Source organism: Cellulomonas marina (genome assembly GCF_900111925.1).
In the GTDB taxonomy this organism is placed as follows: domain Bacteria; phylum Actinomycetota; class Actinomycetes; order Actinomycetales; family Cellulomonadaceae; genus Cellulomonas; species Cellulomonas marina.
Genome location: NZ_FOKA01000019.1, coordinates 1 through 57671 on the forward strand (window position 1 = coordinate 1; position 57671 = coordinate 57671).

Annotated in this window: 52 protein-coding genes and 1 pseudogene (1 of these 53 running past the window's edge); 21 read left to right on the forward strand and 32 right to left on the reverse strand. The window is 74.9% G+C overall.

Going from position 1 to position 57671, the window contains the following annotated elements; all coding sequences use genetic code 11:
• Positions 1-295, forward strand: a 295-nt coding sequence (locus BM048_RS15915; protein WP_175499589.1) for a transposase, incomplete at its 5' end; no start/stop codon positions are given.
• A 268-nt stretch (positions 296-563) separates the two neighbouring features.
• Here BM048_RS15915 and BM048_RS15920 read toward each other — a convergent pair.
• The 8 genes from BM048_RS15920 to BM048_RS15955 all read right to left on the reverse strand — a co-directional run bounded on the left by BM048_RS15920 (position 564) and on the right by BM048_RS15955 (position 8042).
• Complete coding sequence (locus tag BM048_RS15920; RefSeq protein ID WP_013115601.1) at positions 564-1163, reverse strand: cadmium resistance transporter; 600 nt, start codon at positions 1161-1163, stop codon at positions 564-566.
• Complete coding sequence (gene cmtR, locus BM048_RS15925) at positions 1160-1519, reverse strand: Cd(II)/Pb(II)-sensing metalloregulatory transcriptional regulator CmtR (RefSeq protein WP_090034559.1); 360 nt, start codon at positions 1517-1519, stop codon at positions 1160-1162. The genes BM048_RS15920 and cmtR overlap by 4 nt, the downstream gene beginning before the upstream one ends.
• Positions 1520-1784: 265 nt before the next feature.
• Entirely contained in the window at positions 1785-2435 is a 651-nt protein-coding gene (locus BM048_RS15930) for a hypothetical protein (RefSeq protein ID WP_139224504.1), read from the reverse strand.
• Positions 2432-3031 (reverse strand): recombinase family protein, encoded by a 600-nt coding sequence (locus BM048_RS15935; protein ID WP_090034563.1) that lies wholly within the window; start codon positions 3029-3031, stop codon positions 2432-2434. Before BM048_RS15935 ends, BM048_RS15930 begins: the two co-directional genes overlap by 4 nt.
• 201 nt (positions 3032-3232) lie before the next feature.
• Positions 3233-3892, reverse strand: coding sequence for a UdgX family uracil-DNA binding protein (locus BM048_RS15940; RefSeq protein ID WP_090034566.1), 660 nt, complete (start codon positions 3890-3892; stop codon positions 3233-3235).
• A 67-nt stretch (positions 3893-3959) separates the two neighbouring features.
• Positions 3960-6581 (reverse strand): ATP-dependent chaperone ClpB, encoded by a 2622-nt coding sequence (gene clpB / locus BM048_RS15945; protein ID WP_090034567.1) that lies wholly within the window; start codon positions 6579-6581, stop codon positions 3960-3962.
• A gap of 119 nt (positions 6582-6700) precedes the next feature.
• Positions 6701-6910, reverse strand: coding sequence for a PxKF domain-containing protein (locus BM048_RS15950; RefSeq protein ID WP_090034569.1), 210 nt, complete (start codon positions 6908-6910; stop codon positions 6701-6703).
• Positions 6911-6917: 7 nt separating this feature from the next.
• Positions 6918-8042, reverse strand: coding sequence for a LacI family DNA-binding transcriptional regulator (locus tag BM048_RS15955; RefSeq protein ID WP_239078979.1), 1125 nt, complete (start codon positions 8040-8042; stop codon positions 6918-6920).
• A 132-nt stretch (positions 8043-8174) separates the two neighbouring features.
• Here BM048_RS15955 and BM048_RS15960 point away from each other — a divergent pair, with 132 nt between their 5' ends.
• On the forward strand, positions 8175-9242 hold the full coding sequence (locus BM048_RS15960) for an alpha/beta hydrolase (protein WP_090034571.1): 1068 nt from the start codon (positions 8175-8177) through the stop codon (positions 9240-9242).
• A 130-nt stretch (positions 9243-9372) separates the two neighbouring features.
• Here BM048_RS15960 and BM048_RS15965 read toward each other — a convergent pair whose 3' ends face one another.
• Positions 9373-10395 (reverse strand): alpha/beta hydrolase fold domain-containing protein, encoded by a 1023-nt coding sequence (locus BM048_RS15965; RefSeq protein ID WP_175499590.1) that lies wholly within the window; start codon positions 10393-10395, stop codon positions 9373-9375.
• Between the two features lie 90 nt (positions 10396-10485).
• Between BM048_RS15965 and BM048_RS15970 the strand changes: the two genes are divergently transcribed.
• Positions 10486-10728: a hypothetical protein gene (locus BM048_RS15970; protein ID WP_090034576.1), complete on the forward strand. Its 243-nt coding sequence runs from the start codon at positions 10486-10488 to the stop codon at positions 10726-10728.
• 101 nt (positions 10729-10829) lie between these two features.
• Here BM048_RS15970 and BM048_RS15975 read toward each other — a convergent pair whose 3' ends face one another.
• On the reverse strand, positions 10830-11864 hold the full coding sequence (locus BM048_RS15975) for a LacI family DNA-binding transcriptional regulator (RefSeq protein WP_090034669.1): 1035 nt from the start codon (positions 11862-11864) through the stop codon (positions 10830-10832).
• A 347-nt stretch (positions 11865-12211) separates the two neighbouring features.
• Between BM048_RS15975 and BM048_RS15980 the strand changes: the two genes are divergently transcribed.
• The 6 genes from BM048_RS15980 to BM048_RS16005 all read left to right on the forward strand — a co-directional run bounded on the left by BM048_RS15980 (position 12212) and on the right by BM048_RS16005 (position 20858).
• Positions 12212-13537: an ABC transporter substrate-binding protein gene (locus tag BM048_RS15980; RefSeq protein WP_090034580.1), complete on the forward strand. Its 1326-nt coding sequence runs from the start codon at positions 12212-12214 to the stop codon at positions 13535-13537.
• Positions 13538-13637: 100 nt separating this feature from the next.
• Positions 13638-14612: a carbohydrate ABC transporter permease gene (locus tag BM048_RS15985; RefSeq protein WP_239078980.1), complete on the forward strand. Its 975-nt coding sequence runs from the start codon at positions 13638-13640 to the stop codon at positions 14610-14612.
• A 4-nt stretch (positions 14613-14616) separates the two neighbouring features.
• The gene (locus BM048_RS15990; protein WP_090034582.1) at positions 14617-15414 is read left to right on the forward strand and encodes a carbohydrate ABC transporter permease; all 798 of its coding nucleotides are present in this window, start codon (positions 14617-14619) and stop codon (positions 15412-15414) included.
• A complete protein-coding gene (gene lacZ, locus BM048_RS15995; RefSeq protein WP_090034585.1) occupies positions 15411-18473 on the forward strand; it encodes a beta-galactosidase, LacZ type in 3063 nt (1020 codons plus the stop codon). Before BM048_RS15990 ends, lacZ begins: the two co-directional genes overlap by 4 nt.
• Position 18474: 1 nt before the next feature.
• Positions 18475-19488, forward strand: coding sequence for a phosphotransferase family protein (locus tag BM048_RS16000; protein WP_239078981.1), 1014 nt, complete (start codon positions 18475-18477; stop codon positions 19486-19488).
• Between the two features lie 53 nt (positions 19489-19541).
• Complete coding sequence (locus BM048_RS16005; RefSeq protein ID WP_275407352.1) at positions 19542-20858, forward strand: MATE family efflux transporter; 1317 nt, start codon at positions 19542-19544, stop codon at positions 20856-20858.
• A gap of 18 nt (positions 20859-20876) precedes the next feature.
• Here BM048_RS16005 and BM048_RS16010 read toward each other — a convergent pair.
• Together BM048_RS16010 and BM048_RS18860 are read right to left on the reverse strand one after the other, a co-directional pair.
• Positions 20877-21341: pseudogene (locus BM048_RS16010) on the reverse strand (NAD(P)H-dependent oxidoreductase); the annotation flags it as partial.
• A gap of 18 nt (positions 21342-21359) precedes the next feature.
• The gene (locus BM048_RS18860; protein ID WP_239078983.1) at positions 21360-21476 is read right to left on the reverse strand and encodes an NAD(P)H-dependent oxidoreductase; all 117 of its coding nucleotides are present in this window, start codon (positions 21474-21476) and stop codon (positions 21360-21362) included.
• An 81-nt stretch (positions 21477-21557) separates the two neighbouring features.
• On the opposite strand from BM048_RS18860, the gene BM048_RS16015 reads away from it, so the two are divergent.
• The 3 genes from BM048_RS16015 (at position 21558) to BM048_RS16025 (ending at position 25288) form a co-directional block, all read left to right on the forward strand.
• A complete protein-coding gene (locus tag BM048_RS16015) occupies positions 21558-22145 on the forward strand; it encodes a hypothetical protein (protein WP_139224505.1) in 588 nt (195 codons plus the stop codon).
• A gap of 163 nt (positions 22146-22308) precedes the next feature.
• Positions 22309-23103, forward strand: a complete 795-nt coding sequence (locus tag BM048_RS16020) for a 3-ketoacyl-ACP reductase (RefSeq protein WP_090034589.1) — start codon at positions 22309-22311, stop codon at positions 23101-23103.
• 55 nt (positions 23104-23158) lie between these two features.
• Complete coding sequence (locus BM048_RS16025; RefSeq protein WP_090034592.1) at positions 23159-25288, forward strand: FAD-dependent oxidoreductase; 2130 nt, start codon at positions 23159-23161, stop codon at positions 25286-25288.
• Between the two features lie 11 nt (positions 25289-25299).
• Here BM048_RS16025 and BM048_RS16030 read toward each other — a convergent pair whose 3' ends face one another.
• Both BM048_RS16030 and BM048_RS16035 read right to left on the reverse strand, forming a co-directional pair.
• Positions 25300-26766, reverse strand: a complete 1467-nt coding sequence (locus BM048_RS16030; protein WP_090034594.1) for a DUF4214 domain-containing protein — start codon at positions 26764-26766, stop codon at positions 25300-25302.
• Positions 26767-26899: 133 nt separating this feature from the next.
• Positions 26900-27814, reverse strand: a complete 915-nt coding sequence (locus BM048_RS16035; RefSeq protein WP_090034596.1) for a ribonuclease Z — start codon at positions 27812-27814, stop codon at positions 26900-26902.
• A 77-nt stretch (positions 27815-27891) separates the two neighbouring features.
• Between BM048_RS16035 and BM048_RS16040 the strand changes: the two genes are divergently transcribed.
• The gene (locus tag BM048_RS16040; protein WP_090034598.1) at positions 27892-28143 is read left to right on the forward strand and encodes a hypothetical protein; all 252 of its coding nucleotides are present in this window, start codon (positions 27892-27894) and stop codon (positions 28141-28143) included.
• A gap of 19 nt (positions 28144-28162) precedes the next feature.
• On the opposite strand, the gene BM048_RS16045 is transcribed toward BM048_RS16040, so the two are convergent.
• The 3 genes from BM048_RS16045 to BM048_RS16055 form a co-directional block, all read right to left on the reverse strand.
• The gene (locus BM048_RS16045) at positions 28163-28876 is read right to left on the reverse strand and encodes a hypothetical protein (RefSeq protein WP_090034599.1); all 714 of its coding nucleotides are present in this window, start codon (positions 28874-28876) and stop codon (positions 28163-28165) included.
• A gap of 69 nt (positions 28877-28945) precedes the next feature.
• Positions 28946-29890: a sugar phosphate isomerase/epimerase family protein gene (locus BM048_RS16050; RefSeq protein WP_090034678.1), complete on the reverse strand. Its 945-nt coding sequence runs from the start codon at positions 29888-29890 to the stop codon at positions 28946-28948.
• Positions 29891-29904: 14 nt separating this feature from the next.
• On the reverse strand, positions 29905-31068 hold the full coding sequence (locus BM048_RS16055) for a Gfo/Idh/MocA family protein (protein WP_090034601.1): 1164 nt from the start codon (positions 31066-31068) through the stop codon (positions 29905-29907).
• Between the two features lie 233 nt (positions 31069-31301).
• Between BM048_RS16055 and BM048_RS16060 the strand changes: the two genes are divergently transcribed.
• Entirely contained in the window at positions 31302-32441 is a 1140-nt protein-coding gene (locus BM048_RS16060; RefSeq protein ID WP_239078984.1) for a LacI family DNA-binding transcriptional regulator, read from the forward strand.
• A gap of 33 nt (positions 32442-32474) precedes the next feature.
• On the opposite strand, the gene BM048_RS16065 is transcribed toward BM048_RS16060, so the two are convergent.
• From BM048_RS16065 to BM048_RS16110, 10 genes are all read right to left on the reverse strand, one after another.
• Entirely contained in the window at positions 32475-34604 is a 2130-nt protein-coding gene (locus tag BM048_RS16065) for an iron ABC transporter permease (RefSeq protein ID WP_203708957.1), read from the reverse strand.
• A 1-nt stretch (position 34605) separates the two neighbouring features.
• Positions 34606-35646: an ABC transporter substrate-binding protein gene (locus BM048_RS16070; RefSeq protein ID WP_090034604.1), complete on the reverse strand. Its 1041-nt coding sequence runs from the start codon at positions 35644-35646 to the stop codon at positions 34606-34608.
• Between the two features lie 99 nt (positions 35647-35745).
• Positions 35746-36585, reverse strand: coding sequence for an ABC transporter ATP-binding protein (locus tag BM048_RS16075; protein ID WP_090034686.1), 840 nt, complete (start codon positions 36583-36585; stop codon positions 35746-35748).
• Positions 36586-36673: 88 nt separating this feature from the next.
• The gene (locus tag BM048_RS16080; protein ID WP_090034606.1) at positions 36674-37456 is read right to left on the reverse strand and encodes a ThuA domain-containing protein; all 783 of its coding nucleotides are present in this window, start codon (positions 37454-37456) and stop codon (positions 36674-36676) included.
• A 64-nt stretch (positions 37457-37520) separates the two neighbouring features.
• Positions 37521-38240, reverse strand: a complete 720-nt coding sequence (locus tag BM048_RS16085) for a hypothetical protein (protein WP_090034608.1) — start codon at positions 38238-38240, stop codon at positions 37521-37523.
• Positions 38241-38245: 5 nt separating this feature from the next.
• Positions 38246-39151, reverse strand: coding sequence for a carbohydrate ABC transporter permease (locus BM048_RS16090; protein WP_090034611.1), 906 nt, complete (start codon positions 39149-39151; stop codon positions 38246-38248).
• The gene (locus tag BM048_RS16095; RefSeq protein WP_090034612.1) at positions 39151-40104 is read right to left on the reverse strand and encodes a carbohydrate ABC transporter permease; all 954 of its coding nucleotides are present in this window, start codon (positions 40102-40104) and stop codon (positions 39151-39153) included. Before BM048_RS16095 ends, BM048_RS16090 begins: the two co-directional genes overlap by 1 nt.
• A 7-nt stretch (positions 40105-40111) precedes the next feature.
• On the reverse strand, positions 40112-41410 hold the full coding sequence (locus BM048_RS16100; protein ID WP_090034615.1) for an ABC transporter substrate-binding protein: 1299 nt from the start codon (positions 41408-41410) through the stop codon (positions 40112-40114).
• Positions 41407-43479 (reverse strand): DUF2264 domain-containing protein, encoded by a 2073-nt coding sequence (locus BM048_RS16105; protein WP_090034617.1) that lies wholly within the window; start codon positions 43477-43479, stop codon positions 41407-41409. The genes BM048_RS16100 and BM048_RS16105 overlap by 4 nt, the downstream gene beginning before the upstream one ends.
• Positions 43476-44495, reverse strand: coding sequence for a hydroxyacid dehydrogenase (locus BM048_RS16110; protein WP_239078985.1), 1020 nt, complete (start codon positions 44493-44495; stop codon positions 43476-43478). The genes BM048_RS16105 and BM048_RS16110 overlap by 4 nt, the downstream gene beginning before the upstream one ends.
• A 235-nt stretch (positions 44496-44730) precedes the next feature.
• On the opposite strand from BM048_RS16110, the gene BM048_RS16115 reads away from it, so the two are divergent.
• Both BM048_RS16115 and BM048_RS16120 read left to right on the forward strand, forming a co-directional pair.
• Positions 44731-46686, forward strand: a complete 1956-nt coding sequence (locus tag BM048_RS16115; protein ID WP_090034620.1) for a heparinase II/III family protein — start codon at positions 44731-44733, stop codon at positions 46684-46686.
• Positions 46683-47873, forward strand: a complete 1191-nt coding sequence (locus BM048_RS16120) for a substrate-binding domain-containing protein (protein WP_090034622.1) — start codon at positions 46683-46685, stop codon at positions 47871-47873. Before BM048_RS16115 ends, BM048_RS16120 begins: the two co-directional genes overlap by 4 nt.
• Positions 47874-47918: 45 nt before the next feature.
• Here the strand turns inward: BM048_RS16120 and pntB are convergent, their stop codons facing one another.
• The 4 genes from pntB to BM048_RS16140 all read right to left on the reverse strand — a co-directional run bounded on the left by pntB (position 47919) and on the right by BM048_RS16140 (position 53116).
• A complete protein-coding gene (gene pntB, locus BM048_RS16125) occupies positions 47919-49337 on the reverse strand; it encodes a Re/Si-specific NAD(P)(+) transhydrogenase subunit beta (RefSeq protein WP_090034624.1) in 1419 nt (472 codons plus the stop codon).
• A complete protein-coding gene (locus BM048_RS16130; protein ID WP_090034626.1) occupies positions 49337-50959 on the reverse strand; it encodes a Re/Si-specific NAD(P)(+) transhydrogenase subunit alpha in 1623 nt (540 codons plus the stop codon). Before BM048_RS16130 ends, pntB begins: the two co-directional genes overlap by 1 nt.
• A 219-nt stretch (positions 50960-51178) precedes the next feature.
• Complete coding sequence (locus tag BM048_RS16135; RefSeq protein WP_090034629.1) at positions 51179-52522, reverse strand: hemolysin family protein; 1344 nt, start codon at positions 52520-52522, stop codon at positions 51179-51181.
• A 141-nt stretch (positions 52523-52663) separates the two neighbouring features.
• Positions 52664-53116 carry a hypothetical protein gene (locus tag BM048_RS16140; protein WP_090034631.1) on the reverse strand — a complete coding sequence of 151 codons (453 nt, stop codon included), beginning with the start codon at positions 53114-53116 and terminating at the stop codon, positions 52664-52666.
• 150 nt (positions 53117-53266) lie between these two features.
• Here BM048_RS16140 and BM048_RS16145 point away from each other — a divergent pair, with 150 nt between their 5' ends.
• Together BM048_RS16145 and BM048_RS16150 are read left to right on the forward strand one after the other, a co-directional pair.
• Positions 53267-53809 (forward strand): PAS domain-containing protein, encoded by a 543-nt coding sequence (locus BM048_RS16145; protein WP_090034633.1) that lies wholly within the window; start codon positions 53267-53269, stop codon positions 53807-53809.
• A 7-nt stretch (positions 53810-53816) separates the two neighbouring features.
• Positions 53817-54782 carry a methyl-accepting chemotaxis protein gene (locus BM048_RS16150; RefSeq protein WP_090034636.1) on the forward strand — a complete coding sequence of 322 codons (966 nt, stop codon included), beginning with the start codon at positions 53817-53819 and terminating at the stop codon, positions 54780-54782.
• A 157-nt stretch (positions 54783-54939) separates the two neighbouring features.
• Here the strand turns inward: BM048_RS16150 and BM048_RS16155 are convergent, their stop codons facing one another.
• Complete coding sequence (locus BM048_RS16155; protein WP_090034639.1) at positions 54940-56073, reverse strand: hypothetical protein; 1134 nt, start codon at positions 56071-56073, stop codon at positions 54940-54942.
• Positions 56074-56315: 242 nt separating this feature from the next.
• Between BM048_RS16155 and BM048_RS18985 the strand changes: the two genes are divergently transcribed.
• The 3 genes from BM048_RS18985 to BM048_RS16170 all read left to right on the forward strand — a co-directional run.
• A complete protein-coding gene (locus BM048_RS18985) occupies positions 56316-56954 on the forward strand; it encodes a hypothetical protein (RefSeq protein ID WP_090034640.1) in 639 nt (212 codons plus the stop codon).
• A gap of 103 nt (positions 56955-57057) precedes the next feature.
• Positions 57058-57432 carry a GntR family transcriptional regulator gene (locus tag BM048_RS16165; RefSeq protein WP_090034643.1) on the forward strand — a complete coding sequence of 125 codons (375 nt, stop codon included), beginning with the start codon at positions 57058-57060 and terminating at the stop codon, positions 57430-57432.
• A protein-coding gene (locus tag BM048_RS16170; protein WP_090034644.1) for an ATP-binding cassette domain-containing protein crosses the window boundary here: on the forward strand, positions 57429-57671 show its 5' end (the start). 714 nt of this gene lie beyond the right edge of the window; the window shows 243 of its 957 coding nt (coding positions 1-243); it begins with the start codon at positions 57429-57431; its stop codon lies beyond the right edge, outside the window. Before BM048_RS16165 ends, BM048_RS16170 begins: the two co-directional genes overlap by 4 nt.

The following is a 57671-nucleotide window of genomic DNA, read 5'->3' on the forward strand; positions in this document are numbered from 1 at the left end:
CGTGCTGGCGTTCACCGCGTTCCCCAAGGAGATCTGGCGCCAGATCTGGTCCAACAACCCCAACGAGCGGCTCAACCGCGAGATCCGCCGCCGCACCGACGTCGTCGGCATCTTCCCCGACCGCAACGCCGTCACCCGGCTCGTCGGCGCCGTCCTAGCCGAACAGCACGACGAATGGGCCGAAGGCCGCCGCTACTTCGCCCTCGACGTCCTGGCCAAGGCCCGCCTCCAGGCCCTCCCCGACCCGAACCCGCAGATCAACACCACCGACAACACCCTGGCCCTGACCGCCTGAACAACACCAGGATCACGCCGAACCGCTACACCACTACCCAGGACTTGACCTCTTGGCGTTCAGGTGGCGGGGCCTTGTCGGTGTTCTGTGGCGGTCGGGTCAGCTGGCGCCGACAACCAGGGGGTGATCGCGGGTCTACCGCGAGATCTGCCAGCGCGGCCACGCGATGGCAACACCGGCGCGGCTATCCACCATGCCTCTCCTCGGAGCTCTTCGCTCCGTGCGTGCAGTCTCTCAACCGAGATGCGTCATGGGCCGGGGCAGGGCGTCAGAGGCCGAAGGCTCCGCCGCTGACGAGGATGACGATGCCCAGGCCGATCAGAACGATCGGGAACAGCACGTGTTCCCAGCGTTCGAGGACTTCGGCGATCGGTCGGCGCGTGGCGATGAACTTGGCCAGCATGACGAGGATCGCGACGAGCAGGAGGAAGACGACACAGTAGGCGACCACGGCTACAGGTCCCACGTTGAGGAAGACCGGGACGTAGACGCCGATGTTGTCTCCTCCGTTGGCGAAGGTGACCGCGGCGACGGTCAAGACGCCGACGTTCTTGCCCTCAACCTTGGCGTCATCGTCATCGTCGTCGCTCCCGCGCCAGGCCCGCCATGCGGCCCACAGGCCTAGGGCCAGGGGGATGAGCCCGAAGTAGGGGATGGCTTCTTCAGGAAGGAATGCTCCCGCGCCCAGTGACACGAGCACGGCGGTGCCCAGGATGCCGGCGAACCCGAGGTACTGGCCTGCGGTGATCCGGGCCGTCGTCCCGCGTTGCCCTGCGCCCCGGGCGAAGAACAGCGAGAGCACGATGATGTCGTCGATGTTGGTGGCAACGAACAGGCCGATCGCCTGCAGGACCGAGGAAACGATCACGCGTCAGGCTCCGCGTTGGCGCACCCGGGAACAGGGCAGGCAGGATCGATGCAGGGAGCGTTCTCGTTCACGGCGAGGGTGACCTCGACCAGTGCGTTGAGCGCCCGTGCCAGGTGCGGGTCGGCGATCTCGTAACGTGTCTGGCGGCCCTCGGGCTCGGCGACCACGATGCCGCAGTCGCGCAGGCAAGCCAGATGGTTCGACACGTTCGAGCGCGTCAGCCCGAGGTCGCGTGCCAGCTCTGCCGGATAGGCGGGCCGCTCCAACAACGCCATCAGGAGCCGTGACCGTGTTGGGTCGGCCATTGCCCGGCCCAACCGGTTCATCACGTCCAGGCGAGTAGCAATGCTCAGCATGTGCTGAACTATACAGCACTGACTGAACCGGCAGCCTGTGCCGCAAACGAAGGTTCTGCGACGGCCCGGCGGTGAGACGCCACGTCGTCCGATCGCTTCGACTGACCGCGTCTCACAAGTCAGTCCGGAACATCGGCAGGCCGCCGCCGCTACTGAACCAACTTCTGAGACCCGTCGGCGGGAGGCCACTCGGTGACGCGCGTCGGCGCCGGCGCATCGCCCACTGGCGCTGCGTCGTTCACTCCAGGCCGGATTGCTCGTCGCGCTAGTCCGTCTCGGTCTCAGCGGTGCGCGCTGCGTCCAGCCGCGGATGCCGCTCCTCCAGGCCGAGGGCCGCGAGGAGCCACGGCAGATGTTCGACACCGACGCCGAGCTCGATCACACCCGCCGGCACGTCTACCGCCACGATGCGGGTCTCGGGCCATAGGTTCCAGTCTCGTATGCCGGTGTCACGGCCCGTGTCGCGCACCTGCGTCACGGGCAGCGTCAACGGGCCGCCGGGCAGGGTGGCGGAACCCGCCGAGCTCAACACCAGACGCCCTGGCTCGGGCCGGGCGTTGACGGTCTGCCATCGAGGTTTTATACCGCGGTTCAGACGTGCCCGGTCGCGCACGACCACCTCAAGGAAGCCGCGACGAATGCGGCGCCGCTGCAGCCGCCGGCGCAACGCCTCGCTCAGCGGCAAGAACGCGACGACTCCCAGAGCCGGGATGAGCGTGCTGAGGAACGCGTCGACCAACGGATCGCCGAACGCGACCTTGATCGCGGTCGCCACGGCCGTCACGGCTAGGACTGCCACCAGGTAGGCGACGATCCCTACCCAGCGTCGTGAACGCGCTCTCCTTGGTTGCGCACCTTGCGTCCGGTCGTCGTCGGGCACGGCAGGTTGCCCGTCGCCGTGCGGCTCGGTGCTCATGACGTCCTCTCCCCTACGGTGCGCGTCGAGCCTGTCGTCGCGTGCTCGTCGTCGAGATGGCGGTAGATCGTCGCTCGCCCGACCCCGAGGACTGAGGCGATCTCGGTGATCGTGCGCCCCTCGGCGCGCATGCGCCGGGCCTCCTCGATCCGGCCGGGCGGCATGCGGGTCGGGCGTCCTCCGACGCGACCTCGGGCGCGAGCGGCCTCCAGGCCAGCGACGGTGCGGTCCCGGATCAGCTGGCGCTCAAACTCGGCCAAGGCGCCGAACAGGTGGAACGTCAGGCGGCCGCCCGGGGTGGTGGTGTCGATCGACTCGGTGAGCGAGCGGAAGCCCACCCCGCGCGCCTCGAGGTCGACCACGACGTCGATCAGGTGCCGCAGCGAGCGGCCCAGCCGGTCCAGCCGCCACACCACAAGCGTGTCCCCGGGCAGCAGCGCCGCGAGGACCCCGGCGAGCTCGGTGCGGTCGTCGCGCGAGCCCGAGGCGACGTCGACCCAGATCCGCGCGCAGCCGGCCGCGGCCAGAGCATCGCGCTGCAGCGACACGTCCTGCGCGGTCGTCGAGACGCGCGCGTACCCCAGCAGGTGAGCCATGCCTCAAACGTATCGAAAACGTCCTCCGCGGCGTTGCGGACGCATCAAGTTTCGGACGGGGGTTTCGGACGCGCAGTCAAGGGCGTGTCGCGGTTGGTCGGCAAGGCGTCCGCAATCGATGGATACCGGGCGAACGCGAAGGGGAGCTTGGCCTTGAAGCGCCCCCGGCACCTCCGCCAGCCCTCCCTGGTAGGGCGCGAGTCACGCCTCAGCGGCGGCAATGCAGAGGTCCTCGACGAGGGCGCCGGTCGCGGCGCGGCGCTCGGCCGGGTCCTGCAGGCGCAGGATGGACGACGGGTGCGCCGTGATGAGCACCCGGCGGCCGGCGCCGAGGCCCGTGCCGACCTCGTCGTCGCCCAGGATCCGGCCGCGCAGCGCGCCCAGCGTCGCCGCCTCACCCACCACCGCCTTGGCCGCGGTGACGCCGAGGCACACGACCACCTGCGGGCGCACGACCGCCAGCTCCGCCGACAGCCACGGCAGGCAGGCGCGGATGTGCGTCACCGCGGGGCTCTTGTGCAGGCGGCGCGGGCCACGCTCCTCGAAGCGGAAGTGCTTGACCGCGTTCGTCACGTAGACGTCGCCGCGCGGGATGCCGGCGCTCACCAGGGCGTCGGATAGCACCCGCCCGGCCGGGCCGACGAAGGGCTCGCCCTCGCGGTCCTCCCGGTCGCCCGGCTGCTCGCCGACGAGGACGAGGCGTGCGTCGGACGGCCCGGCCGAGAAGACGACCTGGGTCGCCGGCTCCCACAGCTCGCAGCCGCGGCAGGCGGGTGCGGCCGCCCGCAGGTCGTCGACGTCGGCCGCGGGCGGCACCCACTCCTGCGCACCCGGCCGCTGGACCCGTCCCGTCGTCGCCATGCCCCCAGGCTCCGGCCGGCCCGGACGGCCCGCACGCGGGGCCGCCCGGACCGGGCTGCGGTACGCCTCAGCCGGTGGTCGCCGGGGTGACGGCCTCGACCGTCAGGCCGCCGGACAAATCCGCGCGGTCGACGCGGACCGTGTCGCCGTCGTGCACCTCGCCCGCCAGCAGCCGGCGCGCGAGCTGGTCCCCCACCTGCTTCTGCACGAGCCGGCGCAGCGGCCGCGCACCGTAAGCCGGGTCGTAGCCCTCGAGGGCCAGCCACTCGCGCGCCGCCGGCGTCACGTCGAGCGTGAGCCGCCGGTCCGCGAGGCGGCGGGCCAGGGACGCGACCTGCAGGTCGACGATCGACCCGATCTCGTCCAGCGACAGCGGGTCGAAGAGGACGACCTCGTCGAGCCGGTTGAGGAACTCGGGCTTGAACGCCGCACGCACGGCCGTCATGACGGCCTCGCGCTTGGCCTCCTCGCTCGTCGTCGGGTCGACGAGGAACGCCGACCCGAGGTTGGACGTGAGGATGAGGATGGCGTTGCGGAAGTCGACCGTCCGCCCCTGCCCGTCCGTGAGCCGCCCGTCGTCGAGCACCTGCAGGAGGATGTCGAAGACCTCGGGGTGGGCCTTCTCGACCTCGTCGAGCAGCACGACGGAGTACGGACGCCGCCGGACCGCCTCCGTGAGCTGGCCGCCCTCCTCGTAGCCGACGTACCCGGGAGGCGCCCCGACGAGGCGGGCCGTCGAGTGCTTCTCCGCGTACTCCGACATGTCGATGCGGACCATGGCGCGCTCGTCGTCGAAGAGGAAGTCCGCCAGGGACTTGGCCAGCTCCGTCTTGCCGACACCCGTGGGGCCGAGGAAGAGGAACGAGCCCGTGGGACGGTCGGGGTCGGAGATGCCGGCCCGGGCACGGCGGACCGCGTCGGACACCGCCGCGACGGCCGCACGCTGCCCGATGAGCCGGCGGCCCAGCTCCTCCTCCATGCGCAGCAGCTTCGCGGTCTCCCCCTCGAGCAGGCGCCCGGCGGGGATGCCGGTCCACATCGCGACGACCTCGGCGACCTCGTCCGGCCCGACCTTCTCGGCGATCATCGGCGCCTCGCCCGCGGGGGCGGCGGCGCCGGTCTCGGCCTCCCGGCGCTCGGCCTCGTCGATCTGGCGCTCCACGTCGGGGATCTCGCCGTACATGATCCGGCCGGCCGCGGCGAGGTCGCCCTCGCGCTGGGCCCGCTCGGCGTCGGCGCGCAGGGCGTCGAGCCGCACGCGCAGGTCGCCGACGAGGTTGTGGCCCGCCTTCTCGCGCTCCCACCGGGCCGTCAGCCCGGCCAGCTCCTCGCGGCGGTCCGCCAGGTCGGCGCGCAGCCGCTCGAGACGGTCGGCGGAGGCGGGGTCGTCGGCCTCGGAGAGCACGACCTCCTCCATCTCCAGCCGGGTGACGGCGCGCTGCAGCTCGTCGATCTCGACCGGCGACGAGTCCAGCTCCATGCGCAGGCGGGACGCGGCCTCGTCGACGAGGTCGATGGCCTTGTCGGGCAGCTGCCGGCCGGTGATGTACCGGTCGGACAGGGCCGCGGCGGCCACGAGCGCGGAGTCGGCGATGGTCACCTTGTGGTGCGCCTCGTACCGCTCCTTGAGGCCGCGCAGGATCGCGACGGTGTCCTCCACGGAGGGCTCGCCGACGAAGACCTGCTGGAACCGGCGCTCGAGGGCCGGGTCCTTCTCGATGCGCTCGCGGTACTCGTCGAGCGTCGTGGCGCCGACGAGGCGCAGCTCGCCGCGGGCCAGCATGGGCTTGAGCATGTTGCCCGCGTCCATCGAGCCCTCGGAGCCGGCACCTGCGCCGACGACCGTATGCAGCTCGTCGATGAACGTGACGACCTCGCCCTCGTAGGACGTGATCTCCGACAGGACGGCCTTGAGGCGCTCCTCGAACTCGCCGCGGTACTTCGCGCCGGCGACCATCGCGGCCAGGTCGAGGGAGACGAGGCGCTTGCCGCGCAGGGACTCCGGGACGTCGCCCGCGACCATGCGCTGGGCCAGGCCCTCGACGACGGCGGTCTTGCCGACGCCGGGCTCGCCGATGAGGACGGGGTTGTTCTTCGTCCGGCGCGACAGCACCTGAACGACGCGGCGGATCTCGGCGTCGCGGCCGATGACCGGGTCCAGCTTGCCGTCGCGGGCGCGCTGGGTGAGGTCGACGCCGTACTGCTCGAGCGCCTTGAAGGTGCCCTCGGGGTTCGGGCTCGTGACACGGCCGGTGCCGCGCACGGACGGCAGCGCGGCCGCGAGCGCCTCCCGCGTGGCGCCCTGGGCGCGCAGCGCGTCGGCGACGCCGCTCTGGCCGGCGGCCAGGCCGAGGAGCAGGTGCTCGGTGGAGACGTAGTCGTCGCCGAGCGTCCGCGCCTCGGCCGACGCCGCCTCGATCGCCGCGGACAGCGTGCGGCTCGGGGTCGGCCGGGCCACGGCGTCGCCGGAGGCGTGCGGCAGGTTGACGAGGGTCGCGCGCACGGCGCGGCCGAGGGCCTGCCGGTCGGCGCCGACGGCGTCGAGCAGCGCGAGCGCGACCCCGCCCTCCTGCGCGAGCAGGGCGTTGGCGAGGTGCGCGGGCTCGAGCTGCGGGTTGCCCGCGGCCGACGCCTGGGAGATGGCGTCGCCGAGGGCCTCCTGGGACTTGGTCGTGTACTTGACGTCCACGGGACGGACCTCCGGTCGGTGTGCTGGTCGGGATGCTGTCGATCGCAACCCGAGCAGAGTTGAGTGTATTCCGCTCAACCCCGTGCGCACCCGGTCCGGAGGCCCGTCCGTGGCTCCTGTCAGGTCAGCCGGAACAGGGCCGTGAGGTTCGACCCGTCACGCGTGCCGACGGTGACCTCCAGGCACTGGCCCGCCTGGGCCGGCGTCTTCCAGTTGTAGACGAACCGCCCGGCGGTGGCGTCGTACCGCAGGGACGTCCCGCCCGCGGCCGTCGTCTCCACGGCGTCCTCGGCGGAGCCGCTCGTGCAGCCGACGCGCGTCGCCGTCACATCCCGGTCACGTCCGGCGCGGCGGACCCACGCTCGACCGCACCGTCAACGACGACCCCACGAGCAGCGACGACGGCGGCGAGCCGGCCATCGCGGACACCATCTGCTCCAGGCACACGCGACCGAGCGCGACGAAGTCCGGCGTCACCGTGGTCAGCGGCGGGAAGAAGTGCGCCGAGCCCTCGACGTCGTCGAAGCCGACGACGGAGACGTCCTGCGGCACCTTGACGCCCGCCTCGGCGAAGGCGTGCAGCACCCCGAGGGCGAGCTGGTCGTTGGCGGCGAAGACGGCCGTCGGCAGCCGGTCGGCCGGGTCGTCGGAGGCGCGGGAGCGGGCCAACAGGTCCTTCGCCAGCCGGAACCCGGTCGACGCGGTCCAGTCCCCCACCAGCGGCTCCCGCGGCTGCAGTCCCGCCTGCAGCATCGCGTCGCGCCAGCCGCGCGTGCGGGACCGGGCGTCGAGCCACACCGACGGCCCGGCGACGTGCACGACGTCCCGGTGCCCGAGCTCGAGCAGGTGGCGCGTCGCCAGGCGGGCGCCGGCGTACTGGTTCACGGCCACCGTGTGCACGTCGCCGTCCAGCTCCGAGGGCCCCACCATGACCACCGGGACCCGGCTGCGGTAGCCCTGGACCGCGCGCACGGCCTCGTCGTGCGAGGCGATGACGACCACGCCGTCGACGCCCTGGTCCAGGTAGTGCTCGAGGGAGCCGCGCACGGTCGCGACGTCCCACCGCGTGGCCGTGGCGACCGACACGTACAGCCCCTGGTTGCGGGCCGCGTTCTCCAGCGCGATGAGGGTCATCGTCGGGCCGTAGAGGGGTGAGTCCTCCGTGATGACGCCGATGGCGCCCGTCCGGCGGGTCACCAGGGCGCGCGCGGCGGTGTTGCGGCGGTAGCCGAGCTCCTCGATGGCCTCCTGGACGCGACGGCGCGTCTCGGGCCGGACGTTCGGGTGCTCGTTGAGCACGCGCGACACCGTCTGGTGGGAGACGCCGGCAGCCTGCGCGACGTCGCTCATCGCCGGCGGCCGGTCCGTGCTGCGGTCCGTGCTGCGATTGGTGCTGCGGTCCGGCGCCCGGCCCTGACGTGGTGCGGCGGTGCTCGACGGGGCCGCGACGTCGTCGGCCACGCCCCCCGTCGGGTGTCGTGTCACACTCGGTTCTCTCCTCGGAAGCCCCTGCCCCGCCGCCCCCGAGGGAACCACGGCGTTGTGAACGCTAACAGGTGCCGCGCTCCGGAGGAAGGGTGGCAGCATCCGGGCATGAGCGGGACGCAGAGGACGGCAGGGTTGCCGACGGGCGGGGCCACGGAGGTCGCCGACGAGCATCCGGTCGAGGACGTGCTGGGGCAGCAGTGGGTGGCGCGCACCCTGGCCCTGCGGCCCGACGCCCTCGCCCGGCGCGGCGCGCCGGCGCCCGTGGCCACCCTCGTCTCCCCCGCCGGGTCCGACGAGCACCCCCGCGCGGTGGCCGTGCTGTACGTGCACGGGTTCACCGACTACTTCTTCCACGCCCACGTCGGCGCGTTCCTCGGCGAGCACGGCTACGACCTGCACGCCCTCGACCTGCGCGACCACGGTCGCTCCATCCGCCCGGGCCGCCCGCCGACCACGACGTCGGGCCTGGGCGCGCACGCGGAGGAGATCGACCTCGCGGTGCGCCGCCTGCGCCGCCGCTACGCCTCGGTGGTGCTGCTCGGGCACTCGACCGGGGGGCTGGTGACCGCGCTGTGGGCGGACGCCCGGCGCGGGCTCGGGCTCGTCGACGGCCTCGTGCTCAACAGCCCCTGGCTCGACCTGCGGGGCGGGTGGCTGACGAAGCACGCCGTGGGGCCGCTCGCCTCCGCGATCGGGCGGGTGGCGCCGGACGCCGTCGTGTCCCACCTCGGGCCCCACTACGCGCGGGCGCTGCACGCGGAGGGCGGCGGGGAGTGGACCTTCGAGCAGGCCTGGAAGCCGTTCGCCGGGTTCCCCGTGCACGCCGGGTTCGTCCGGGCCGTGCGCGACGGGCAGCGGCGGGTGGCCCGGGGGCTGGACGTCGACGTACCCGTGCTGGTCCTCACCTCCGACGCGGCGGGCCGTGGCGACCGGTGGCACGAGGGGCTGCTGAGCGCCGACTGCGTGCTCGACCCCGCCGACATACGCGCGCGGGCTCCCCGGCTCGGGCGGGACGTCCGCCTCGTCGAGGTGCCCGGTGGCGCGCACGACCTCGCGCTGTCAGCGGTCCCGGCCCGCGACGTCTACCTCGCCGAGGTCCTCGCGTTCCTGAGGACGCACGCGCCGGCGCACCCCTCGTCGGGCACGGACCCCTCGACGCCGGCCCACCGCTGACGGGAGGATCGCGTCGTCCCGCACGGGCACCGTCCCGCGGGACCGCAGCCGATCCCACGCCGTCTTCGTGCCCCTGTCCGTGGCGCGCTACCGCCGCACGCCGCGGTAGGGCGGAGGTCCGAGGGGTCGGTCAGGACGTCCAGCGCAGGAGGTGCTCGGCCATCGTCCGGTTCGAGCGGACGGCCGTCGGCAGTCCCGCGACGTTGAGGTGGCCGTGCGGGGCGCCGTGCTCGACGACGACGGCGACCTCGCCGCCCGCGTCCGCGATCTCGTCGGCGACGAGCTCCCCCGAGGGGCGCAGGTCGTCCAGCTCGCTGAGCAGCACCAGCGTCGGCGGGAGCCGGTCGAGCCGCCCGAGCGCGGGCGTCGCGTAGGGCTCGTCGGGCGCGTGCGGCCCCAGGTAGGCGGCGTTCATCGCCCGGCAGCCCTCGCGCGTGATGCGCAGCGGGTCGGGCAGGCGCGCCAGCCGCTCCGCGAGGTCCGGGGTGGCGGCCGGCAGCTCGTGGTGCAGCCACGGGTAGGCGAGCAGCAGGGCCGCCGGGACCGACCCGCGCTCGTCGCGCAGCCGCTGGGCGACGCCGAGGGCGAGGTTGCCCCCGGCGCTGGCACCGCCGAGCGCCCACGGCAGCGACGCGCCCGGCCCGTCCTCCCCGACCGCCCACGCCCAGGCGGCCCGCACGTCGTCGTGCGGCACGGGGAAGTGCACGTTCGCGGTGGCGAGCCGGTAGTCCACGGACACCACGACGGCGCCGGCCGCCGCGCCCACCTCGCGGGCCACGACGTCGCCCTCCGGCCAGTCGAGCGTGCCGGCCCCGAACCCACCGCCGTGCAGCCAGACGAGCCCGCGGGTGGCGGGCCCGCCGCCCGCAGGGCGGTAGACGCGCACGGGCACGTCGCCGTGCGGCCCCGGCACGCGCAGGTCCTGCACGTCCGCGGCCGGCGGTCGGTAGCCCTCGACGGGCGCGTGGTAGGCCTCGAGGCGCGCCAGCTCGTCGACCGTGTGGCTCACGGGACCGCGCCCGCCGATCCCCGTGAGCAGCGGCAGCCGCTCCGCGAGGACGGGGTCGACGACCAGGCCGGCGCCGGGACCCTCGCGCACCGCGACGAGGTCGCCCACCGTCGGCCGCTCGCCCTGCCCGTCCGCTGCCGTCACGCGCACCTCCTCGTCGCCCGTCGGCACGCGCCGACCGGTCGCAGCATGCCAGCGGATGCGCCGGGCCGCGCACCTCGTGATGCTGGGCGCATGCCGATGAAGCGCTACGAGGGTGGTCCGCTGCACGACGAGCAGGCCGACGTGCCGGACGGCCACGTCGGCGAGCCGGCGCCGACGCCGGTCCCGGTCACCGGCGGGCGGTACCTCTACGGCCCGGGCCACGAGCTGTCGGACCGCGGCGACGTCGAGCAGATCCTGCTGTGGGAGGCCGCGGGGACGACGCTCGACCTCGGGCTCCACAGCTCGACCGGGGAGGGCCCGGGCGCCAACTGACGGCGGCTCGCCCCCCGCGGGACCCGGCGAGGAGGCCGTCGTCAGCCTCGTGCAGGGTGACGACCCCGCGACGGCGACGACCGGCTGGCAGGAGCCGGCGCCTAGCGGGACGACGGCGGTCCCGTGCTCGCGCGCACGACGAGCTGCGTGGGGATCATGACGGGCTCGAGGTCCGGTGGCTCCGACGTCCGCATCTGCCGCAGCAGGAGCGCGACGAGCTCGCGGCCGCTGCGGTGGAAGTCCTGCGCGACCGTGGTCAGCGGCGGCGAGGAGTACTCGGCCAGGGCGATCCCGTCGAAACCGACGACGGACACGTCCTGCGGCACGCGCCGGCCGCGCTCGTGCAGCGCGCGCAGCACGCCGAACGCGGTCTCGTCGTTGGCGCAGAACACCGCCGTGACCTCCGGGTCGTCAGCCATCTCGAGGCCGGCCGCGTAGCCCGAGCGGGGCGTCCAGTCGCCGGGGTACGGGCGCGGCGCACGCACGCCCTCCTCCTCGAGCCGGCGCCGCCAGGCCGCGGCGCGGACCATCGCCGGCTCGGAGCTGGCCGGGCCGGAGACGTGGTGGACGGTCCGGTGGCCGAGCGCCAGCAGGTGCCCGACCGCGTCCCGGGTGCCCTGCACCTGGTCGGCGGCCACGGCCGGGTAGTGCCCGACGAGCCGGGAGTAGGAGGCGACGACCGGCAGCCCGGGCGGCAGCGCGAGCGTCTCCGGCGTGTCGTGCTCGGCGCGGATGATGACGAGGCCGTCGATCGCGCGGTGCGAGAGCTGCTGCGCGGCGTGGGTCCACTCCGCCGCACCGGTGGTGCGCACGTGCAGCAGGGTCACGGAGTAGTCCTCGACCTCCGCCGCCTCGAGCACGGCCTCCGTCACGCGCGCCTCACCGGTGCGGTCGAAGGACTGGGCCAGCAGGCCGATCGTGCCGAACCGGCCGCTGCGCAGGGCCCGGGCGACCCGGTTGGGCGAGTACCCCAGCTGCGCCATCGCCTCGAGCACCCGGTCCCGCGTCACGGGCCGCACGACCGTCGCGCCGTTGGCGACCCGGGACACGGTTTGCGCGGACACCCCGGCCAGGCGCGCGACGTCCTCGATGGAGGGGCCGCCCGTCCTCCGCCGCGCCGTCGTCGGTGTGCCCATGGCGGGCATGCTAGACCGCCGGCAGCCGTCGATCGGGACGTCACCATCGACGCCCCGCCCGTCCGGGCGAGACCCGCCGCATCGTTATCCGAGCGTGATGCAGGGCCTTGCGCCGGGCCGGTCCGGCGCTGCTATGTTCACGTCACCATTCAGGACGACGACGTCAGGAGCAGGTCATACGTCCGTGGACAGCGATGTCCACGGGCAGGGGCCCGGCATGCCCGCCGGGCGCCGCAGGGCGGTCCTCCACCGCCGGCGGGCGGGACCAGGTCGGCGCGCAGCCGGCCCTCGGTCACCCCGTGTGACACGCGACGACGCGACGCACAGCAGAAGGAGACGGCGTTCCGATGAGGACTTCAGCACGCAAGCTCGTCGCCCTGGGGGCGGTCCTGCCCCTCGGGCTCGCCCTGGTCGCCTGCAGCGGCGGCTCGGACGGGGGCTCCGGCGGCGGCGGTGGCGGCGGTGGCGGCGCCGAGGGCGACAACACCCTGACGGTGTGGGCCTGGGACCCGGCGTTCAACATCTACGCGTTGGAGGAGGCCGAGAAGGTCTACCAGCAGGAGAACCCGGACTTCACGCTCGACATCCAGGAGGTTCCCTGGGAGGACGTGCAGACGCGTCTGACCACGCTCGCGCAGTCCCAGCAGACGGGCGAGCTGCCCGACATCTTCCTCATGCAGAACAACGCGTTCCAGAAGAACGTGCTCAACTACCCCGACCTGTTCAGCGACCTCGAGGGCAGCGACGTCGACTTCTCGGAGTTCCCCGAGTCCGTCGTGGCGTACTCGACGGTCGACGACGTCCACTACGGCGTGCCCTTCGACAACGGCACCGCCGTCACGGCCCTGCGCACGGACGTGCTGGAGCAGGCGGGGTACACCGTCGACGACTTCACCGACATCACCTGGGACGAGTTCATCACCCTGGGTGAGGACGTGCTGGCGAAGACGGGTCAACCGCTCCTGTCCGGGCAGGCAGGCTCCGCCGACCTGCCCGTGATGATGCTGCAGAGCGCCGGTGCGAGCCTCTTCGACGAGGAGGGCAACCCGACGATCGTCGACAACGAGGCGCTCACCGCCGCCATCGACACCTACCAGCGGCTCGTGGAGAGCGGCGTCCTCGTCGAGGTCAACACCTGGGACGAGTACATCAACACCCTCGTCAACAGCACCGTCGCGGCGACGGTGAACGGTGTCTGGATCCTCGGCTCGATCCAGAGCGCCGAGGACCAGGCCGGCAAGTGGGCCATCACGAACGTGCCCTCGCTCGACGGCGTCGACGGCGCGACGAACTACACCGCCAACGGCGGCTCCTCGTGGGCCATCAGCTCCAACGCGGACGTCGAGCTCGCCCAGGACTTCCTGGCGACGACGTTCGCGGGCTCGTCGGAGTTCTACGACACGATCCTCCCCGGCGCGGGTGCGCTGGCGAACTGGATCCCCGCCAGCGAGAGCGACGTCTACAGCGAGCCCCAGGAGTTCTTCGGCGGCGACGCCATCTACAGCAAGGTCGTCGGCTACGCGGAGGAGGTGCCCAGCAACAACACCGGCGCCTACTACTACGAGGGGCGTGACGCGGTCAGCGTCGCCATCACGAACATCATGAACGGCACCGACCCGGAGGCCGCGCTCGCCGAGGCGCAGTCGACCGTCGAGTTCGCGATGGGCGGCTGACCCTCCCCGCGCGGCGGGCCCGGCACGCACCAGCCGCCCGCCGCGCGGACCCCTGTTCGCCCGACCCCCGCACCCCGTACCCCTGAGAGGTGGGTCCGCCGTGGCTCGTCCGACCGCAACGGCCCGGAGGCCGGTACCGGAAGACGCCCCCGTCACCGGCACCGTCGCTGCTCCCCTGCCGCCCCGCCCGAAGCTCTCGCGGCTCGAGCGCCGCAAGAGCCTGACGGGTTGGGCCTTCCTGCTCCCCGCGTCGCTGCTCATCCTCTGGCTGAGCTTCTGGCCGATGATCCAGGCGGCGATCCTGTCGCTGCAGACCGGCCGCGGCACGCGGCTCAGCTTCGCCGAGCCGCTGTGGTCGAACTACCAGCGGCTGCTCGAGGACGAGACCTTCAGGCTCACCCTGCAGAACACGTTCATCTACCTGGTCATCCAGGTCCCGCTCATGCTCATCATGGCGCTGGTCCTGGCGAACCTCCTGAACAACCCGAACCTGCGGTTCAAGAGCATGTGGCGCACGGCCATCTTCCTGCCGAGCGCGGTCGGTCTCGTGTCCTACGCGCTGGTCTTCCGGACGATGTTCGCCAACGACGGCCTCGTCAACGACCTGCTCGTGGGCGTCGGCATCCTCGACTCGCCGGTCAACTGGCTCGGCCAGACCGGGACCGCCCGGTTCGTCCTCGTCCTCGGCCTGCTGTGGCGCTGGACGGGCTACAACATGATCTTCTACCTGGCCGCGCTGCAGACGATCGACCGCTCGACCATCGAGGCGGCGAAGATCGACGGCGCCAGCTCCGCCAAGGCCTTCTGGTACGTGACGGTGCCGCAGCTGAAGCCCATGATCCTGCTCACCGCGATCATGTCCACGAACGGCACGCTGCAGCTCTTCGACGAGTCCTACGCGCTGACCGCCGGCGGTCCCGCGAACACGTCGATGACGATCTCGCACTACCTGTACCAGGTGTCGTTCCGCAACAGCCCCAACTTCGGCTACGCCTCGGCCATCTCCTACGTGATCCTCATCATCGTCGCGGCCCTCGCGGTGGTGCAGCTCAAGGTCGGTGACAAGCGTGACTAGGTCCATGCAGAAGGTGCCGGGGTACGTCTTCCTGGCGTTCGCAGCGGTCGCCAGCGTGTTCCCCCTGTACTTCATGGTCGTCTCGGCCACGAACACCAGCAACGAGGTCCTGGCCTCCAAGCTGCTCCCCGGCACGCACCTGCTGGAGAACTTCCAGACCCTGGTGGGGGCGCAGCCGCTCGGCACGGCGTTGTGGTACTCGGCGATCATCGCCGTCGGCACGACCGTCCTGGCCCTCGCGGTGACCTCGATCGCGGGGTACGGCTTCGAGGTGTTCCACACCAAGGCCAAGGACCGGTTCATGGCGCTGCTGCTGCTGGCGATCATGATCCCGTTCGCGGCGACGATGATCCCGCTGTTCCGGATGTTCGCCGACCTCGGGCTGGTCAACAGCTGGATCGCCGTGGTGCTCCCCGCGATCTCCACGCCGTTCCTCGTCCTGCTGTTCCGGCAGGCCTCGCGGTCCTTCCCGCACGAGGTCATCGAGGCGGCCCGGATCGACGGCCTCAAGGAGCTGCAGATCTTCCTGCGCATCTACCTGCCCACGATGAGGCCGACGTTCGCGGCCGCCGCCGTCATCACCTTCATGACCGCGTGGAACAACTTCCTGTGGCCGAAGGTCGTCCTGGTCAACAACGACGTGCAGACCCTGCCGATGCTCCTCACGAACATCCAGGCCGGCTACGTCACGGACTACGGGATGCTCATGCTCGCGGTCCTCATCGCGTCGCTGCCCGCCATGGTCGTCTTCCTCGCGCTGCAGAAGAGCTTCGCCGAGGGCATCACGGGGGCCATCAAGTGACGCCGGACCTCGCCCGCATCGACGACCCGACCTGCGTCGCCGAGAACCGCCTCCCGCCGCACGCGGACCACCGCTGGTTCGCGTCGGCGCGGGAGGCGGCGGGCGGGGTCAGCAGCTTCGAGCAGCGACTCAGCGGCACCTGGCGCGTGCAGGTGGCCGAGAACCCCGACGCCGTCGTGCCGGGCTGCGAGCAGCCCGGGACCGACCGCAGCGGGTGGGACGAGATCGAGGTCCCCGGCCACCTGCAGCTCCAGGGCCACCACCGGCCGCAGTACGTCAACGTGCAGTACCCGTGGGACGGCCACGAGACGCTCGAGCCGGGCCGGGCGCCCCGCCGCAGCAACCCCGTGGCCACCTACGTGCGCACCTTCACCCTCGACCGTCCGCTCGCACCGGGCGAGCGCGTGAGCGTCGTGTTCGAGGGCGCCGAGAGCGCCGTCCTGGTCTGGGTCAACGGCACCTGGGTCGGCTACGGCACCGACACCTTCACGCCCTCGGAGTTCGACGTCACCGACGCCCTCGTCGACGGCGAGAACACGCTGGCCGCGCGCGTCGTCACGTGGACGGCCGGCTCGTGGATCGAGGACCAGGACTTCTTCCGGTTCTCCGGCCTCTTCCGCGACGTGGTGCTGCGCCGCCGGCCGGCCGTGCACGCCGAGGACGTGCGGGTGACGACCCGGGTGGCGGACGGGCTGGACCGCGCGACGGTCCGCGTCCGCGTCCGGCTGACCGGCGAGGGGTCCGTGACGGCCGTGCTCGACGGCGTCGGGCCGCTGGCGGTCCACGGCGACGGCGACCTCGTCGTCGAGGTGACGGACCCCCGGCTGTGGAGCGCCGAGGACCCGTACCTGTACGACCTGCACCTGGAGGTCCGGGACGCCGCCGGGGCCGTGACGGAGCACGTGCCCCTGCGCGTGGGCGTCCGCCGGTTCGGCATCGAGGACGGCGTCCTGCGGATCAACGGGCGCCGGCTGGTGCTCACGGGCGTCAACCGGCACGAGTTCGGGCTCCGCGGCCGGGTCGTCACGCGCGAGGAGACCGAGGCCGACCTCCGGTTCATGAAGCGGGTCGGCATCAACGCGGTGCGGACCAGCCACTACCCGAACAACGGCTTCTTCTACGACCTGTGCGACGAGTACGGGCTCTACGTGGTCGACGAGATGAACCTCGAGTCGCACGCCATGTGGGACCGGCTCCTGCGCCGGGGCCTGCCGCCCGAGGAGGCCCTCCCCGGGGACCGGCCCGAGTGGCTGCCCACCCTGCTCGCGCGCGCCGCCGCCATGCTCGAACGGGACAAGAACCACCCCAGCGTCGTCATGTGGTCCTGCGGCAACGAGTCCTACGGCGGGACGGACGTCCTCGCGGTGGCGGACTGGTTCCGGTCCGTCGACGACCGCCCGGTCCACTACGAGGGCGTGCACTGGGACCCGCGGTACCCGTCGACGACCGACGTCGTCAGCACCATGTACACGCCGGCCGCCGAGGTCGAGGCGTTCCTGGCCGACCACCGTGACAGGCCCGTCATCCTGTGCGAGTACGCGCACGCCATGGGCAACTCCTTCGGTGCCGTCGGGAGGTACCTCGACCTGGCCTACCGCGACCCGCTGTTCCAGGGCGGCTTCATCTGGGACCTCGCGGACCAGGCGCTTCCGCTGACGGACCGGCACGGCGTCCCGTTCTTCGGCTACGGGGGCGACTTCGGCGACGTGCCGCACGATGCGGACTTCTCCGGCAACGGCCTCCTCTTCGCCGACCACACCCCGAAGCCCTTCGTCCAGGAGGTCCGGTACCTCTACCAGCCCTACCGGGTCGCGCTCGTCGACGAGGGCGGCCGGCCCGCGCTGCGGGTGGAGAACCGGCACCTGGTGACGCCCTCGTCGGCCCACGCGTGCGTCGTCACGCTGGCGCGGGAGGGCGTGGTGCTCGACGAGCAGCCGCTGGAGACCGCCGTCGCGCCCGGCACGACGGGCACCGTCCCGCTGCCGCTGGCGCTGCCGGACGAGCCGGGCGAGTACACCGTCGACGCCTCGTTCCGGCTCCGGGAGGCGACGCGGTGGGCGCCGGCGGGCCACGAGGTCGCGCACGAGCAGGCGGTCGTCGTCGTGCCGCAGGTGACCGCGCCCGAGCGGGCCCGCGTGACCGGCGCCGCGCCCGCCCCCGAGGTCGTCGACGGCATCCACAACGTCGGCGTGCACGGCCCCGGCTTCAGCGCGCTGTTCTCGCGCCTCCACGGCGGCCTGCTCTCCTACCGCTACGGCCCCGGCACGGCGACCGGCGGCGGCCGCGAGCTCGTCGCCTCCGTGCCGAGGCCGAGCTTCTGGCACGCCCCCACGTCCAACGAGCGCGGCTGGGGCGGGCCGGCGGAGGACGGCCAGTGGCTGCTGGCCGGCCGCTACCCGCGCCTCGTGCCCGACGTCCCGCAGCCGGAGGTCGTGCCCGACGAGGGGGGCGTGGCGCTCACCTTCCGCTACCTCCTGCCGACCGCGCCGACGAGCACGTGCGACGTCACCTACCGGGTCGACGGCACGGGCCGCGTCGAGGTCACGCAGGTCGTGCGGCCGGGCGAGGGCCTGCCCGACATGCCCGAGCTCGGCATGCTGCTCACCACCGACCCCGCGCTGCACCACCTGCGCTGGTACGGCGAGGGCCCCGAGGAGTGCTACGTCGACCGCCGCGCCGGCGCCCGGCTGGACGTGCACACCCGGGACGTCCGGACGGCGCTCACGCCGTACCTGCGGCCGCAGGAGGCGGGCAGCCGCACAGGCGTGCGGTGGGCGGAGGTCACCGACGACGCGGGCACGGGGATCCGGCTCGAGCACGTCGGGGACCCCGGCCCGACCGGCGGCATGGAGCTGTCGGTCCTGCCCTGGACGCCGGACGAGATCGAGAGCGCGACCCACCCGAACGAGCTGCCCCCGGTCCACCGCACCGTGCTGCGGCCGGCGCTCATGCGCCGCGGCGTCGGCGGCGACAACTCCTGGGGCGCCCGCACCCACCCGGAGTTCCTGCTCCCCCGCGGTCAGGAGCTCACGTTCCGCTTCGCGTTCCGGGGGGTGTGAGGTGCTGCCCGTCACCGCGAGCATCACGAAGAACCGGCAGACGCCCGCGACGCTGCGAGCGATGCTCGCGCGGGCCTACGGGCCGGACCAGGTGCCCGACGAGCGGGACGGCGACGAGGGGTGGTGGTCCGAGCTCGGCCACGGCTGGTTCAACGTCGCCTACCGCCTGCGGCTGCGCGACGGCCGGGAGGTGGTCGCCAAGATCGCCCCACCCGCCGACGTCGAGGTGATGACCTACGAGCGGGGTGCCATGGGCATCGAGCTCGCGACGATCGCGCTGCTGCGCGAGCGCACGGAGGTGCCGGTGCCCGAGGTGCACCACGTCGACACGACGCACGACCTGGTGGACGCGGACTGGTTCACCATGGCGCTCGTCGAGGGCGAGGACCTGGGCGAGCTGTCCACGACCCTGCTGCCCGCCGAGCTCGACCGGCTCGACGCCGTGCGCGGTGACCTGACGCGACGCATCAACGAGGTGCGCGGCCCCTGGTTCGGCCCGCTCGCCGGGCCCGGCGAGCGCACCTGGCGTGCGACCTTCACGCGGCTCGTCGAGGACGTGCTGCGCGACGGGGAGCGGCGCGCGGTGGACACCGGCGTCGAGCCGGACGAGGTCCGGGCCCTCCTGCGCGCGCACGGCGGCACCCTCGAGGAGGTGACGGAGCCCCGCCTGGTCGAGTGGGACCTGTGGCCCCCGAACGTCATGGTCCACGACGGCGAGGTCGTGGCGGTCATCGACCACGAGCGGGCGTTCTACGGCGATCCGCTCGTCGAGGCGGGCTTCTGCGGGATCACGACACCCGAGCTCGGGGACCCGGCGGCGTTCCTGCGCGGGTACGGCCACCCCGGCGTCCTCACCGACACCGAGCTGCGCCGGCGGCAGCTGTACTCGCTGCACCTGCTCCTCGTGATGGTCGTCGAGACCGTCTACCGCGGGCACACGGACCCGACGCAGTACGACTGGGCGCGGGCGCGGCTGGCCGAGGTCGTCGCCGCCCTGCGCGACGGGCGCCCCTGACCACCGCACGGGACCCCACGGCCGAGCTGGGCACACGGCCGGTCGGCCGGCTGCTGTGGCACGCGTGCAGCCAGACCACCGGCGCCGTCGCCGTCTACGGCGTCTACGGGCTGACGAGCGCGTGGTTCGTCGCCGTGGGGGTGGGTCCGCAGGCGGTCGCGGCGGTCACCCTCGTCACGCCCGTCCTCCTGGTCCTCGGCGCCCTGGCGACGACGGCCGGCACGGGTGGCGCGTCCCTGGTCTCGCGGTCGCTCGGGGCAGGGGACCCGACGGGCGCCGCACGGGCCGCGGGTGGGGCGGTCGCCGTGTGGACGGTGGGCGCGCTGACGGTGTCCGTCCTGGGGCTCGTGCTGCTCGAGCCCCTGCTGACCCTGCTGAGCACGCCCCCCGCCCTGCGCGACGACGCCCGCGCCTACGCGGCCGTCCTCCTCGCCGGGTCGCTCGTCGCCACCGGGTTCTCGGCCCTGATCCGCGCCGAGGGACGGCTGCGGTACGCGACGGCGGTGTGGCTCGTCCCCGTCCTCGTGCAGATCGCGCTGGATCCGCTGCTCGTCCTCGTGCTCGACCTCGGTGTGCGCGGCGCCGCGCTCGGCACCGTCGGCGGTCAGCTGGTGTCCGCCGCCATGAGCGCGTGGTTCTTCGTCGGGCAGCGGGACCGGCCCTACCGGATCCGGCCGCGCGACCTGCTGCCCGACGGCAGGACCGTGGGCGCGGTCCTGTCCCTCGGGGCGCCGGCGTTCCTCGCCGGGGCGGGCACGACCGTCGTGGCCGTGCTGGTCAACGCGGCGCTGGCGCGCGCCGACGACCCCGCGGACCTCGCGGGGTACGCGCTGGCGGCCCGGGTCGTGGCCTTCGTGACGATGCCGTTCCTCGGCATCGCGCAGGGGCTCGCACCGGTGCTCGGGTACAACGCCGGCCGGGGGCTGCACGCGCGCGTGGCGGCGGCGCGGCGGATCGCGGTCGTCGCGACGACCGGGTACGGCTGCGCGGCCGCGGTCGTCGTCGCCCTGGCGGCGCCCGCACTCGTCGGCGTCTTCACCGCGGGGACCGACGTCGCCGCGGCGGGGACCCGCGCGCTGCGGGTCCTGGCGGTCGGCGTCGCGGTCTCCGGGCTGGTGCCCGTCGTGGCCGCCTGCTGCCAGGCCGTGGGGCGCCCCCGTCCCTCCTACGTGCTCACGCTCGGGACGCTCGTGGCCGTGCGGATCCCTGCCGTGCTCGTCGCCGCCCCGCACGGGACACGCGCGGTCCTGCCCGCGCTCGCGGTCGCGGAGGTGCTGTCGGCCGTCTGCGCCGCGGCGGTGCTCCGGCTCGCGGGACCGGCTCGGCGGGCCGCCCGGACACGATCGCGCACGTCCCGGGCGGCGTCCTGACGGCTCAGCGGAGACGTCCTACCGTGGAACGGCCCCGGTGATCGCCTCGGCGACCTCGCCCACGGCCGACCCGACCGACGCCGCCACCGCGTCGCGGTCGCCGTCCTCGCTGTCGTGGACGAACGCGGTGACGCCCCGCCGCGCGCCGCAGTACCCGACGACACCCGCCTCGACCTGCGTCCGGTACGCCGCGTCGTAGCCGTGCCGTGCGAAGGACCTCGCGGAGGTCCCCGACAGGGGCACCAGGTGCACGGTCAGGCGCTGCAGGCGCGGCACGACGCGCCCGTCGGCGTCGAGGTCGAAGGCCCAGCCCGCGACGAACACCCGGTCGACCCAGCCCTTGAGCAGCGCGGGCAGCGACCACCAGTACACGGGGAAGACGAGGACCAGGTGCTCCGCCTCGTCGACCCGTCGCTGCTCGGCGAGGACGTCGGCCGCGGGCCGCGACCGCCCGAGGTAGGCGTGCCGGTCCTCGAGGCGGAACCGCGGGTCGAAGCCCTCCTACGCCAGGTGTGCCGTCGCGGTCCCCGCCGGGCCGAGGTGCTCCGCGAGCCGTGCCGCCACGTGGTGGGTCAGCGAGGCCGGGTCCGGGTGGGCGGTGACGATCAGCGTGCGCACGGCGACGATCCTGCCGGGCTCCGCGCCCACCGCGCGTCACCCCCACGACGACTCGTCCCGCTCCGACGTCGGGGCGGGGTGGTGCCCGGGTCCGTCGCCGCGACCGACCTCCTCGTCGTCGCCCTGCGCGCGCACCAGGGCGGTGCCGGTGCCGGTGCCGGTGCCGGTGCCGGTGCCGGGGACCTGGCACTGCCCGCCCCCGCGGAGCGTCTGCCCGACGACGCCGTCACCCGAGCGGTGCGTGCCGAGTCCGAGCGCCTCCGCACCCGGCTCGCCGCGCTCGCGACCGTCGAGGCCCTCCCACCGGCCGACGACGTCGAGGGCTGGTCGCTGGAGCCCCACCGCGAGGGGTCGGTGCCGGTCTGGTGGGTGCAGACCCCCGAGCAGGTCGTCGTCGGGGTCGGGGAGGCGGCCGGGTGGGAGCTCCCGCGCGACGAGCGCGCGGCGGGCGTGCTGGCCGACGTCGTCGAGGCGGTCGTCGCCGGACGGGTCGAGGTCGGGGTCGCCCCCGGCGTCCGGCACTACCGCGTCACCACGGCGGACGGCGGCGTCCGCGAGGACGCGGGCAAGGGTGTCGTGCCCGCGCTGCTCGGGACGCTCTGGCGGCCGGCCGCCCGGTGGTCCCCGGCCGTGCCGTGGGACGCGGGCTCGCGGGCGGACGCGCGCTGACCGTCGGACAGGTGCGGCCGCTGGGTCGTCACTGGTCGTTCCTGCCCCGGCAGAGGTGGCGATTTTGCGGAAAGCGCTTGCCTCCGCCGCTCCCGCGTGCCATGCTCGCCCTCGACGACGGCGCCACCACGTGCGTGGCGCAGCACGACGGAAGAGGGCGACGATGCCGGCAACGGCCCTGGTGACGGGCGGCAACCGCGGGATCGGGCTGGGGATCACCCGCCGCCTGCTGCAGGACGGCTGGGCCGTCTCCATCCTGGCCACGCGGCCCGCCCCCGAGGACGTGCTGGGCGAGCTGCGGGAGCTGGCGGGCGACGAGGCCCGGGTGCGCTACGTCCAGGGATCGGTCGCGGAGCCGGTCGACCACGAGCGGTACGTGCAGGACGCCGTCGACGCCTGGGGGCGGCTGGACCTCCTCGTCAACAACGCCGGTGTCGCACCGAGCGTGCGCGCGGACATCCTCGAGGCCGGCACCGAGAGCTTCGACCGCGTGCTCGGCATCAACCTGCGCGGTCCCTACTTCCTCACGCAGCGGTTCGCGCAGGAGGTCATCCGCCTGCGCGGTCCGCTCTCGGCCCTGCCCGAGCCGCCCGCCGGCCCGGTGGCGACGGTCGTCAACGTCTCGTCGATCTCCGCCACCACGGTCTCGGTCAACCGCGGCGACTACTGCATCTCCAAGGCCGGCGTCGGCATGGCGACACAGCTCTGGGCCGCGCGCCTGGCACCCGAGGGCGTCGTCGTCTACGAGGTCCGCCCCGGCGTCATCGCCACCGACATGACCGCCGGCGTCACCGAGAAGTACGACGCGGTCTTCGCCGGCGGGTCCGTGCCCATCGCCCGGTGGGGCCGGCCCTCGGACGTCGCCGGCGCCGTCGCGATCCTGGCCTCCGGGCAGACGCCGTACTCGACGGGCGAGGTCTTCCACGTCGACGGCGGCATGCACATCCCCACGCTCTGACGGCGGGCCCGACGAGGGGCCCGCCACCCGCACGACCGGCGCCGAGGAGGCCCGCATGAGCACGCACGAGCCGGAGACGGTCCGCATCGGCACGCACGACGTGCCCGTCGTGACGGCCAACACCGTCGTCGTCGGGACGGGCTCGGCCGGCTTCTGCGCCGCCGACCGCCTCTGGGAGTTCGGCCAGGACGACGTCGTCATGGTCGCCGACAAGGTGAACGCCGGCGCCAGCCGCAACGCCGGTTCGGACAAGCAGACGTACTACAAGCTCACGCTGTCCGGTGGCGACGGCGACTCCGTGCGCGAGATGGCCGACACCCTCTTCGCCGGCGGCGCGATGGACGGGGACAACGCGCTGGCCGAGGCGGCGCTGTCCGCCCGCGGGTTCCTGCACCTGTGCGACCTCGGCGTCCCCTTCCCGCAGAACCGCTACGGCGAGTTCATCGGCTACAAGACCGACCACGACCCGCGCCGCCGCGCCACCTCCGTCGGCCCCTACACCAGCCGCAGCATGGTGGAGCAGCTCGAGAAGAAGGTGCACCGCAACGGCACCCGGATCTTCGACGAGTGCCGCGTCGTCGACGTCGTCACGCGCCCCACCCAGGACGGCGGCACCGCGGTCGCGGGCCTGCTGGTCCTGCGCACGGACGTCCCGCACGACGGGGAGCAGAGCCCGTTCCTGCTCTTCCGCTGCACGAACCTCGTCTACGCCACCGGCGGGCCCGCCGGCATGTACGCCACGCGCGTCTTCCCGAACGGCCAGTGGGGCGCCTCGGGCGCCGCGTACCGGGCCGGGATCCACGGCAAGAACCTCACCGAGTGGCAGTTCGGCCTCGCCTCGACGAAGCCGCGCTGGAACGTGTCCGGCACGTACATGCAGGTCATCCCGCGCTTCGTGTCCACCGACGCCGACGGCGGCGACGAGCGCGAGTTCGTCACGGAGGCCATCGGCGACTACGGCCGCCTCATGTCGCTGGTGTTCCTCAAGGGCTACCAGTGGCCGTTCGACATCCGGAAGGCACTCGACGGCTCCTCGCTCATCGACCTGCTGGTCTACCGCGAGACGACGCTGCGCGGGCGACGCGTCTTCCTCGACTTCCGACGCAACCCGGTGCAGGACGCGTTCGACCCGTCGGCGCTGAGCCCCGAGGCGTACGAGTACCTCGACCGCGCCGGCGTCCTCTTCGGCACGCCCATCGAGCGCCTGCGCCGCATGAACGAGCCCGCGTACCAGTTCTACCTGGACAAGAACCCGTACGTGGACCTCGAGACGCAGATGCTCGAGGTGGACGTCTGCGCGCAGCACAACAACGGCGGCCTCGTCGTCGACGCGTGGTGGCAGTCCAACGTCGCGGGGTTCTTCCCCGTGGGCGAGGCCGGCGGTGCGCACGGCGTCTACCGGCCCGGCGGCGCCGCGCTCAACAGCGGCCAGGTCGGAGCCACGCGCGCGGCGCAGTTCGTCGCCGCGCGCCGCGCGGACGCCCCGCTCGACGAGGCCGCCTTCGCGGCGGCCGCCGCACCCGTGCTGGACGGCGCGCTGGACCTCGTCGGGCGCGCCACGGCCCGCGCCGCCGCGGGCGTGCCGGACAACACCGGCGACCTGCTGCGCGACGTGCAGGTGCTCATGAGCGCCAAGGCCGGGCCGGTGCGCTCGGCTGCCTCGATCCACGAGGCGCTCGTGCAGGTGCACGACTGGCTGTCGCGGTACGAGGACCTCGTCACCGCCGACGCGGGGTCGCGCCGGGCCGTGAACCGCACGTTCCTCGTGCGCGACATCCTCACCAGCGCCTATGTGTACCTGTCGGCGATGGCCGACTACGTCGCCCACGGCGGGCGCTCGCGCGGGTCGGTGCTCTACACCGACCCCGAGGGCGACCTGCCGCACGTCGGCTACGGGCCGACGGCGGACGCCGAGCTGGACCTCCCGGAGGTCTTCCGGTTCCGCCTCGACCGGGGGTCGCTCGACGACGAGGTGCAGGAGACGGCCTGGGTGCCCGCGGGCGGCAAGCCGCCGGTGTCCGCCGACGCCGTGCTCGTCGACTGGGCGCCGGTCGAGGAGCGCGCCGACGACGACGCCGCCGGCTCACCGGTCTTCCGCTGGCGCCCGCGGCGGCCGATCCCTCAGGACGACGACTTCTTCGAGAACGTCTGGCGCGAGTTCCGCGAGCACGGCAACGTCGTCTGAGCGCCCTGGGCTCAGGGCAGCGGGACGCCGGCCCGGTACTCGGGGCTGGCGACGATGCCGGAGACGATGCGCTCCGACCGCTCACCGGCCTGCAGGGCCCGGACCCACCCCAGCACGCCGGAGTGGTCCGCCTCCCGGTGCAGGAGCTCCCGGTAGTACGCGCCGACGACGGTCGAGAGGTGCTCCGTCGAGTACAGGAAGCCGGTGGCGACCTGCGCGCGCCCGGCACCCCGCTCGATCGCGGTGCGCCAACCCGCCACCTCGTCGGGCGACGCCTCGCGGCCGAGGACGTCGAGGTACAGCGCCTCGACCCAGCCCTCGATCGTCCCGCCCGAGAAGAGGAAGTACTCCTGCGAGGCGATGAACCCCGACTCCATCTGCTGGATCGGCATGCCGCGGCCCATGGCGTCCAGCCATCCGGCCGCGCCCGCGGCGTCCGGGCTCCGGCCCAGGTAGTGCAGGTAGGACTCCCGGATGAGCCCGGAGCGGAACTCCGCCGAGGCGGTGATCGCGTCCGCCACGGCGGAGTACGGCGTTCCTGCCCGGAGCGCCTGCGACCATCCGGCGAGACCCGCGGGCTCGGGCGCGCGGCCGAAGAGGTCGCCGTACACGTGGGTCACGTACGCGTCGACGGGCTCGGCGACGACGGCATGGCGGAGCGGGACGCTGATCCTCACGTGGCGGGTCAGGTCGTCGAGGGTCTCCGTCTGGGTCAGGACGGCCCAGTCGCCGTCCTCGACGGCACCGGGGAGGGCGACGTCCACCGCAGGGTCGCCGGCCGCGTGCCGGGCCGTCATCGTCGACGGCCGCGTCCCGGTGCCGTCCCGCCGCACGTACGAGGGGACGAAGGCGCCGGACCGGACGAGGTTGGGGATCGACAGGTCGAGCACCACGCGCGTCCCGACCTCGACGGGCGCGACCACGTACTCGCGCGACTCCTCGCCGCCGTGGTCGACCGGCAGGTCGACGTCGACGATCGCCGAGCCACCCGGCACCGGCGTCCCGGTCGAGACGACCTCGATGGTGAGCGCGACCCGCGTGCCGCCGCCCTCGCCGGCCACGGTCACCAGGACGGGCGCCGTCGCGTCCGTGACGGAGCACCGCGCCCTCGCGTCGACGTGGTTCACGGCGACGACACCGTCGTAGTAGGAGGAGGAGTAGCGGTCCTGGCAGCCGTCGACGGTCGTCCAGGTCGTCGGCCTGCCGTCCGACTCGCGGAGCAGCTGGTCCATCTCCCAGGGGAGCCGGACCCGCGCCTCCCAGGTGTCCGAGGGCACCTCGACGCCCCGCCCCTCGTCCACCAGCCAGGTCGCGGCGACGTCCATCCGCACCGGCCTATAGCCGCTCCCGTCGGCGACCGACACGGAGCCCGTGCCCGACGCGGCCGACGCCGCCACGGCGCCCGGCACGACGACCACCGCCGCCGTGAAAACCGCGACGACGGCCCCCCGTCCTCGTCGCCACGCTGCTGTCGTCATCGTCCTGCTCCTCGGTACGGGCCGTCGTCGTCGGGCGCCGTCCCCCGGCAGGCCGACCGCCCGTCGACCGCTCGCGGACGGGCGCGGAGGTCACGGCGGGACGAAGGGGCCCGGGCAGGGCGGCGGGGCGACCCTAGCGCCGCCGGGGTGCCGCGCCGCGCCGCCGCGGCAGCCCGATGCGGTCGAGGTCGTGGGCGACGACGACCCGCGCGTCGCCGGCCGCCGCGCGGGCCTGCACCGCCAGCGGCTCGAGGTCGTCGTAGCGCCCCGAGAAGTGCGTGAGCACCAGCAGCCGCGCCCCCGCCCTGCCGGCGAGCGCCCCGGCCTCGCCGGCGGTGAGGTGCCGGTAGGCCGCGGCGAGGTCGACGTCCTCGTCGGCGAACGTGCACTCGGCCAGCAGCAGGTCGGCACCGTCCGCGAGCGCCTCGGCGCCGACGCAGGGCGCCGTGTCCATGACGACGGCGACCCGCTGCCCCGGCCGCGGCACGGAGACGTCCTCCAGCCGCAGGGGCCCGGCCGCGGTCGTCGCCGTCCCGGTCCGGACGAGCTCCCCCACCGCGGGCCCGGCCAGCCCCGCAGCGGCCAGCCGGTCGGGCAGCAGCGTGCGGCCGTCCGGCTCGACGACCCGGTAGCCGAAGGTCGGCACGCGGTGGCGCAGCGGGGCCACCTCGAGCCCGTCCGCGACCGGTCCCGCCTCGTCGTGCGGGTGCAGGCGCAGGTCCAGCCCCGGCGTGGCCAGGCCGACGAGGGCGCGCAGCACGTCCTCGCCGCCGCGGGGGTAGTGCAGGTGGACCGGGTGCTGCACCCCGTCGAGCACGAGCCGCGACAGCACGCCGGGCAGACCGAGGCTGTGGTCGCCGTGCAGGTGGGTCAGGCAGATGCGCGTGATGGCCGGCGGCGCCACCCCGGCGAGCGTGAGCTGGCGCTGCGTCCCCTCGCCGGGGTCGAACAGGTACGTCTCGGAGTCCCACCGCAGCACGTAGCCGTTGTGGTTGCGCGTCCGGGTGGGCACCTGGGAGGCCGTCCCGAGGACGACGAGCTCGCGCACCCGGCCAGTCTGCCGCTCACGGGCCCTCGCCGGCCGCCCGGGTGGCGGGTCGCGCGTGACGATCCCAGGCTGGACCCATGGCCGCCTACCGCATCTCCGGCACCGCGCAGACCGCCGGTTGGCTCGAGGGGCAGGTCTCGCCGCTCGACGCCGCCGTCGCCGACGAGAGCGGCGTCGCCGTCGAGGAGGCGCTCCGGCAGGACGAGGGCGTCGAGTTCACCCTGCTCGTCACGGCCGCGACGGAGGACGAGGCCCTCGCCACGGCTCAGCGCGTCGCCGACCGGCTCAGCGTCGGGTCGAGCGTCACGGTGCTGGGCGAGGTGGGCTGACCCCTGCCGGCCGGTGCCCTCAGGCGCCGGTGGTCGCCGCGCCCGTGAGGGCGCCGACGACCCGCACCGCGTCGGCCCAGCGCGACGCGTAGTGCTGCGGGTCGGCGTTCCGCTGCACGGCGTGGGCGACGAGCGTCGGCGCCATGGCGTCCCGCCCGGCGACGCCCTGCAGCGCGCGGAAGAAGGCCGTGGCGCTGCGGGTCGGGTCGGTGCGGTCCGCGAGCGTGCCCCACGCGCCGTTGTCGCGCTGCTGGAACAGGCCGATGCTGTCGGGTCCTGCGGCGTCGCCGTGGTCGACGTTGCGCAGCGAGGACTCCCCCATCGCCGTCATGACGCCGATCGTCTGGTCGCGCACGGACAGGCCCAGCGCCCGCCCGGCGGCGACGATCGCCGCGGCGTTGCCGACCTGCTCGGCGGTGAACCCGGCGACCGCGGGCAGCGGGCCGCCGGGCGCCGTGGTGGTGGCGGCGCCCGTCGTGGCGCCGGTCGTGGATCGCGCCACTTGGTCGGCCAGCACGGACGCGAAGCTCCCGGCCGCCGTGCCGGTCGTCGTGCCGGTCGTGGTGCCGCCCGCAGACGAGGACGGCCCCGCGAGGGTCGACATGCCGAGGACACCGCCGGCCGCGCCGGCGGGCCACGTCGTCGCCGTCGCGACGCCGGCCCCCGTCCGCAGCTCGGCGATGCCGCTCTCGATCGCCGCGATCCGGCCGCCGATCCCCGCGATGCCGTCCATGACCGCCCTCCGTCCGCCGTGCCCCGCTGCTCCCATCGGGTGACGGAGGGCCGCCCTTGAGCGGTCGGGTCAGAGGTACGGCAGGACGTGCCGGACGTACCGCTCCGCCATCGTGCTCAGGGTCTGCTCGGCCGGGGTGTCCCAGACGCCCTGGTGGAAGATCTCCACCTCGACGTCGCCGGTGTACCCGGCCTCGGCGACCCAGCGGGTGATGGACGCGAAGTCCACGTAGCCGTCGCCGACGTGCCCGCGGGACAGCAACGGGTCGGCGGCCAGCGGCAGGGTCCAGTCGCACACCTGGTAACCCGCGATGCGGCCGGTCGCGCCCGCCCGCGCGACCTGCGCGCGCAGGTCCGGGTCCCACCACACGTGGTAGGTGTCGACGACGACGCCGACGACCTCCGCGGGGAACGGCTCGGCGAGGTCGAGCGCCTGGCCGAGCGTCGAGATGACGGCACGGTCGGCCGCGAACATCGGGTGCAGCGCCTCGAGCACCAGCCGCACGCCGTGCCCGGCCGCGAACGGCGCGAGCTCGCCGATCCGCTCGGCCACGCGCTCCCGCGCGGCGACGACGTCGCGGCCCGGGTCCGCGGCACGGTCCCCGGGGTAGGGCTGCGCCGGGCCCCCGGGGGCGCTCGCCGCGGGCAGACCGCCGACGACCATGACGAGCTCGCGGGTGCCGACGGTGGCGGCCTCCTCGATCGCGCGCCGGTTGTCGTCGAGCGCACTACGGGCTGCGGTCTCGTCGGCGGCCGTGAGGAAGCCCCCGCGGCACAGCGAGGACACCCGCAGGCCGTGGTCGGCGACGATCCGCGCGGCCTGCGCCGCGCCCACCTCCTGCACGCGGTCCCGCCACAGGCCGATCGACGACAGGCCGGCGCCGGCCGCGGCCGTCGCCGCCTGCTCGAGCGTCAGCGCCTTCGTCGTCGCCGTGTTCAACGACAGCCGCGCGAGCTCGGCCGGACGGCCGGCCGCGGCCTGACCGACGGGTGCGGCCGCGGCGCGCGGAGCCACCTCGGGTGCCCTCGTCACAGCGTGATCGCCGGGACGTCGAGGCGGCGGCCCTCGTCGGAGGAGCGCAGCCCGAGCTCGGCGAGCTGCACGCCGCGCGCGGCCGACAGGAGGTCGAAGCGGTGCGGCCGCCCCTGGGCGACGTCCGCGAGGAACTCCTCCCACTGCGCCTTGAACCCGTTCTGCAGCTCGGCGTTGGCGGGGACGTCCAGCCACTGGTCCCGGAAGCGCTCGGTCGTCGGCAGGTCGGGGTTCCACACCGGCTTGGGCGTGTGGGCGCGCTGCTGGGCGACGCACCGGAACAGCCCGGCGACGGCCGAGCCGTGCGTGCCGTCCACCTGGAACTCGACGAGCTCGTCGCGGTGTACGCGCACCGCCCAGGAGGAGTTGATCTGGGCGACGACGGGGTCCCCGGCCGGGGTCTCCAGGCCGAAGATGCCGTAGGCGGCGTCGTCCGCGGTGGCGTCGTACACGTCGCCGCGCTCGTCCCAGCGGACCGGGATGTGCGTGGCGGTCTGCGCCGAGACCGTGCGGACCGTCCCGATGATGCCCTCGAGCACGTAGTTCCAGTGGCAGAACATGTCGACGGTCATGCCGCCGCCGTCCTGCTTGCGGTAGTTCCACGACGGGCGCTGGGCCGCCTGGTGCTCGCCCTCGAACACCCAGTACCCGAACTCCCCGCGCAGGGACAGGATCCGGCCGAAGAAGCCTTCGTCGACGAGGCGGCGCAGCTTGACCAGGCCCGGCAGGTACAGCTTGTCGTGCACGACGCCCGCGGTGACGCCGGTCTCCTCGCGCAGGCGGGCCAGGTCGACGGCCTCGGCCAGCGTCTCCGCCGTGGGCTTCTCCGTGTAGACGTGCTTGCCGGCCTTCATGGCCCGGCTCAGCGTGTCCGCACGCAGGCTGGTCATCGAGGCGTCGAAGACGATGTCGGTCGCGTCGTCGTGGATGGCCTGCTCGAGGTCCGTCGTCCAGTGCTCGACGTCGTGCTGCCGCGCCAGCGCCTCGACCTTCTCGGCGTTGCGGCCGACGAGGACGGGCTCGACCTGCACGGTCGTCCCGTCGGGCAGGGTGATGCCGCCCTGCTCGCGGGTGGGGAGGATCGAGCGCACCAGGTGCTGGCGGTACCCCATCCGTCCCGTGATGCCGTTCATCGCGATCCGCAGCGTGCGCGTGGCCATTCCAGCTCCAGGGTCCTCGTCCGCCCCCGGCACCGGCGCCGGGAGGAATGCGCTTTCCACGGTAGGGGCCGGTGGCGGGTCCGTCAAGCACCGGCCGCAGCGCTCCGGGAACCGCCGTCGGCGCGGCGCGAGGGGGTTCCGTCCCCCGTCCGGATGAGTACAGTCGGACCTGCAAGCGCTTTCCTCCCACCGGCCGACGAGGGCCGGCGGGCGCGACCGGCGAAGGAGCCGCCGTGACCGACGTCCTGCCCGACGCCCGGGCGGCTCGCCCGCCGGAGCCGGCGACCGACCGCGCGCTGCGCCGCGCGGGCCGCCGCGGGCGGGCCTCCGACCGCTACCCTCTCCCCGTGGTGGCGAGGGTGACGCTGAGCGACGTGGCACGCCAGGCCGGCGTGTCGCTCGCGACCGCCTCCCGGGCGCTCAACGGCAGCTCGAACCGCACGGTCCAGCCGGCCCTGCGCGAGCGCGTGGTCGCCGCCGCCGCGGAGCTGCGGTACGCGCCCGACGCCAACGCCCAGGCCATGGCCCGCGGCGCGACGACCTCCGTCGGCCTCGTCGTGCACGACATCGCCGACCCCTACTTCTCGACGATCGCGGCGGCCGTCACGCGCGCCGCGGACCGCGTGGGCCTGCACGTGACGCTGGCGAGCACGCAGAACGAGGCCGACCGGGAGATCGAGCTCGTCGCGCTCATGCAGCGCCTGCGCGCGCGGGCCGTCATCGTCGCCGGCGGTCGGCTCGCCGACCCCGACCGCGAGGAGCGCCTGCGCGCGGCGCTGCTGGACCTCCAGGCGGGCGGCGCGTCGGTGGCCCTCGTCGGGCAGCCGCTGGACGGCGTGGACAGCGTCGTCATCGACAACGCCGGCGGCGCGCGGGACCTGGCGCTGGCGCTGTGGGGCCTGGGCTACCGGCGGGCGGCGATCCTCGGCGGACCGACCGACCGGCTCACGGCGCAGAACCGGCGCGACGGCTTCGTCACCGCCTGGGCCGGTGCAGGCGGCCGGATCGACCCGGCCGACGTGGTGCACGGGGCGTTCACGTGGGAGGGCGGCGCCGAGGCGATGACCACCTTGCTGCGCACGCGCCCTCGGCCGGAGGTCGTCTTCGCCGCCAACGACGTCATGGCCCTCGGGGCCCTCTCGGCGGCCCGGGCGCTGGGCGTGCGCGTGCCCGAGGACGTGGCCGTCGCCGGCTTCGACGACATCGCGACGCTGAGGGACGTCGTGCCCGGGCTGACCACCGTCCGCATCCCGCTCGACGAGGCGGGTGAGGCCGCCGCCGAGCTGGCGCTCACCCCGCGGGGCGACGAGGTCCGTGCGACCGAGATCCGCACGGAGGTCGTGCTGCGGGACAGCACGCCTCCGCGCGGTTGAGCCCGGCCCGCGGCCCTCGTCCCGCGCCCGCGCTCACACCCCGGCGCGCCGCCGCGTGCGCCAGAGCAGCCACACGAAGTACGGCGCCCCGACGAGCGCGGTGACGAGCCCGACCGGGACCTGGCCCGGGGCGATGACGGTCCGGCCGATCGTGTCGGACACGCTGACGAGCAGCGCACCCAGCACGGTGGCGACCGGCAGGACGCGCGCGTGCCCCGCGCCGACGAGCCGCCGGGCCAGGTGCGGGGCGACGAGCCCGACGAAACCCACGATCCCGACCGCGGCCACCGCCGCGGCCGTGAGCAGCGCGGCGAGCGTGAGCAGCATCCCGCGCTCGCGCGCGAGCCGCACGCCCAGGACCCGCGGGGTGTCGTCGTCGAGCGCGACGAGGTCGAGCGTCCGCCGCCGCGCGAGGGCCACGGGCAGCACGACGAGCAGCGCGACCGCGACGGGCGCGCACTGCGCCAGGGAGCGCCCGTAGGTCGAGCCCGAGAGCCAGGTGAGCGCCATCGTCGTGTTCCAGGGGTTGGTGACGACGACGAGCACGGTGATGAGCGCGGTCGTCGCCGCCTGCACCCCGAGGCCGACGAGCACGACGCGGTCCGACCCCAGCCCCCCGCGCGCGGCGAGGGCCTGCACGAGGGCGAACGCGACCAGCGCCCCCGCGGCGGCCGCGGCCGGCACGACCCACGGGCCCGCCGTCGGCACCAGCACGATGAGCACCACCGCGCCCACCCCCGCACCGCCGGTCACCCCGAGCAGCGACGGCTCGGCCAGCGCGTTGCGGCACACCGCCTGCACGACCGCCCCCGCGAGCGCGAGCGCCGCCCCGGCCAGGACCGCCGCGAGCACGCGCGGCACCCGCTGGTCGAGCACGAAGGAGACTGTCCGCCCGGCGGTGCCGTCGAGCCACAGCGCGACGTCCCCGAGCAGCAGCAGCCGGTCCCCGAGCAGCAGCGCGGCCACGACGGCCCCGACCAGCGCGGCGACCAGGACGCCGCCGACGGCGAGCGCCCGCCGGGCGGTGCGCGGGCGGACACCGGCCCCCGCGCCGGCGCTGCGGCGGGCGACCTCGTCGCGCAGCCGGCGGGCGACGACGACGAGGACGACCGCGCCGAGCAGCGTGGTCACCACGCCCGTGGGCACCGCGACCGCGTCCGTGCCGGGCAGCAGGACGCGCAGCAGCAGGTCCGCGGCCAGCACGACGACGGCGCCGACGAGCCCCGCGAACGGCAGCAGCAGCCGGTGCCGGGACAGCCCCGGGACCCGCCGGGCGACGAGCCGCGCCAGCACGGGCGCCGCGAGCCCGACGAACCCGACCGGTCCGGCCACCGTCACCGCGGCGGCGGACAGCACCACGGCGAGCACCACGGCCAGCACCCGGGTCCGGCCGACGGCCAGGCCGAGGGAGGCGGCGGCGTCGTCGCCCAGCGCCAGCAGGTCCAGGCGCGAGGCGAGCGCGACCGTGCCCGCGCCCACCACGAGGACGACCGGCAGCACCTGCAGGACGGTCCGCGTCCCGGACTGGACGACCGACCCGCTGCCCCACGCGAACAGGCCCGTCGTCTCCTGTGCGAACAGCACGAGGAGGACCGTGGTGAGCGAGGCCAGCGCCAGCGTGGTGGCGGACCCCGCGAGCACCAGCCGGGTCGGGCCCGCGGCCCCGGCCCGGCTCAGCGCGAGCACCAGCCCGGCCGCCGCGAGCCCGCCGACGAAGGCCACCGACCCGCGCAGCAGCAGCGGCAGCGAGGCGCCGACCACGGCCGTGAGCACGACCGCGAGGTGCGCCCCGGCGTTCACCGCGAGCGTGTCCGGCGACGCCAGCGGGTTGCGCGCCACGGACTGCAGCACGGCCCCGGCCACGCCGAGCGCGAGCCCGACGAGCACCGCCGCGAGGACCCGCGGCAGCCGGGAGGCGACGAGCACGGCGGCGGTGCGCTCGTCGCCCTCCCCGACGACGAGCCGCACCAGGTCGCCGAGGCCCACGGACGACGTGCCGAGCGTGAGGTCCACGGCGCCGAGCACGACGACGAGCAGGAGGACGCCGACGAGCACGGCCGCGGCCGGGCGGCCGGCGGCACGGCGGTCGGGGGCGGTCGTCCCGCCGGCCGGGGCGCCGCCCGCGGGGGCCGCGACCGCCGGGGTCCCCGCGACGGCGGTCACGTCAGCCCGCGAGCGCGTCGACGACGGCCTCGACGTACGCCGTGCCGGAGGCCGGGCCGCCGAAGAGCCAGATGCCGTCGGGCAGGCGGTGCACGTCGCCGGCCGCGACGAAGGGCAGGCCCTCCCACACCGCGTTGCCGGCGAGGCCCTCGGCGAACGGGTCGGTCTCGGCTCCGTTCGACACGTAGAGGAAGTCGAGCTCGCCCAGCGCGGTCAGACCCTCGACGTCGGTCGTCGCGAGGCCGTAGTCCGGGTCGCCCTCGCCCGTCCAGCCGTTCTCGAGGCCGAGCTCGGCCAGCAGCGCGCCCAGGTAGGAGCCGGGGGTGTACATGCGGACGGAGACCACGCCGTCGGTGACCCAGCCGTCGGCCATCGTGACGGTCCCGCCGGCGACGCCGGCCTCCTCGAGCGCCGCACGCCCGTCGGCCACGGCCGCGTCGAAGTCGGCCAGCACGGTCTCGGCGCGGTCCTGGGTGCCCGTGGCCTCGGCCAGCAGCTCCACGGTCGAGCGCATGTAGCCCAGTGGGTCGGCCGCGTCCGACCCGCGCAGGGCCAGGACCGGGACCGTCTCCTCGATCTGCGCGATGACGGCCTCGGGCAGGTCGGTGGTGGTGACGACGAGGTCCGCGTCCAGCGCCACGATGGCGTCGAGGCTCGGCTCGCCGCGGAAGCCGACGTCGGGGGTGTCCGCGTCGAGCGGCACGACGGTGTCCCACGTGTTGTAGCCGGCCACGTCCGCCTGCCCGACGGGCTCGACGCCGAGCGTGAGGAGGTTCTCCGTCAGGCCCCACTCGAGGGAGACGACGTCCTGCGCGGGGGCGTCGAGCGTGACCTCGCCGCGCTCGTCGGTGATGGTGACCGGGCCGCCGGACGGGGCCGCGCTGGTCGCGGCGTCGTCCTGCGCGGCGGCGTCCTCCGTGGTGCCGCAGCCGGCGAGGGCGACGGCGGCGGCCAGGAGGCCGGCAGCGAGGACCGCGGACCGGCCGCGGCGGAGCCGGCGGACCGGCGGTCGGGTGTGCAGGGGGGCGGGGGCGATGGGCATGGTCGTCCTCGGGTCGGTGCCCCGGGCAGGGGCGGGTGCGGTGGCCGCGCCCGGGCGGGCGGCGGCGCGGTGGTGGTCGGTGGGAGGCGGGGGCGTCGCTCAGGCGACGGGTACCGGCTCCGGTCGGCGCACGGCAGGACGCCGGGCCGCGTGGCGGGACACGGGGTGCGTGTGGACGAGGCCCGTGCGGGGGTCGGTGCTCACCTCGACGGGCAGGCCGTACACGGCGCTGAGGTCCGCGGCCGTGAGCACCTCGGCGGGCGTCCCGGCGGACACGACGGCACCGCCGTGCAGGAGGACCACCTGGTCCGCGACGGCCGCGGCCTGGTCGAGGTCGTGCAGGACGACCCCGACGGCCACGCCGTGCTCGTCGGCCAGGTCGCGGACGAGGTCGAGGACCTCCACCTGGTAGCGCAGGTCGAGGTGGTTCGTCGGCTCGTCGAGCAGGAGGACCGCGGTGTCCTGGGCGAGGCAGGTGGCGAACCACACGCGCTGCAGCTCCCCGCCCGACAGCTCGTCCACCGCGCGGTCCGCCATCGCGGCGGTCCCCGTCACGGCCAGGGCGTGGGCCACGGCCCGGGCGCCGTCGTGGTCGGTGCCGCGCCAGCGCGCGCGGTGCGGGTGGCGGCCGTACGCGACGACCTCGCGGACGGTGACACCGCCCGGCACCGGCCGGCTCTGCGCGAGGAGGGTCACGCGGCGGGCGAACGCGCGGGTGTCGAGCGCGGCCGCGTCGCCCTCGGGCAGCAGGACCTCACCCGCGCCCGGGCGGTGCAGGCGCGCCAGCGCCCGCAGCACCGTGGACTTGCCGCTGCCGTTCGGCCCGACGAGAGCCGTCACGGTCCCGGCGCGCAGGGCGAGCGAGACGTCGGCCGCCACGACGTGGCCGTCGTAGGCGAGGTGGAGGCCGCGGCCCGACAGCGCCGGGCCGGCGGGCACGGGGTCCACGGTGGCGTGCGCGCGGACGTGCTCGGCCGGGGCCGCGGCGTCGGCGGGTCGCGTCGTCGTCACGCGGAGAAGGTAAGGCTTACCTCACCGTGCTGACAAGCCACTCCACCTCACGTCCCAGGAGGGCGAGCCGCCCCGGGCTGTCGTAGGAGCGCGTGTCGTGCCCGAGGGCGTCGTAGAGCACGCGGCCCGGGCCCGCCGCCTGCCACACCACCGGGTGGTCCGTCCCGTCGTGGGCCGTGGTCACGAGCACGCGCGAGGACACGGCCGGCTGCAGCAGGCAGTAGCGCTCGTCGAACGCCTCGACCGGTGCGAGCCCCGCGACCACCGGGTGGTCCTCCCCGGGTACCGGCGTGAAGGTCGCCGGCCCGATCGGCGGGTGCATCGACAGCCCCGGCACCCAGCGGCCGCCGACGAGCTCCGCCCAGCCGGGCGCGTCGGTGAAGGTGTTGGCCGCCTGGTGCAGGGCCAGGAGCGGCACCCCGTGCTCGACGACGAGCGCCGCCAGCCGGGAGTGGAAGGCGGACCAGGCGGCGTCGTCGCCGTCCCAGCCGGGGTCACGACGTCCCGTGCCGGCGACGACGACGAGCAGCGCCGGAACCTGCGCCCGGACGTGCGCCGGCGCGAGGTCACCCGTGAGCACGTCCGGAGCCGTGCCCCGCACCTCCGGCACGAGGCCGCGGGCGGCGAGCACCCCGGCGACGCGGTGGCCGGTCGCCGCGTCGTCGTGCCAGGGGTCGGCGTAGCGCCCGCGACCGACGAGGACGAGCGCCCGGCGCACGTCGCCACCGGCCGGTCCCGTGCCGCCGCGCGTGCCGCTCCCCGTGTCGTCGTTGCTGCCCGTGCTGCTGCCCGTCGTCATCGTCGCCCCCTCGGCACCGGCACCGGACCCGGCCGGCGCACGCCCCGCGGACGGTACCCGACCCTCACGCCGTCCCGACCGGGTGCGCCGCAGCGACGCCGGCAGGGCGCACCTCGCCCAGGACGGGCGTGAGCGACCACCGGCTGCCGGCCCAGACCACGTACAGCAGCGGCGTGGCCGCGAGGCCGAGGCCGAGCGCGGGCCGCGCGGCCACGGCGGCGACGAGGAGCCCCAGCACCCCCAGCGAGAGCAGCGTCAGCGGCCAGCGCCGGACCGCGATCCACACCGCGGGCCGCAGCACGTCCTGCAGGCGGGCCGCCGGGCGCTCCGCCAGCACCACGACCGCCAGCACGCCGGCGGCCACCGCCAGCGCCCCGACCACGACGAGCAGCGGCAGGAGCAGCGCGCCGATCGACGTCCCTCCCGGTGCCCCCGTCAGCACGACGGCGTCCACGCCGACGACGACGAGCACCGCGCCGACGCCCAGGCCCACGGGGACCGTCCGCCGGAGCGACCCGGCCCAGCCGCGCGCGAAGGTGCGCAGCGCGGTCGTCGAGCCGTCCGCGGACCAGGCCGCGCACACGGCCGCGGCGCCGGCCAGCGCAGGCGCTCCAAGCGCCCCGGCGACGAGCAGCAGGAGCGGCCAGCCCCCGGCGCCGGCCGGCAGCGCGGCGAGCAGCACGAGCAGCGGCCCCAGCGCGAGGGCGAGCGCGAGGTTCGTCGCCAACGCCGTGTAGACGGCGCCGGTGGCGCGCGTCGCCGTCTCGAAGGACAGGTGCGGCACGGCGGTCAGCCCTTCAGGCCGCTCGTCGCGATGCCCTGGATGAAGTACCGCTGCCCGAGGAGGAAGACGAGCAGGATGGGGATCACGGAGATCACCGAGCCGGTCATGATCATCGCGTACTCCGCGTCGAACTGGCCGACGAACTGGCGCAGCCCGAGCTGGATCGTCCAGAGGTCGTTGCTGGTCAGGTAGATGAACGGGCCCATGAAGTCGTTCCAGGTGTTGACGAACGTCAGCAGCGCGAGGCTGGCCAGCGCCGGCACCGACAGGGGCAGCATGATCCGCCGGTAGATGCCGTACTCCGACAGCCCGTCGATGCGCGCGGCCTCGACGAGCTCGTCGGGCACGGACATGTAGTACTGCCGCATGAGGAACACCCCGAAGGCGCTGAACGCCTGCAGCAGGATGAGCGCGGTGAACGTGTTCACCAGGCCGGCCCGCTGCATGAGGATGTACTGCGGGATCATGTAGGCCTGCCAGGGCACCGCGATGGTGGCGATGTAGGCGAGGAAGAGCCCGTCGCGGCCGGGGAACCGGATCTTGGAGAACCCGTACGCCGCGAAGCTCCCGGTGAGCACCTGCAGCAGCGTGATGACCCCGGCGAGGAACGCCGAGTTGCGCAGGTAGGTCATCAGCGGGACCCGGTCCCAGATGGTGACGAAGTTGTCCCAGTGCAGCTCCTCCGGGATCCACCGGATCGGCACCGTGAAGACCTGGTCGTTCGTCTTCAGCGACGCCGAGACCATCCAGAAGAACGGCACGAGCAGCAGCGCCGACAGCGCGACGAGCAGCACGTAGGTGAGCGGCTTCGCCCACGGGCGCACGGGCCGGGCGCGGTCGCGGGTGGCGGCCGGGGTGCCGGCGGGCAACGGGGCGGTGGTGCCGGTGCGGGGTCCGAGAGCGGTCGTCATCACGTCTCCAGCCGCTGGTTGCGGGCGTACTGCAGCAGGGTGATCACGAGGACGAGCAGGAAGAGCGCCAGCGCGACGGCCGAGGAGTACCCGAACCGGCCGTTGACGATGCCCTCGCGGTAGATGAGCTGGGACAGCACGAGCGTGCTGCGGCCCGGGCCGCCGTTCGTCATGACGACGATGAGGTCGAAGACCTTGAACGAGCCGATGGTCAGCATGATGAGGACGAAGAACGTCGTGGGGCGCAGGCACGGGACCGTCACGTGCCGGAACCGCTGCAGGGCGTTGGCGCCGTCCGTCTTCGCCGCCTCGTACAGCTCCGGCGGGATCGTCTGCAGGCCGGCCAGGAACAGGATCATGTAGTAGCCCATGTCCTTCCACACCCCGGTGAGGATCACCGCCGGCATGGCCCAGGTGGGGTCGGACGTCCAGCCCGGCGGGTCGCTGACGCCGAACGTCGTCAGGAGCTGGTTGATCGGTCCCTGGGACGGGTTGTAGAGCATGTTCCAGACCACGGCGACGGCGACGATCGACGTGATGTAGGGGAAGAACGCGGCCGTGCGGAAGAACGCCAGGCCGCGGATCTTCCGGTTCAGCGCCAGGGCCAGGCCGAGGGAGGCCGCCATCGTCAGCGGCACGTGCCCGACGGTGTAGTACAGCGTGTTCACCAGGGCGACGCGGAAGTTCTCGTCGCCGACGAGGCGCGTGAGGTTGTCCAGCCCCGTGAACTCGGGGGCGGCGTACGCGTTCCACCGCGTGAAGGCGATGCCGAACGTCGCGATGACGGGTACGAGCGTCAGCAGCGCGAAACCGACGAAGTTGGGCAGGATGAACGACCAGCCCAGCAGGGTGTTGCGGCGCACCTGGCGCCGGTTGACGTAGGCCGGGCGCCGCCCGGCGGGACCGCCCCGCCGCGGTGCGGCGGCGGGGCGGTCGAGCGTCGTGGAGGCCATCGTCGCCTCAGCCGACCTCGTTCTGGACGCGGTCGGCCATCGTGGCCAGGGCGTCCTCGAGGGGCACGGAGCCCGTCATGATGTTCTGGTGCTCCTCGTTGAGGATCTGGTCGACCTGGCTCGTCGTCGGGGCGACCGGCATCTCGAGGGCCACCTCGTCGGGCTCGAAGGCGGCCCGCGAGGTCTCGTCCGTCGGCATGCCCTCGAGGGCGAAGTAGGCCTCCGTGATGGCGTCGGACTGCAGCGAGGGCACGACGCCGATGGCGGTGATGGCCTTCGCGCCCTCCTCGCTCGCGGCCCAGGCGACGAAGTCCCGCGCGGCGGCGCTGTTCTCGGCGTTCTTGTTCACCGCGAACGCGGTGGGCGAGCCGAAGGTGGTGACCTCGTCGGCGTCCTCGGCCTGCGGCATCGGGGCGATGCCCCAGTCCACGTCGGTCTCCCCGGCCGCCTCCGCCTGCAGCAGGCCGGCGATGAACCAGGAACCCATGGGCAGCATCGCGGCCTGGCCCGTCGTGAACATCGTGCGGTAGCTGATCTTCTGCGTGGAGGCGGTGCTGAAGTCGAGGGTGGCGCCCGCGTCCTGCAGCTCCAGCGCCCGCTCGTAGTACGGCGCGAAGAACTCGTAGTCGCCCGAGAGCTGGTCGCCGTCGGTCTGCGCGTCGGCGATCGCCTGCACCGTCGAGCGCCACGTGTGCTGGTAGGTGCCGTAGGTCGTCTGGCCCTCGGCCGGCGTCACCCCGGCCGCGGCGGCCTCCTCGGTGATGCGCTCCGCCAGCTCGGCGTACTCGTCCCAGGTGAGGTCGGTCGGGTACTCCTCGCCGACGGCGTCGAAGATCGCCTTGTTGTAGAAGAGGACCCAGAAGTCCTGGCGGTACGGCAGCGCGAAGTAGCTGCCGTCCTGGTCGAAGGCGTCCAGGCCCGCGAGGTCGGAGGTCTCCTCCGCGAGGTCGGAGACGTCGGCGAGCTGGCCGTTCGTGGCGTAGCGCGCGTAGTCGATGACGTTCTTCATCGTGATGACGTCGGTGCTGTCGCCGCCGGCGAGCATCGTCGTCACCTTGGTCGGGTAGTCGTCGGCCAGGATGTCGACCGGCTCGATCGTGACGTTCGGGTGCGCCGCCTCGTAGGCGTCGAAGAGCGCGCCGAACTCCGGCGTCCCCTCGAGGTTCCACACCGACACCGTCAGCGTGACGGGGGCGTCCGGGTCGAGCGTCTCGTCCGCCGCGGCCTCGCCGCCGCTGCCGCAGCCGCCCAGCAGCAGGGCGGTCGCCGCCGTGGCGGCGAGCCCCTGCACGATCCTGCGCTTCATCGCGTCTCCTCCACCGTCCGGCGACGTCCGTCGTCGCCGACCTCTCCTGACGGGACGGCGGCGCCGTCCCCGTCCTGCGGGAGCCGCACCCTGGTGCGTGCTCCGTCGTCCCACGTCACCTGCACGTGGGCGTGGTCCGGCCGGTCCAGCCGGGGGGCGGCCGGGTCGTCGGTCGTCGGCGACCCCGGTGCGCGCCCGACGAGGGCGACGGCCACCGCGTGCCAGTCGGCCGTCGCGCCTCCTGCCGCCCCGGGCGTCGTGACGGGCAGCCGGAGCACCGGCACCGCGGCATGGGTGCCGAGCGGAGAGGCGTCCGTCCGCCGCTCGACCCGGAGCCCGCCCTGCTCGCACTCGCCACCCAGAGGCAGCGGCACGACCGCCGAGACGAGCCGGTCCGTGCGCACCGTGCCGGCCGGCCCCTCGGCGGGCGGCGTCCCGTCGGCCAACGCCCAGCCGCCGACCTCGAGGGCCACCGCCGCCGGCGCCGCGTCCTCGACGCGGACCAGCCGCACCTCCCACGCACCACGGACGACCGAGACCGTCGTCACCGTCCCGGCGCCCTGCGCGGTCCCGGCGAGCCCGCTGCCGTGCGCGGGGCCCGGCTCGGCGCTCACCCAGTGCGCCGCGGCGCGGGACCCGGCGACGAGGGCCGTCGCGGACACCGCCGCCGGCGAGCCGTCGGCCGTCGTCGTCGTCGTCGTCGTCGGAGCGTCGTCGAGCCCCAGCACGGCGAAGCCCGTGCGGTGCGAGCGCCGGCCCGCGGCGTCCACGAGGACGACGGACTGGTCCACGGGCGCCGTCCAGGCGCCCTCGTCGAGCAGCGGGGCCGTCGCCGTGGAGTAGCCGAGCCGCGCGTACAGCGGGGAGTCGCCGCCCGTGGCGCCGGGGACCGCGTAGTCGGTGCCGTGGTTGACGACGCGGACGACGCCGTCGGCCGCCGTGCCGCTCACGAGCCAGCCCGCGGCGCGGACCCGGCGCAGGTCGTCGCCCGCCTCCGCCGGCAGGGGCGCCTCGGCGGCGGTCCACACCGGGTGGTCCGCGGGCAGCGCCAGGCCGAGCAGCCCCTTGCTCGCCCAGTACGGCGAGCCCGGACCCGAGTAGGACTGGGCCAGCGCCGGCCAGGCGCCGTGCCAGCCGAGGGTCAGCAGGCCGCGCTCGTCGGGGACGCCGCGCGTGACGAAGTGGTCGACGACCGCGGACGCGCAGCGGCGCAGGACAGCCGGCGGCGTCGACGGCACCTCGGCGACCGCACCCACCCAGAAGGGCGCTGCCGCCGCGAACCGGTAGGCGAGGCTGCGGCCCTGCACGAGGGGTGAGCCGTCGCCACCGACGAGGTGCACCGCGTCCTGCAGGAACCGGTCCAGCGCCGCGGTGTCCCGCTCGCGCCGCGGCGCCGCCAGGTCCGTCGCCCCGGCCATGCGGGCCCACAGGGTCGGGTAGAGGTGCAGCGCCCAGCCGACGTAGTGGTCGAACGACCGCTCGGCGCCGTCCGACAGCCAGCCGTCGACGCGCGCGAAGGAGTCGTGCGTGGCCAGGTCGGCGCGCATCTCGTCGAGCGCGTGCGGACCGCCGACGGAGCGCAGGAACGTCTGGACGACGAGGCGGAACCAGACCCAGTTGATGCGCGGGTAGGTGTCGTCGCCGACCGCGGGCGCCAGGTAGTCGACAACCTGCTCCTGCACGCGGGGCGACAGCCGGTCCCAGATCCACGGCCGTGTGAGGTCGAGGACGAGCGCGATCGAGGCCGCCTCGACCTTCGCCTGCCCGTGCTCCTCCAGGCGTACCCAGCGGTGCGGGCCGTGGGGGTCCGTGCCCGCGGCCAGTCCCTGCGCGTACCAGCCGGCGAGGTCGAGCGGGTCGGCGCCGCGCTCCCCCGCGAGGCGGAAACCGGCGGTGAGGAAGGTCCGCGCGAAGCCCTCGAGGCCGTCGACCGCCGTGCCGTAGCCGCCCGGGCCGCCGGGCGGGGTCACGAGGGCGTGGTCCGGCGAGGCGTAGGGGCGCACCGACAGCAGCAGGTGGTCGGCGAGAGCGGCCCAGCGGTCGCGGTCCCAGCCCGCGCCGGCGCTCACGCGCTCACCGCCGTCGCGTCCACCGTCAGCGGCGTGGCGAGCGGGCGCCCCTGCGCGAGGGCCTCCAGCTCGTCGAGCGCGTGCTGGGCCATCCGCCGGGTCTCGGCGCCCAGGGAACCCGCGACGTGCGGCGTCACCATGACGTTGGGCAGCGCGAGCAGCGGGTGGCCGGTCGGCAAGGGTTCGGGGTCGGTGACGTCGAGGATCGCGTCGAGCCGGCCGGCCGCGCACGCCGCGAGCAGGGCGTCGGTGTCGACGAGGCTGCCCCGGGCGGTGTTGACGAGCGTGGCCCCGGCCGGCAGGAGGGCGAGCTCCCGCGCACCGATCATGCGGTGGGTCTCCGGGAGCGCCGGCGCGTGGAGGGACAGGACGTCCGCACGGCGCAGCGCGTCGTCGAGCCCGGCGGGCTCGCCCCCCGCGGCCCGCACCGCCGCCGGGTCCGCGTACGGGTCGACGACGAGCACCGCCGCCGTGTCGAGCAGCCGCAGCATCTCCACCACGCGGCGGCCGATGCGCGAGAAGCCGACGACGACGACCGTGCGCCCGCGGTTCGACAGGTCCTCGCGCCCGACCACCGCACCCCAGGAGACCGGTGCGTGGCGGCCCTGCGCTGCCAGGAACGGCGCCTTCTTGCCCGCCAGGATGATCGCCGCGAGCGTGAACTCGGCGACGGGCACGGCGTTGGCCTCCGCGGCCGTGCTCACCAGGACGCCGCGCCGGAACACCTCGTCGCCCACGAGCCCGCGCACGCTGCCCGCCGCGTGCAGCACCGCACGCAGGCGGGGTGCGGCGGCCAGGCGCTCGGGCGTCAGCGCCGGCGCGCCCCAGGAGGTGAGGAGCACCTCGGCGTCCGCGAGCCGGCGCCGCGCGGCCGGGCTGTCGAGATCCGGCGTCCACACCGGTTCGGCGACGTCCGCGAGCGCGGTCAGGCGGGCCAGCTCGTCGGCGCGGAACTGCAGCGCGAACGTCGCCGGGTCCATGACCAGCAGCGCGGTGGGCCGGGAGGTGGGGGGCACAGCGGTCCTTCGTCGTCGAGGGAGGGTGCGGTCGTGCAGCGAGGCAGAGGCCGGTCGGCGGCCGGATCAGATCAGTCCTGATCGCTTCGGCGCGATGTCGTCATCAAAAACCAATCAGACCCGCTCTTTCAACCCCGCCGGCTCCGCTGTTACGATCACGAACGATCACCCGCTTCGGTCGAGACGGTCGGAGCAGGCCCGGCGGCTCGTACCGCCCGACGCTCGACGAGGAGCCATGACCGCCACGACCGACGCACCGGGCCCCCTCCTGCGCACCTGGGGCGCGGCCGCCGGGCCGGCGGCCCTGCGGGTCGCGCTCCGGCCGCCGGCGGACGCGCTCCCCCTGCTTCCGGCCGCACGCCGCGACGTGTGGGGCGCCGGGGCCGACGCCGCAGCACCCGCCGCAGCACCCGCCGCCGACGGCGCGACCCTGCGGGCCGTCGTCGACCGCGCGACCCGCGAGCGCGGCACCCCGTGGCCGCAACCCACCGCGTCCGGCTTCGCCCGGTACGCGCGCGACGGGGACCGCGTGGGCTACGAGGCGGCGGTCTTCGAGCGGCAGCGCCGGCTGACGCGCGCCGTCGTCGCGGCCGCCGTCACGCTCGACGACGCCTGGCTCGACGAGGTCGTCGACGGCACGGTCGGGCTCTGCGAGCAGAGCTCGTGGTGCTGGCCGGCCCACGACGACACCCGGGCGCGCCACGGCGCGTTCCTGCCGACCGTGACCGACCCCTTCCTCGACCTCGGGGCCGGCGAGGTCGCGGCCCAGCTCGCGTGGACGGTGCACCTGCTCGGTCCCGAGCTCGAGGCGCGGACGCCCGGTCTGCTCGCCCGCGTGCGGCACGAGGTGCGCGCGCGGGTCCTGACGCCGTACCGGACCCGGCGCGACTGGCACTGGCTGGGCCTCGACGGGGACGTGCACAACTGGAACCCGTGGATCCTCGGCGACGTCGTCACCGCGGCGCTCGTGCTCGAGGACGACGAGCACGTGCGCGCCGAGGTCGTCGCCGCGGCCCTCGTCGACGTGGACCGGTACGCCGCCTCCCTGCCCGCCGACGGCGCGGTCGACGAGGGCTTCGGCTACTGGTGGAACGGCGCCGCGCGGCTCCTGGAGCTCCTGGAGGTCGTCGAGCACGCGACGGGCGGCGCCCTGGACCCCGCGGGGATCCCCCCGCTCGCGGAGGTCGTGGCGTTCCCGCACCGGATGCACCTCGGCGGGCCCTGGTACCTCAACCTCGCCGACGGACCCGCCCGCCCCGGCGACGACCTGCCCTGGCAGGTGCTGCACCGGTGGGGGCGCCGGCTCGGCGTCCCGGAGGCCGTCGCGCACGCCGCCGCCCACCGCCGCCCGGGCGCCCCGGCCGCCGACGAGGTCCCCGGCCTCGGCCGGCTGCTGCGCGCCGTGACCGACCCGGCGTGGTGCGGGGCGGTGCCCGGCGCGTCCCCGCTGGTCCGGGACGTGTGGTTGCCGTCGACGCAGGTGCTGCTCGCGCGGCCGGCCGCCGACGACAGCCGCGTCGTCCTGGCCGTCAAGGGCGGCCACAACGGGGAGCACCACAACCACGACGACGTCGGCAGCGTGGTCGTGGCGCTGGGGGGCGTGCCGGTCCTCGTCGACCCCGGGCGTCCCACCTACACGGCCGTCACCTTCGGCCCCGACCGGTACACGCTGTGGCCGATGCAGTCCGGCTGGCACGACGTGCCGGTGGTGCGCGGCCACGAGCAGGGCCACGGCGCGCAGCACGCCGCCCGGGACGTCCGCGCCCGGCTCGACGACAGGGTGGCCGAGCTGTCCCTCGACCTCGCCGCCGCCTACCCGCCGGCCGCGGGGGTCGGCACCTGGCGGCGCACCGCGCGCCTCGACCGCGCCACCGGGGCCGTGACCGTGCGGGAGGAGTGGAGCGACCTGGCCGCTGCCACCGGCGCCGCCGGGCCGACCCGCCTGCACTGGGTGGTGGCGGGCGAGGTGGCCGCGCTCGGGCCGGGCCGTGCGGAGCTCGTCGGGCTGGCCGGCGCCGCTATCGTCCTCACCTGGGACGCGGCCGCCGCGCACCCGGACGTCGAGGACCGGCCCCTGGACGACCCGCTGCTCGTCGACGTGTGGGGGGACCGGCTGCGGCGCCTGTCGCTGACGCTGGTGGAGCCGGCCGCGTCGGGCTCGTTCACGCTGCACCTGGAGGTCCCGGCATGAGCGTCACCGACACCCGGCGCGTCCTGCCGGTGACCCGGCGGGCCCAGCTCCTGGAGGCCCTGGCCACGCGCGGAACGGTCCGCATCGCCGACCTCGTCGACGAGCTCGGCGTCACCGCCATCACGCTGCGCCGCGACATCGGCCAGCTCGCCGCCGAGGGGCTGGTGCAGCGCGTGCACGGAGGCGCCACGCTGCTGCCCGGCGTGCTGCCGACCCCGACGACGACCGGCGCGGCTCCGACCGGCTCCTCACCGGCCGGCACGTCACCGGACCACGCGCCCGACGCCTCCGCGCCCGGCGACGTGGACACCGCGACCCCCGCCACCCCCACCGGCGCGCTCGGCATGCTCGTGCCGTCGCTCGACTACTACTGGCCGGGGGTCGTCCGCGGCGCGGAGGAGGAGGCCCGCTCGCGCGGCCTGCGCATCGTCCTGCGCGGCTCCTCCTACGCGGGCGACGACGAGAGCCCCCAGCTCGAGCGCCTCGCGACGCAGCCCGGCGTGCGGGGGCTGCTCGTGGCGCCGACGCTCGACGGCCCGGGCGCCGCCGCGACCCTCGACTGGCTGGCACGGTCTCCCGTGCCCGTCGTGCTGCTCGAGCGCTCGGCCGCCCTCGGTCCGCACCACGAGGCGGCGGAGTCCGTCGTGTCGGACCACCGGCTCGGCGCCGCGATGGCCGTCCGGCACCTCGCCGGCCTGGGTCACCGCCGCGTCCTCGTCGCCGCCAGCCGGACGAGCCCGACGACCCGGCACGTGCTCGCCGGCTGGCGGGAGGCGTGCGAGGACCTGGGCCTGCCGTGCGACGACGACCTCGCGCTGCCCCTTCCCCCGCACGAGGCACCGGGCTGGGAGGACGCGGTCGACGCGCTCGTCGACCGGTGCGCCGGCGGCGGGGGCGCGACAGGCCTGCTCGTGCACTCGGACCCCGAGGCGATCGCGCTCGTGCAGCGCTGCGAGCAGCGCGGGCTGTCCGTGCCCGGGGACCTGTCGGTCGTGGCCTACGACGACGAGGTCGCCGGCCTCTTCAGCCCCGCCCTCACCGCCGTCCGGCCGCCCCGCCGGTCGGTGGGGCGGGCCGCGGTCGCGCTGCTGGCGGCCCGCCTGGCCGACCCCGGCCGGCCCGTGCACCGCGTGCTCGTCAGCCCCTCGCTGCGGGTGCGTGCCTCCACGGCGCCGCCGGCCCTCTGACCCGGCGGCGCCGCCGACGCGCTCGTCCCCGAGCGCCGCCCGCGGTCAGGCGGACGCGCTCACGGGCGTCCCCGTGGCGGCCGGGACCGCCGCGACGATGTCCTCCACCCGCTGCTTCGCGTCGCCGAAGAGCATCGCCGTGTTCTGCCGGAAGAACAGCGGGTTCTGCACGCCGGCGTAGCCCGTGGCCATGGAGCGCTTGAACACGACCACCTGCTTGGCCTTCCACACCTCGAGCACCGGCATGCCGGCGATGGGCGAGCCCGGGTCCTCGGCGGCCGGGTTGACGGTGTCGTTGGCGCCGATGACCAGCACGACGTCGGTGCTCGCGAGGTCGTCGTTGATCTCGTCCATCTCCAGGACGAGGTCGTAGGGCACCTTCGCCTCGGCCAGCAGCACGTTCATGTGACCGGGCAGGCGGCCCGCGACGGGGTGCACGCCGAACCGCACCCCGACGCCCTGCGCCCGCAGCCGGCTGACGAGCTCCGCGACCGGGTACTGCGCCTTCGCGACCGCCATGCCGTAGCCCGGCGTGATGACCACGCTCCGCGCCCCGACGAGCATCCGGGCGACCTCGGCCGCCGTGACCTCGCGGTGCTCGCCGACCTCCTCGTCGCCCGAGGCCGCGGTCCCGGCCTCCACGCCGTACCCGCCGAGGATGACGGAGACGAAGGAGCGGTTCATGGCCGTGCACATGAGGTAGGACAGGATCGCGCCGGAGGACCCGACGAGGGCGCCGGTGATGATGAGCAGGTTGTTGCCGAGCATGAAGCCGGCGGCCGCCGCGGCCCACCCCGAGTACGAGTTGAGCATCGACACGACGACCGGCATGTCGCCGCCGCCGATCGATGCGACGAGGTGCCACCCCAGGGCCAGCGCGACCACGGTCAGCAGCAGCAGCGGCACCAGCGACGGCGCGGCGACGAACCACCCGACGAGCACGGCGCACACGACGAGCGCGCCGGCGTTGAGCAGGTTGCGCCCGGGCAGGGTCAGCGGCGCGCTCCTGATCCGCGCGGCGAGCTTGAGGTAGGCCACCACGGACCCCGTGAGCGTGACCGCACCGATGAGCACGCCGAGGCCCACCTCGACGAGGTGGACCACGTCGGCCTCCTCCGTCAGGTAGGAGTTGATCCCGACGAGCACGGCCGCCGCGCCGACGAACGAGTGCAGCACCGCGATCAGCTCGGGCATCTGCGTCATCTCCACGGTGCGCGCGCGCCAGGTGCCGACGACGGCCCCCACGGCGAACACCAACGCGATGAGCAGCAGCGTCACCGGGACGGGGCGCTCGGACACGTCCACCGCGAGCGCGACGGTGGCGACGAGCGCGAGGGCCATCCCGGCCATCCCGAGCAGGTTGCCGCGGCGGGCCGTCGCCTGCTGCGAGAGCCCCGCGAGCGACAGGACGAAGCACACGGCGGCGACGAGGTACAGGCCCTGGGCGAGGGACGAGAGCGTCATCACGCCTCCTTCCGGAACATGCCGAGCATGCGGTAGGCGACGAGGAAGCCGCCGACGATGTTGATGGAGGCCACCGCGGCGGCGACGAACGCCAGCGACGTGACGACCCACGAGTCGGACCCCAGCTGCAGCAGCGCGCCGACGAGGATGATCCCCGAGACGGCGTTCGTCTGGGCCATGAGCGGCGTGTGCAACGAGTGCGACACGTGCGAGATGACGTAGTACCCGACGATCACGGCGAGCACGAACACGGTCAGGTACCCGGCGAAGGCCGGCGGCGACACGGCGACGGCCAGCGCGACGAGCACGGCCGCGAGCCCGGCCAGCACCGCCCGGCGACGCCCGGCCGCCGCCTCGCGCGCCGCCCGCGCGGAAGGGTCGACGGCCGGGTCGGCGGTCGGCGTCACCCCGGGCGCCGCACCCGCCACCGCGCTCGTCGCCGCGCTCGTCGCCGCACCCGCCACCGCGCTCGTCGCCGAGGCGGTCACCGGCGCCGCCGACACCTGCACCGGCGGCGGCGGCCACAGCACCTCCCCGCCGTGCGCGACCGTCATGCCGCGCAGCACCGGGTCCTCCAGGTCGAGCACCAGCACGCCGTCCTTGCCGGGCGTGAGGAGCTTGAGCAGGTTGACGACGTTGGTGCCGACCAGCTGCGAGGTGTGCGCCGGCATCCGGCTCGTCAGGTCGGTGTACCCGAGGACGACGACGCCGTTCTCCGAGACGTACCGCTCCCCGGGGACGGTGAGCTCGCAGTTGCCGCCGCCCGACGCCGCCAGGTCGACGACGACGGACCCGGGCCGCATGGCCGCGACCATCTCCGCGGTGATCGTCGTCGGGGCCGTGCCGCGCACCAGCGCCGTCGTGATGACGACGTCCGCCCGGGCGCTCTCCTCCGCGTACATCGCCGCGGTCAGCGCCTCCTGCTCCGCGGTCAGCGCCGCCGCGTACCCGTCCGCGGAGACGGCCTGCTGGGCCGCCCGCGCCTGGACGAACGTCGCCCCCATCGACTCGATCTGCTCGCCCACCTCGGGCCGGACGTCGAAGGCCCGCACCTGCGCGCCCAGGCTGCCCGCCGCGCCGATCGCGGCGAGGCCCGCGACACCGGCCCCGATGACGAACACGGTGGCCGGGGCCGTCTTCCCGGCGGCGGTGACCTGGCCGGTGAACATGCCGCCGTACTCGGCCGCCGCCTCGATGACCGCGCGGTACCCGGCGACGTTCGACATCGTCGAGAGCACGTCCAGCGCCTGCGCCCGGGAGATGCGCGGCACGGCGTCCAGCGCCAGCGCCGTGACGCCCTGCGCGGCCAGCCGCTCGACGAGCGCGGGCCGCGCCGCCGGTGCCAGCATCGACACGAGCGTGGTCCCCGGACGCAGGGCCGCCAGCCGGTCCTCCGACGGCACCCCGACGGTCGTCACCACGTCAGCGCCGAGCACCGCGTCGACGTCCGCCACGCGCGCACCGGCGGCCGCGTACGCCTCGTCGGGGTGCGTCGCCCCGGCGCCCGCACCGCGCTCCACGACCACCTCGTACCCCAGCGCCACCAGCTGCGCCACCGTGCGCGGGGTGGCGCTGACGAGCCGTTCTCCGGGTCGTGACTCCCGTGGGACGCCGATCCTCATGCCTGCTCCTCGTCGTCGAGCCGGCGGCGGCTCCCGCGCCGCGCCGGTTGGAAAGCGCTTGCCGCACTCTAGCGGGCGGCGACCCCCCGCAGGAAGAGCGTCCCACCGACCGGGGACACGGGACATGACGTCGGTCCTGCCCGTGCCCCCGCCCGGTCGGCTACACGATCGGCTAGGCGGTCGGCCAGGCGGTCGGCCAGGCGGTCGGCTACGCGGCGGCTACCCGGTGGGCTGCGCGCTCGGCTGCGCGTTCGTCCCCGCCTCCGCCGTCCCGACCAGCCCCGCCGCGTTCGTCGGCGCCACCACCCGCAGGCGCGTGATGCGGCGCCGGTCGACCGCCACGACCTCGAGCCGCGCGGCGTCCTCGTCGCCGGCGGGCACGACGTCCCCGACCCGCGCCAGCCGTCCGAGCCGCCACAGCACGTACCCCGCCGCGGTCTCGTACGGACCCTCGGGCACGACGACGCCCGTGCGCTCGGCCAGCTCCTCGATGGTGATGCCGGCGTCCACCGACCCCGTCGTGCGGGACACGGGCGAGGCCTCGGCGTCGTACTCGTCGCGGATCTCCCCGACGAGCTCCTCGACGAGGTCCTCGAGCGTGACGATGCCGTCGGTGCCGCCGTACTCGTCGACGACGACGGCGAGGTGCACGCCCTCGCGGCGCATGGTGGCCATCGTCGTCAGCACCCGGTTCGTCGACGGGGCCGCGAGGACCGGCCGGACGAGGTCGCGCACGGTCGCGCCGGCGGGCGAGGGCACGAGCAGGTCCCGCACGTGCAGGAAGCCCAGCACGTCGTCGAAGTCCTCCCCGGTCACGGGGTAGCGCGAGTACGGCAGGGCCGCCACCTGCTCGCGCGCGGTCGTGACGGGCAGGTCGGCGGCGAGGAACGCGACCTCGCCGCGCGGGCGCATGACCTCCTTGACCGACCGGTCCGAGGCGTCGAACACGTCGGCGACGATGCGCCGCTCCGCCTCCGGCAGGTCCCGGTGGGTGACGACGAGGTCCCGCAGCTCCTCGTTCGTCATCTCCTCCGAGCGCGCGGAGGGGTCCCCGCCGAAGAGCCGCACGACGGCGTCGGTGGACACCGACAGCAGCCAGATCACCGGCCGCATGGCCTGCGCGAACCGGTCCAGCGGGGGCCCGACCAGCCGCGCGACGGCGGCCGACCGCTGCAGCGCGATGCGCTTGGGCACGAGCTCGCCGAGCACGAGGGACAGGAACGCGACGACGAGCGTCAGCGCGACCAGCGCGACCGTCTGCGCGAGCCCCTCGGGCAGGCCGAGCCCGACGAGGACCGGTGCGAGGTCGGGCGCCAGCGTCGAGGCGCCGTAGGCCGCGGAGAAGAACCCGGCGACGGTCACGCCGATCTGCACCGCGGCGAGGAAGCGGTTGGGGTCGCGGGCCACCGCCGCGACCTTGGCGCCGCGGCCGCCGTCGCGCTCGAGCTGGCGCAGCTGGCTCTCCCGCAGGGAGACGAGCGCGAGCTCCGTGCCGGCGAAGACGCCGCCGACGACGATGAAGACGAGGACCAGCCCGAGGTTGGTCAGGGTGCCGGAGTCCATCAGTGCCCACCCCCCGTGGCACGCGCACCGGGCGCGCGGCGGGACGGGGGGTGGCCGGGACTCGCAGAGGGATCGCTCACGCCCGGGCACAACGCCGGACGCCCTCCGCGGGTTCCCCGAGGGGCGCGACCCCTCCTCGCGTCAGCGCACCGGGCGCGGGCGGTGCCGCAGCGGCAGCCACACGGCGACCGCCATGAGCAGCATCGCCAGGGGCACGTGCACGGCGGTCAGCGAGGCCGCGCCGGCGTCCGCCATGAGCGACCCGAGCACGTACTCCAGCACGAGGAGGGCGACGAGCACGACGGTCCCGACGACGAGGTCGCGGCGGGCCTTGAGCTTCGTCACCGCGAGCACGAGCGCGGCGACCGAGACCAGCAGCGTGACGTCCGCCCCGCGGGCGTGGACGAACTCCCACGTGTCCGCGGACTGCCCGCCGCCGCCCCAGGCCGCCATGAACAGCCCCGCCCACAGGCCCTGCAGCAGGATCCCGAGGGAGGCGATGCCGACGAGGGCGCCGTACGCCTTGTTGGTGACGGGGGCGGGGGCCGGGCCGGTGGTCGAGCCCGTGGCCGGACCCGTGGACGCGCTGGTCATGGCCACATCCTGGCACCGCCGGCCGCCCGGGGGGCGGTGCGCGGTCCCGGCGCGCCCGCCCGAGGACGCCGTCCGACGGCGCTCGGCCGTTCAGGGGACGTCCCCCGCTGCCGATGAGGGGGGTGGTTCCGCATGTCCAGGGGAGGACCCATGCACGCAGCAGCCGTGCGACCCACCGGGGTCGAGCGCACCTTCGACCCCGGTGGGATCATCGTCACCAAGACCGACCTGCAGGGTCGGCTCACGTACGCCAACGACGTGTTCCTGCGCGTCTCGGCGCTGCGCGAGGACGAGGCGATCGGCAAGCCGCACAACCTCATCCGGCACCCCGACATGCCGCGCGCGGTGTTCGGGCTGCTCTGGGAGCGCATCGTCGCCGGGCAGGAGATCTTCGCCTACGTGGTGAACCTCGCCGCCGACGGCGCCCACTACTGGGTCCTCGCGCACGTGACGCCGTCGCTCTCGCCGGCCGGCACGGTCGTCGGCTACCACTCGAACCGCCGGGTGCCCACGCGCGCGGCGCTCGACCACGTGCAGCCGCTGTACCGGGCGCTCGTCGCCGCGGAGCGGCAGCAGGGGGCGGCACGCGACGCCGTCGTCGCGGGCCGGGCCGCGCTGGACACGCACCTGTCCACCGCCGGGCAGGACTACGACGAGATGGTGTGGGCCCTCGCGGGCTCGCAGGGATGGTGAGGGCACGATGACCAGGACGCTGCGCCCCCGGGCCGGCAGCACGGCCCGCGCCGCCGAGGACGCGACCGCCGCGGTCGTGGCCGAGATCCGGCGCGTCATGCAGGCCGCCGCGCTCGGCGACCTCGAGGTGCGCGTCGCGCACGTCGACGGCATGGAGGACGTCGCCGGCCTGTGCGAGACGCGGCAGGCGGTCAACCGCCTCCTCGACCGCACCGACGCCTTCACCCGGGAGGCCGGCGCCTCGCTGGCGGCCGCGTCGGAGGGCCGGTACTACCGGGAGTTCCTGCCGACCGGCATGACCGGGGCCTTCAAGCACGGGGCGACGACGATCAACGCCGCCCGCCGGCGCATGGCCGAGAGCCAGGCGGCCATCGACGCGGCCGCCGCCGAGCGGCTCGCCACGGCCGACGCCTTCGAGGGCACGGTCATGGCGCTGGCCGAGCAGCTCGCCGCCGCAGCGGTGGAGATGAGCGCGTCGGCGGCGAGCCTGGCGGGCAACGCCGGCAACGCGGTGGCCGAGGCCAGCGGCACCCTCGCGGCGGTCGGGCAGCTCGACGGCACGGCGCGCGAGATCGGGGCCGTCGTCGACCTCATCGCGCGCATCGCGTCGCAGACCCGGCTCCTCGCGCTCAACGCGACGATCGAGGCCGCGCGCGCCGGGGAGGACGGGCGCGGCTTCGCGGTCGTCGCGCAGGAGGTCAAGTCCCTCGCGGACAGCACCGGCACCTCCACGGAGCGCATCACCGCGCAGGTGAGGTCGCTGCAGTCCGCGGTCGCGGGCATGACGTCGACGATCGAGCACCTCGGCCAGACGATGGACGAGATGGACCGCATGGTCGCGGCGATCGCCGAGGCCGTGGACTCCGGGCAGTCCGGCGCCGGCGACCACGCGCAGGGCCAGGGCCTCGCGCAGATGGCCGAGGTGCTGCGCACGGAGGCGCTGGACGTGCTCCACGCCATGCGGCGCGGGTGAGACTCCGCACCGAGCTGCAGAGAGCTGCACCGAGCTGCACCGGCCCTGTCCCGACCCTGTCCCGACCCCGCACGACGACGACCGCCGCCCGGCACCTCGCGAGGTGCCGGGCGGCGGTCGTCGTGCTGCGCGCGCAGGTCCGTCTCGGCAGGGCGCCTCAGCGGGTGGCGCCGACGAGGGCGCGGGCCGCCGTGGCCGGCCGCAGGCCGCGCAGGCCGGCCGCACCGGACGAGAGGGCGGCCCGCAGGTCGGCCGGCGCCGGCAGCCACGGCACGGCGGCCGCGGTGCGCGGGTCGGAGCCGTAGGCCAGCAGCGTGAGGAACACGCCGTAGACCGGCAGGTGCCCGATCGCCTCGGTCGTGCCGAACAGCAGCAGCGTCGCGTTGAACGGCACCATGGCGACGAGCACCGCGACCTGCGGGATCGCGCCGGACAGGACCAGCGCCCCGAAGAGCAGCTCGACCGTGCCCGCGACCACGATGAACACGTCGACCGGCACCTGCAGGCCGACGAGGGCGAAGACGTCGAGCTGGGGGAACTGCTCGAGCGTCTCGCGGGCCAGCGCGGGGTTCGTGAACTTCTCCGAGAACGCCAGGGTGACCAGCGCCGTCGCGACGCCCAGCCGCAGGAGCAGCAGGGCCCACCGCTCGCGGCGCGCGTCGGCCTCGACCCGGCCGAAGGCGGCGTCGGACGGCGGCAGGACCGCGAGGAACGCGGCGATCCCGACGACGTCGGCCGCCTCGAGCAGCGCCACCGGCCCCGAGGTGACGGCGGTGGCCGGGCCGAGGAGGGCGACGAGCAGCGCGGCGGCGCGCAGCCGGACGCCGGAGATGAGCCAGATGCCGATGGCCGCCTCGACGACGCCGGCGAACGCCCCGCCGGGCACGTCGTCGAGGTGCGTCGAGGGCGCCAGGAACCTGCCCGTCACCGCGAACGCGAGCAGCGAGACGCCGAGGTGCACGGCCAGCAGCCGCGGCACGTAGGGCGTCAGCCGGCCGACCGGCGCCAGGACCCGCAGCTCGGGGCGGGGCAGCAGCCGCGCCGCCCACCGCCACGCGAGCGCCACGACGACCACGAGCGCCGTCAGCGCCAGCGGCAGCGGGCGCAGGAAGAACGACCACTCGCCGCCGGGCTGGTTCTCGGAGAACCAGCGCTCGTGGGCGGAGGCGGGCAGGGCGGTCAGCGCGACGAGCAGCGCCGTGGCGCCGAGCGTGCGGCGGACCCGGCGGCCGGCGGTGCGGTGGGCCGTGGGGCCGGTCGTCGGGCGGAGGTGGTCGGTCGGGCGGGTCATGGTCGTTCCTCAGGTGTGGGGGTCCCCGAGCGGGTGCCGTCTCTCGGCCCCCGTACGATCGCGCGGTCCCGTGCACGGGTGACGGGACGTACGTCCCTGCCACGGTGCCCGGGCAGGTCGAGCCGCCGGTCGGACGGCGGAGGGCCGGGTGAAAAGGGGCCCACGACCTGTGTCGGGGCCCGTCCGCGGCGGAGGATCAGGACGGCCACCCGACGCCACGCCACCACCGCCGCTGGAGACCCATGACCGAGCCCCGCCCCCGTCCCGACCGACGCCGGACGGTCGCCGGGCTCCTGACCGGCGCGGCACTCGGCGCCGTGCTCGTCGTGGGCACGGTCGTCGTGCTCGGCGACGAGGCGCCCTGGCGCACCTCCGCGACCGGGACCACGCCAGCCCCTGCGACAGGAGAGGCCGGCGGCGGCGCGACGGACGGCAGCGCCCCCGCCGGCACGGACGGCAGCACGGACGACAGCACGGGCGAGAGCACGGACGACAGCACGGGCGAGAGCACGGACGACAGCACGGGCGAGAGCACGGACGACAGCACGGACGACGCCACCGCCGGCGTCACCGCCGACTCCCCGACCAACCCCGACCCCGCCACGTTCCGTCCCCTCACCGACGTCGACTGCGCCGCCATCGAGGCGCGCGCCGTGGCCCTGTCGGCCGAGCAGGCCACCGACGGACGCACCCTCACCGCGGTCACGGGCAGCACGGCGACCACCGACCACCGCGCGGACTACGCCGTGCCCGCCGCGGACGGTCGCTCGGTCGTCCTCGTCTGCAGCGGCACCGGCGTCTGGAGCGACGGCGCGACCTCCGCCCTGACGACCACGCTGTCGATCGACGCCTCCGGCGCGCTCTTCGTCGGCTACCGCTGACGCCCGCGGGGCTCCCGCTTCCCGCACCGTCACCTCTTGACACCCTCTCCTGCTCACTGGTTCATTAGTGGAGTAACGAACCACTGAACCAGGAGGGCGCCGCGTGCTCGACGACAGCCGCCCGATCTTCGTGCAGGTCGCCGAGCGCATCGCCGGCGACGTCCTCGACGGCACGCTCCCCGAGGGGAGCCAGGTGCCGTCGACCACCGAGCTGTCGGCCTTCCTCCGCATCAACCCGGCCACCGTGGCCAAGGGGATGGCCGAGCTCGTCGCGACCGGGGTGCTCCACAAGAGGAGGGGGATCGGGATGTTCGTGTCCGAGGGGGCGCGGGCGCGGCTGCAGGAGCAGCGGCGGGCCGCGTTCGTCGACGAGTTCGTCGCGCCGCTCGTGCGGGAGGCGGGCCGGCTGGGCCTCGCGCCCGACGAGGTCGCGCGTCTGGTGGTCGACGCCACGCGCGGGGCGGGGGCGGTCCGATGAGCACCGGCCCGAGCACCGGCCCGAGCACCGGCACCCGCACCGGAGCGAGCACCGACGTCGCGATCGCGACGTCCGGGCTGACGCGCAGCTACGGCGCCACCACGGCGCTCGAGGGCGCCACGCTCGCGCTCGAGGCGGGGCGCGTCCACGGCCTGCTGGGCCGCAACGGCGCCGGCAAGACGACCCTCCTACGGCTCCTCACCGGTCTCGACCGCCCGACGGCCGGCACGGCCCGGCTG

Coding starts and splice junctions, on each gene's coding strand:
- BM048_RS16135 (WP_090034629.1), bottom strand. CDS start 52,522: ATGGACTCCGGCACCCTGACCAACCTCGGGCTGGTCCTCGTCTTCATC.
- BM048_RS16020 (WP_090034589.1), top strand. CDS start 22,309: ATGCCGGCAACGGCCCTGGTGACGGGCGGCAACCGCGGGATCGGGCTG.
- BM048_RS18985 (WP_090034640.1), top strand. CDS start 56,316: ATGACCGAGCCCCGCCCCCGTCCCGACCGACGCCGGACGGTCGCCGGG.
- BM048_RS16040 (WP_090034598.1), top strand. CDS start 27,892: ATGGCCGCCTACCGCATCTCCGGCACCGCGCAGACCGCCGGTTGGCTC.
- BM048_RS15930 (WP_139224504.1), bottom strand. CDS start 2,435: ATGAGCACCGAGCCGCACGGCGACGGGCAACCTGCCGTGCCCGACGAC.
- BM048_RS16090 (WP_090034611.1), bottom strand. CDS start 39,151: ATGACGACCGCTCTCGGACCCCGCACCGGCACCACCGCCCCGTTGCCC.
- BM048_RS16095 (WP_090034612.1), bottom strand. CDS start 40,104: ATGGCCTCCACGACGCTCGACCGCCCCGCCGCCGCACCGCGGCGGGGC.
- BM048_RS16055 (WP_090034601.1), bottom strand. CDS start 31,068: ATGGCCACGCGCACGCTGCGGATCGCGATGAACGGCATCACGGGACGG.
- BM048_RS15990 (WP_090034582.1), top strand. CDS start 14,617: ATGCAGAAGGTGCCGGGGTACGTCTTCCTGGCGTTCGCAGCGGTCGCC.
- BM048_RS15970 (WP_090034576.1), top strand. CDS start 10,486: ATGCCGATGAAGCGCTACGAGGGTGGTCCGCTGCACGACGAGCAGGCC.
- BM048_RS16025 (WP_090034592.1), top strand. CDS start 23,159: ATGAGCACGCACGAGCCGGAGACGGTCCGCATCGGCACGCACGACGTG.
- BM048_RS16150 (WP_090034636.1), top strand. CDS start 53,817: ATGACCAGGACGCTGCGCCCCCGGGCCGGCAGCACGGCCCGCGCCGCC.
- BM048_RS16045 (WP_090034599.1), bottom strand. CDS start 28,876: ATGGACGGCATCGCGGGGATCGGCGGCCGGATCGCGGCGATCGAGAGC.
- BM048_RS15975 (WP_090034669.1), bottom strand. CDS start 11,864: ATGGGCACACCGACGACGGCGCGGCGGAGGACGGGCGGCCCCTCCATC.
- cmtR (WP_090034559.1), bottom strand. CDS start 1,519: ATGCTGAGCATTGCTACTCGCCTGGACGTGATGAACCGGTTGGGCCGG.
- BM048_RS16080 (WP_090034606.1), bottom strand. CDS start 37,456: ATGACGACGGGCAGCAGCACGGGCAGCAACGACGACACGGGGAGCGGC.
- BM048_RS16100 (WP_090034615.1), bottom strand. CDS start 41,410: ATGAAGCGCAGGATCGTGCAGGGGCTCGCCGCCACGGCGGCGACCGCC.
- BM048_RS15980 (WP_090034580.1), top strand. CDS start 12,212: ATGAGGACTTCAGCACGCAAGCTCGTCGCCCTGGGGGCGGTCCTGCCC.
- BM048_RS16155 (WP_090034639.1), bottom strand. CDS start 56,073: ATGACCCGCCCGACCGACCACCTCCGCCCGACGACCGGCCCCACGGCC.
- BM048_RS16115 (WP_090034620.1), top strand. CDS start 44,731: ATGACCGCCACGACCGACGCACCGGGCCCCCTCCTGCGCACCTGGGGC.
- BM048_RS16070 (WP_090034604.1), bottom strand. CDS start 35,646: ATGCCCATCGCCCCCGCCCCCCTGCACACCCGACCGCCGGTCCGCCGG.
- BM048_RS16130 (WP_090034626.1), bottom strand. CDS start 50,959: ATGAGGATCGGCGTCCCACGGGAGTCACGACCCGGAGAACGGCTCGTC.
- BM048_RS16120 (WP_090034622.1), top strand. CDS start 46,683: ATGAGCGTCACCGACACCCGGCGCGTCCTGCCGGTGACCCGGCGGGCC.
- BM048_RS16140 (WP_090034631.1), bottom strand. CDS start 53,116: ATGACCAGCGCGTCCACGGGTCCGGCCACGGGCTCGACCACCGGCCCG.
- BM048_RS16145 (WP_090034633.1), top strand. CDS start 53,267: ATGCACGCAGCAGCCGTGCGACCCACCGGGGTCGAGCGCACCTTCGAC.
- BM048_RS15940 (WP_090034566.1), bottom strand. CDS start 3,892: ATGGCGACGACGGGACGGGTCCAGCGGCCGGGTGCGCAGGAGTGGGTG.
- BM048_RS15935 (WP_090034563.1), bottom strand. CDS start 3,031: ATGGCTCACCTGCTGGGGTACGCGCGCGTCTCGACGACCGCGCAGGAC.
- BM048_RS15960 (WP_090034571.1), top strand. CDS start 8,175: ATGAGCGGGACGCAGAGGACGGCAGGGTTGCCGACGGGCGGGGCCACG.
- pntB (WP_090034624.1), bottom strand. CDS start 49,337: ATGACGCTCTCGTCCCTCGCCCAGGGCCTGTACCTCGTCGCCGCCGTG.
- BM048_RS16030 (WP_090034594.1), bottom strand. CDS start 26,766: ATGACGACAGCAGCGTGGCGACGAGGACGGGGGGCCGTCGTCGCGGTT.